Annotated in this window: 52 protein-coding genes, 1 pseudogene and 1 riboswitch (2 of these 54 only partly in view); of the genes and pseudogenes, 28 read left to right on the top strand and 25 right to left on the bottom strand. The window is 72.8% G+C overall.

Translation table 11 applies throughout. From position 1 onward, the window contains the following. From E4198_RS13150 to E4198_RS13125, 6 genes are all read left to right on the top strand, one after another. A protein-coding gene (locus E4198_RS13150; protein WP_136183317.1) for a FixH family protein crosses the window boundary here: on the top strand, positions 1-1,636 show its 3' portion. 797 nt of this gene lie to the left of the window's left edge; 1,636 of the gene's 2,433 nt are visible here — the last part of the coding sequence; the start codon falls outside the window, past its left edge; the stop codon is at positions 1,634-1,636. A gap of 21 nt (positions 1,637-1,657) precedes the next feature. Next, complete coding sequence (gene efeB, locus E4198_RS13145) at positions 1,658-2,968, top strand: iron uptake transporter deferrochelatase/peroxidase subunit (protein WP_136183316.1); 1,311 nt, start codon at positions 1,658-1,660, stop codon at positions 2,966-2,968. A 43-nt stretch (positions 2,969-3,011) separates the two neighbouring features. Next, entirely contained in the window at positions 3,012-3,947 is a 936-nt protein-coding gene (gene pheA, locus E4198_RS13140; protein ID WP_136183315.1) for a prephenate dehydratase, read from the top strand. 543 nt (positions 3,948-4,490) lie between these two features. Further along, complete coding sequence (gene serS, locus E4198_RS13135) at positions 4,491-5,771, top strand: serine--tRNA ligase (protein ID WP_136183314.1); 1,281 nt, start codon at positions 4,491-4,493, stop codon at positions 5,769-5,771. Then, a complete protein-coding gene (locus E4198_RS13130; RefSeq protein ID WP_136183313.1) occupies positions 5,768-6,586 on the top strand; it encodes an HAD family hydrolase in 819 nt (272 codons plus the stop codon). The genes serS and E4198_RS13130 overlap by 4 nt, the downstream gene beginning before the upstream one ends. A 267-nt stretch (positions 6,587-6,853) precedes the next feature. Continuing rightward, on the top strand, positions 6,854-7,549 hold the full coding sequence (locus tag E4198_RS13125) for a hypothetical protein (protein ID WP_136183312.1): 696 nt from the start codon (positions 6,854-6,856) through the stop codon (positions 7,547-7,549). 119 nt (positions 7,550-7,668) lie between these two features. Here E4198_RS13125 and E4198_RS13120 read toward each other — a convergent pair whose 3' ends face one another. Further along, entirely contained in the window at positions 7,669-8,613 is a 945-nt protein-coding gene (locus E4198_RS13120) for an SMP-30/gluconolactonase/LRE family protein (RefSeq protein WP_247597659.1), read from the bottom strand. 90 nt (positions 8,614-8,703) lie between these two features. On the opposite strand from E4198_RS13120, the gene E4198_RS13115 reads away from it, so the two are divergent. Continuing rightward, the gene (locus E4198_RS13115; protein WP_136185356.1) at positions 8,704-9,141 is read left to right on the top strand and encodes an Lrp/AsnC family transcriptional regulator; all 438 of its coding nucleotides are present in this window, start codon (positions 8,704-8,706) and stop codon (positions 9,139-9,141) included. Positions 9,142-9,147: 6 nt separating this feature from the next. Here E4198_RS13115 and E4198_RS13110 read toward each other — a convergent pair whose 3' ends face one another. The 3 genes from E4198_RS13110 to E4198_RS25700 are packed head-to-tail and all read right to left on the bottom strand — an operon-like array spanning position 9,148 to position 10,192. Beyond that, positions 9,148-9,381 carry a DUF397 domain-containing protein gene (locus E4198_RS13110; RefSeq protein WP_136183311.1) on the bottom strand — a complete coding sequence of 78 codons (234 nt, stop codon included), beginning with the start codon at positions 9,379-9,381 and terminating at the stop codon, positions 9,148-9,150. Then, positions 9,378-9,668: a Scr1 family TA system antitoxin-like transcriptional regulator gene (locus E4198_RS25705; RefSeq protein WP_281728008.1), complete on the bottom strand. Its 291-nt coding sequence runs from the start codon at positions 9,666-9,668 to the stop codon at positions 9,378-9,380. Before E4198_RS25705 ends, E4198_RS13110 begins: the two co-directional genes overlap by 4 nt. Before the next feature lie 11 nt (positions 9,669-9,679). Beyond that, positions 9,680-10,192, bottom strand: a complete 513-nt coding sequence (locus tag E4198_RS25700) for a Scr1 family TA system antitoxin-like transcriptional regulator (RefSeq protein ID WP_281727981.1) — start codon at positions 10,190-10,192, stop codon at positions 9,680-9,682. Between the two features lie 122 nt (positions 10,193-10,314). Between E4198_RS25700 and E4198_RS13100 the strand changes: the two genes are divergently transcribed. Together E4198_RS13100 and E4198_RS13095 are read left to right on the top strand one after the other, a co-directional pair. Beyond that, the gene (locus E4198_RS13100; protein ID WP_136183310.1) at positions 10,315-10,752 is read left to right on the top strand and encodes an ATP-binding protein; all 438 of its coding nucleotides are present in this window, start codon (positions 10,315-10,317) and stop codon (positions 10,750-10,752) included. A 156-nt stretch (positions 10,753-10,908) separates the two neighbouring features. Further along, positions 10,909-11,907: a hypothetical protein gene (locus tag E4198_RS13095; RefSeq protein WP_136183309.1), complete on the top strand. Its 999-nt coding sequence runs from the start codon at positions 10,909-10,911 to the stop codon at positions 11,905-11,907. Between the two features lie 47 nt (positions 11,908-11,954). On the opposite strand, the gene E4198_RS13090 is transcribed toward E4198_RS13095, so the two are convergent. Genes E4198_RS13090 through E4198_RS13075 form a run of 4 tightly spaced genes read right to left on the bottom strand, consistent with a single transcriptional unit; the run spans position 11,955 to position 15,610 of the window. Then, positions 11,955-12,683 carry an ABC transporter permease subunit gene (locus tag E4198_RS13090; RefSeq protein WP_136183308.1) on the bottom strand — a complete coding sequence of 243 codons (729 nt, stop codon included), beginning with the start codon at positions 12,681-12,683 and terminating at the stop codon, positions 11,955-11,957. Positions 12,684-12,697: 14 nt separating this feature from the next. Then, positions 12,698-13,615 (bottom strand): ABC transporter ATP-binding protein, encoded by a 918-nt coding sequence (locus E4198_RS13085; protein ID WP_136183307.1) that lies wholly within the window; start codon positions 13,613-13,615, stop codon positions 12,698-12,700. Next, positions 13,612-14,538, bottom strand: coding sequence for an ABC transporter permease (locus tag E4198_RS13080; protein ID WP_210732818.1), 927 nt, complete (start codon positions 14,536-14,538; stop codon positions 13,612-13,614). The genes E4198_RS13085 and E4198_RS13080 overlap by 4 nt, the downstream gene beginning before the upstream one ends. Continuing rightward, entirely contained in the window at positions 14,528-15,610 is a 1,083-nt protein-coding gene (locus tag E4198_RS13075; protein ID WP_136183306.1) for an ABC transporter ATP-binding protein, read from the bottom strand. The genes E4198_RS13080 and E4198_RS13075 overlap by 11 nt, the downstream gene beginning before the upstream one ends. Positions 15,611-15,854: 244 nt before the next feature. Between E4198_RS13075 and E4198_RS13070 the strand changes: the two genes are divergently transcribed. Further along, complete coding sequence (locus E4198_RS13070; protein WP_136183305.1) at positions 15,855-17,777, top strand: SDR family oxidoreductase; 1,923 nt, start codon at positions 15,855-15,857, stop codon at positions 17,775-17,777. A gap of 176 nt (positions 17,778-17,953) precedes the next feature. Beyond that, the gene (locus E4198_RS13065; RefSeq protein ID WP_136185354.1) at positions 17,954-18,982 is read left to right on the top strand and encodes a MerR family transcriptional regulator; all 1,029 of its coding nucleotides are present in this window, start codon (positions 17,954-17,956) and stop codon (positions 18,980-18,982) included. Between the two features lie 310 nt (positions 18,983-19,292). Here E4198_RS13065 and E4198_RS13060 read toward each other — a convergent pair whose 3' ends face one another. Next, on the bottom strand, positions 19,293-20,006 hold the full coding sequence (locus tag E4198_RS13060) for a class I SAM-dependent methyltransferase (RefSeq protein WP_136183304.1): 714 nt from the start codon (positions 20,004-20,006) through the stop codon (positions 19,293-19,295). A 109-nt stretch (positions 20,007-20,115) separates the two neighbouring features. Here E4198_RS13060 and E4198_RS13055 point away from each other — a divergent pair, with 109 nt between their 5' ends. Next, positions 20,116-20,697 (top strand): RNA 2'-phosphotransferase, encoded by a 582-nt coding sequence (locus E4198_RS13055; protein WP_136183303.1) that lies wholly within the window; start codon positions 20,116-20,118, stop codon positions 20,695-20,697. 22 nt (positions 20,698-20,719) lie between these two features. Here the strand turns inward: E4198_RS13055 and E4198_RS13050 are convergent, their stop codons facing one another. Further along, on the bottom strand, positions 20,720-22,144 hold the full coding sequence (locus E4198_RS13050) for an amidase (protein ID WP_136183302.1): 1,425 nt from the start codon (positions 22,142-22,144) through the stop codon (positions 20,720-20,722). 157 nt (positions 22,145-22,301) lie between these two features. Here E4198_RS13050 and E4198_RS13045 point away from each other — a divergent pair, with 157 nt between their 5' ends. Further along, on the top strand, positions 22,302-23,339 hold the full coding sequence (locus E4198_RS13045) for an ion channel (protein ID WP_136183301.1): 1,038 nt from the start codon (positions 22,302-22,304) through the stop codon (positions 23,337-23,339). A gap of 18 nt (positions 23,340-23,357) precedes the next feature. On the opposite strand, the gene E4198_RS13040 is transcribed toward E4198_RS13045, so the two are convergent. Continuing rightward, positions 23,358-24,254, bottom strand: a complete 897-nt coding sequence (locus tag E4198_RS13040; RefSeq protein ID WP_136183300.1) for an LLM class flavin-dependent oxidoreductase — start codon at positions 24,252-24,254, stop codon at positions 23,358-23,360. Positions 24,255-24,470: 216 nt separating this feature from the next. Here E4198_RS13040 and E4198_RS13035 point away from each other — a divergent pair, with 216 nt between their 5' ends. Then, a complete protein-coding gene (locus E4198_RS13035; protein WP_136185353.1) occupies positions 24,471-25,349 on the top strand; it encodes a Cof-type HAD-IIB family hydrolase in 879 nt (292 codons plus the stop codon). A gap of 69 nt (positions 25,350-25,418) precedes the next feature. On the opposite strand, the gene cydD is transcribed toward E4198_RS13035, so the two are convergent. From cydD to hisC, 4 genes are all read right to left on the bottom strand, one after another. After that, positions 25,419-29,093, bottom strand: a complete 3,675-nt coding sequence (gene cydD / locus E4198_RS13030) for a thiol reductant ABC exporter subunit CydD (protein ID WP_136183299.1) — start codon at positions 29,091-29,093, stop codon at positions 25,419-25,421. A 72-nt stretch (positions 29,094-29,165) separates the two neighbouring features. Then, complete coding sequence (gene cydB / locus E4198_RS13025) at positions 29,166-30,170, bottom strand: cytochrome d ubiquinol oxidase subunit II (protein ID WP_136183298.1); 1,005 nt, start codon at positions 30,168-30,170, stop codon at positions 29,166-29,168. Positions 30,171-30,189: 19 nt separating this feature from the next. Next, the gene (locus E4198_RS13020) at positions 30,190-31,698 is read right to left on the bottom strand and encodes a cytochrome ubiquinol oxidase subunit I (RefSeq protein ID WP_136183297.1); all 1,509 of its coding nucleotides are present in this window, start codon (positions 31,696-31,698) and stop codon (positions 30,190-30,192) included. Between the two features lie 280 nt (positions 31,699-31,978). Further along, positions 31,979-33,058: a histidinol-phosphate transaminase gene (hisC, locus tag E4198_RS13015; RefSeq protein ID WP_136183296.1), complete on the bottom strand. Its 1,080-nt coding sequence runs from the start codon at positions 33,056-33,058 to the stop codon at positions 31,979-31,981. Positions 33,059-33,505: 447 nt separating this feature from the next. Here hisC and E4198_RS13010 point away from each other — a divergent pair, with 447 nt between their 5' ends. From E4198_RS13010 to E4198_RS13000, 3 genes are all read left to right on the top strand, one after another. Further along, on the top strand, positions 33,506-34,630 hold the full coding sequence (locus E4198_RS13010) for a LacI family DNA-binding transcriptional regulator (RefSeq protein WP_136183295.1): 1,125 nt from the start codon (positions 33,506-33,508) through the stop codon (positions 34,628-34,630). Between the two features lie 364 nt (positions 34,631-34,994). Continuing rightward, the gene (locus E4198_RS13005) at positions 34,995-36,044 is read left to right on the top strand and encodes a metallophosphoesterase (protein WP_247597658.1); all 1,050 of its coding nucleotides are present in this window, start codon (positions 34,995-34,997) and stop codon (positions 36,042-36,044) included. A gap of 262 nt (positions 36,045-36,306) precedes the next feature. Next, complete coding sequence (locus E4198_RS13000) at positions 36,307-37,200, top strand: hypothetical protein (RefSeq protein WP_136183293.1); 894 nt, start codon at positions 36,307-36,309, stop codon at positions 37,198-37,200. Positions 37,201-37,287: 87 nt separating this feature from the next. On the opposite strand, the gene E4198_RS12995 is transcribed toward E4198_RS13000, so the two are convergent. The 5 genes from E4198_RS12995 to E4198_RS12975 form a co-directional block, all read right to left on the bottom strand. Continuing rightward, positions 37,288-38,430 (bottom strand): LCP family protein, encoded by a 1,143-nt coding sequence (locus tag E4198_RS12995; RefSeq protein ID WP_136183292.1) that lies wholly within the window; start codon positions 38,428-38,430, stop codon positions 37,288-37,290. 69 nt (positions 38,431-38,499) lie between these two features. After that, positions 38,500-39,651: a cystathionine gamma-lyase gene (locus tag E4198_RS12990; RefSeq protein ID WP_136183291.1), complete on the bottom strand. Its 1,152-nt coding sequence runs from the start codon at positions 39,649-39,651 to the stop codon at positions 38,500-38,502. 62 nt (positions 39,652-39,713) lie between these two features. Further along, positions 39,714-40,574 (bottom strand): fructosamine kinase family protein, encoded by an 861-nt coding sequence (locus tag E4198_RS12985; protein ID WP_348771301.1) that lies wholly within the window; start codon positions 40,572-40,574, stop codon positions 39,714-39,716. Continuing rightward, positions 40,571-41,149, bottom strand: a complete 579-nt coding sequence (locus E4198_RS12980) for a low molecular weight protein-tyrosine-phosphatase (RefSeq protein WP_136183290.1) — start codon at positions 41,147-41,149, stop codon at positions 40,571-40,573. The genes E4198_RS12985 and E4198_RS12980 overlap by 4 nt, the downstream gene beginning before the upstream one ends. Continuing rightward, positions 41,149-41,526, bottom strand: a complete 378-nt coding sequence (locus E4198_RS12975) for a phage holin family protein (protein ID WP_027765534.1) — start codon at positions 41,524-41,526, stop codon at positions 41,149-41,151. The genes E4198_RS12980 and E4198_RS12975 overlap by 1 nt, the downstream gene beginning before the upstream one ends. A gap of 55 nt (positions 41,527-41,581) precedes the next feature. Here E4198_RS12975 and E4198_RS12970 point away from each other — a divergent pair, with 55 nt between their 5' ends. Together E4198_RS12970 and E4198_RS12965 are read left to right on the top strand one after the other, a co-directional pair. Next, the gene (locus E4198_RS12970) at positions 41,582-41,899 is read left to right on the top strand and encodes a cupin domain-containing protein (RefSeq protein ID WP_136183289.1); all 318 of its coding nucleotides are present in this window, start codon (positions 41,582-41,584) and stop codon (positions 41,897-41,899) included. Between the two features lie 152 nt (positions 41,900-42,051). Beyond that, positions 42,052-42,273 (top strand): DUF5326 family protein, encoded by a 222-nt coding sequence (locus E4198_RS12965; RefSeq protein ID WP_027765532.1) that lies wholly within the window; start codon positions 42,052-42,054, stop codon positions 42,271-42,273. On the opposite strand, the gene E4198_RS12960 is transcribed toward E4198_RS12965, so the two are convergent. Next, entirely contained in the window at positions 42,236-43,747 is a 1,512-nt protein-coding gene (locus E4198_RS12960) for a YibE/F family protein (protein WP_136183288.1), read from the bottom strand. The two genes, E4198_RS12965 and E4198_RS12960, sit on opposite strands and share 38 nt — an antisense overlap. Positions 43,748-43,817: 70 nt before the next feature. Next, positions 43,818-43,931, top strand: a riboswitch (TPP riboswitch). Between E4198_RS12960 and thiC the strand changes: the two genes are divergently transcribed. From thiC to E4198_RS12945, 3 genes are all read left to right on the top strand, one after another. After that, a complete protein-coding gene (gene thiC, locus E4198_RS12955; RefSeq protein ID WP_281727980.1) occupies positions 43,923-45,749 on the top strand; it encodes a phosphomethylpyrimidine synthase ThiC in 1,827 nt (608 codons plus the stop codon). Its footprint overlaps the riboswitch before it by 9 nt. Before the next feature lie 425 nt (positions 45,750-46,174). Continuing rightward, positions 46,175-47,071 carry a LysR family transcriptional regulator gene (locus E4198_RS12950; RefSeq protein WP_136183287.1) on the top strand — a complete coding sequence of 299 codons (897 nt, stop codon included), beginning with the start codon at positions 46,175-46,177 and terminating at the stop codon, positions 47,069-47,071. Between the two features lie 122 nt (positions 47,072-47,193). Then, positions 47,194-47,679: an NUDIX hydrolase gene (locus E4198_RS12945; RefSeq protein ID WP_136183286.1), complete on the top strand. Its 486-nt coding sequence runs from the start codon at positions 47,194-47,196 to the stop codon at positions 47,677-47,679. Between the two features lie 771 nt (positions 47,680-48,450). Here the strand turns inward: E4198_RS12945 and E4198_RS12940 are convergent. Together E4198_RS12940 and E4198_RS12935 are read right to left on the bottom strand one after the other, a co-directional pair. Next, positions 48,451-49,017, bottom strand: a pseudogene (locus E4198_RS12940) (pyridoxamine 5'-phosphate oxidase family protein); the annotation flags it as partial. 207 nt (positions 49,018-49,224) lie between these two features. Beyond that, entirely contained in the window at positions 49,225-50,934 is a 1,710-nt protein-coding gene (locus E4198_RS12935; protein WP_136183285.1) for a globin domain-containing protein, read from the bottom strand. A 677-nt stretch (positions 50,935-51,611) separates the two neighbouring features. Between E4198_RS12935 and E4198_RS12930 the strand changes: the two genes are divergently transcribed. The 4 genes from E4198_RS12930 (at position 51,612) to E4198_RS12915 (ending at position 54,328) form a co-directional block, all read left to right on the top strand. Further along, positions 51,612-52,241 (top strand): DUF2269 domain-containing protein, encoded by a 630-nt coding sequence (locus E4198_RS12930; RefSeq protein WP_247597657.1) that lies wholly within the window; start codon positions 51,612-51,614, stop codon positions 52,239-52,241. Next, the gene (locus E4198_RS12925; RefSeq protein WP_247597656.1) at positions 52,238-53,149 is read left to right on the top strand and encodes a GNAT family N-acetyltransferase; all 912 of its coding nucleotides are present in this window, start codon (positions 52,238-52,240) and stop codon (positions 53,147-53,149) included. The genes E4198_RS12930 and E4198_RS12925 overlap by 4 nt, the downstream gene beginning before the upstream one ends. A 55-nt stretch (positions 53,150-53,204) precedes the next feature. Continuing rightward, entirely contained in the window at positions 53,205-53,681 is a 477-nt protein-coding gene (locus E4198_RS12920; protein ID WP_210732817.1) for a GNAT family N-acetyltransferase, read from the top strand. Between the two features lie 416 nt (positions 53,682-54,097). Next, positions 54,098-54,328, top strand: coding sequence for a hypothetical protein (locus E4198_RS12915; RefSeq protein WP_136183284.1), 231 nt, complete (start codon positions 54,098-54,100; stop codon positions 54,326-54,328). Between the two features lie 105 nt (positions 54,329-54,433). Here E4198_RS12915 and E4198_RS12910 read toward each other — a convergent pair whose 3' ends face one another. Beyond that, a complete protein-coding gene (locus E4198_RS12910) occupies positions 54,434-54,796 on the bottom strand; it encodes a nuclear transport factor 2 family protein (protein ID WP_136183283.1) in 363 nt (120 codons plus the stop codon). Between the two features lie 116 nt (positions 54,797-54,912). On the opposite strand from E4198_RS12910, the gene E4198_RS12905 reads away from it, so the two are divergent. Continuing rightward, on the top strand, positions 54,913-55,689 hold the full coding sequence (locus tag E4198_RS12905) for a helix-turn-helix transcriptional regulator (RefSeq protein ID WP_136183282.1): 777 nt from the start codon (positions 54,913-54,915) through the stop codon (positions 55,687-55,689). Between the two features lie 108 nt (positions 55,690-55,797). Beyond that, positions 55,798-56,523 (top strand): dienelactone hydrolase family protein, encoded by a 726-nt coding sequence (locus E4198_RS12900; RefSeq protein ID WP_136183281.1) that lies wholly within the window; start codon positions 55,798-55,800, stop codon positions 56,521-56,523. A gap of 81 nt (positions 56,524-56,604) precedes the next feature. On the opposite strand, the gene dnaB is transcribed toward E4198_RS12900, so the two are convergent. After that, a protein-coding gene (dnaB, locus tag E4198_RS12895) for a replicative DNA helicase (protein ID WP_027765516.1) crosses the window boundary here: on the bottom strand, positions 56,605-56,808 show its end. Its footprint extends 1,308 nt past the window's final position; 204 of the gene's 1,512 nt are visible here — the last part of the coding sequence; its start codon lies off the right edge, out of view — the gene reads right to left on this strand; the stop codon is at positions 56,605-56,607.

The following is a 56,808-nucleotide window of genomic DNA, read 5'->3' as shown; positions in this document are numbered from 1 at the left end:
CGTGCTCTTCGGCACGTACGCCCGGACGGCCGCCGACGACGGCCGGGGGAACGACGGCGACGGCGACCCGGCGCGGCGGCGGGACCTGGTGATCGGCCTCAGCCTCGGCGGCGGCGTGGTCTCCACCGGCCTGGCCGTCACCTGGGCGGCCTCCGAACACGCCTCCAGCGGCATCCAGACGGCCGTCGCCATGCCCGTGGACGTCGTCCACCTGCTCGCCGCCGCGGCCTGGCTCGGCGGCCTCACCACGCTCGCCGTCGCCCTCCGCTCCGGCACCGGCGACGTCCCGGCGACGGCCGCACGCCGCTTCTCCCGCATCGCACCGGCCGGCGTCGTGGTGCTGGCGCTCACCGGGACGTACCAGTCGTGGCGCCAGGTCGGTTCCTGGTCCGCCCTCACCGGCACCGACTACGGGCGCCTGCTCCTGCTCAAGCTCGCCCTCATCGCGCTCCTCCTCGTCGCGGCATACGGCTCCCGCCGCTGGGTCACCCGCCTGACGGCACCGGACCGCACGACGGCACCGGCGGCCGATACCCACCGCGCCCCACCGGACCAAGCGGCGTGGTCAGCGGCGCGGACCGGCGCGAAGCGCGCCGTGCACCCCGCCCCGGCAGGCACGTCGGGGGCGGCCCGCGCCACCGCACCGACCACCGGGGCGCCGGCTGCCGCACCGGACACCGGCTCGGCACATCCGCCCGGGGAGGCGGTGGCCCCGCCGCACCAGGCCCCCACCGGCAACACGTCGGAGCCGTCCGGCGCCCGGTCCGAGGTGGACCTACCGGAGCAGCCGGCTGCTCCGCACCCGGAGGAGGAGCGCGTCACCCGTCCGTCCGACGGCGACGGGCCCCACCCCGCGGAGGCACTCACCACGGCGGCGGACTCCTGCACCGACGCGCCGGACGGACGGTCGGCCACGGTGCCTGCTCGACCACCGACGCGTTCGGGCTCCTCGTCTGTCGCCCCTGTCGCCGCTTCCGGACACCGGGCCCCGGAAGGGGTCCCGACCGGCGCGAGCAGCACCGCCGCGAACTCCCCCACCGGGACGGACGCCCCCGGCGCCGACCCCGCTCGGGCGGCGCAACTGGCTCGGCAGCGCGCGGCCGTGGAGGCGGCGCGGCGCCGCCGCGCGCGCGACGCGGACCCGGACCGGCGCGGCCTGCGCCGCACGGTGCTGGTCGAGACCGGCCTCGCGGTCGCCGTGCTGGCCGCCACCACCCTGCTCACCGGCACCGAGCCCGCCCGCACGGCACAGGCGGGGGACACCGGCACCGGGCCCTCGGCGACCGCGCCGGCCGGACCGCGCGAGCTGACCGTGCCCTTCGACACCGGGGGCCCGCAGGGGAAGGGGAGGGCGAAGGTGACCCTCGACCCCGGTGGCACCGGCCGCAACACGCTCGACCTGCGACTCACCGACCCGTCCGGGAAGCCGCTGGACGTCCCGGAGGTGCGGGTATCGTTCACGCTCCCCGCCCAGGACATCGGTCCGCTGCGCGTCGTCCCACGCGAGGACCGCCCGGGCCGCTGGCGCACGACCGGCCTCCGGCTTCCCGTCCCCGGCGCCTGGGAGATGGCCCTCACCGTCCGGACCTCCGACATCGACCAGACCACCAAGACCCGTACCGTCCGCATCGGCTGATCCACGACAGGCACCGCACCCATGTCCAAGAAAGCCCAGCCCACCGCCCCCGCACCGGCCTCACCGGCCCCCACCACGAGCACCGCGCCCGCGCTCTCCCGCCGCCGGCTGCTCGGTGCGGCCGGCGCCGCCGGGGCCACCGGCCTCGCCCTCGGCGGCACCACCGGCGCCCTCGCGCACGCCGCCACCTCGGACACCCCGCCCACCGCGCTGAACACCGTCGGCACCGGCCGGGTGGCCTTCCGCGGCACCCACCAGTGCGGCATCACCACGCCGCTCCAGGCGCACGGCCGCCTCGTCGCCTTCGACCTCGCCCCCACCGCGGGACGGGCGGAGGCCGCCGCGCTGCTGCGCCGCTGGTCGGACGCCGCCGAACGGCTGATGGACGCCGTCGGCACCGACAGCCCGGTGGACGGCCCGGCGTCCGGGATCGCGCTGGACGCCGGGCCGTGCTCGCTCACCGTCACCTTCGGCTTCGGCCGCAGCCTCTTCGCCCGCACGGGTCTCACCGACCGGATGCCGGACGCGCTGCGCCCGCTGCCCCGTTTCACCGCGGACGCGCTCGACCCGGACCGGTCAGACGGCGATCTGTGGGTGCAGATCGGCGCGGACGACCCGCTGGTCGCCCTCCACGCGCTGCGCGTGCTCCGCGCCGAGGCCGGTGAGGCAGCCCGGCCCCGCTGGGAGATGGCCGGCTTCAACCGCACCCCGGGCGCCACCGCCCGGCCCATGACACCCCGCAACCTGATGGGCCAGGTCGACGGCACCAACAACCCCAAGCCCGCCGACGACGACTTCGCGGACCGGATCTTCGTCCCGCGCGACGGCGAGCCGGACTGGATGGCGGGCGGTTCGTACGCGGTCGTGCGCCGCATCCGCATGCTGCTGGACGCCTGGGACGGCACGCCGCTGCAGGAGCAGGAGCAGGTGATCGGCCGCCGCAAGTCCGACGGCGCCCCGCTCTCCGGCGGCCCGGACGCCACCGAGGACACCGCGGTGGACCTGGAGGCCCGTGACTCCTCCGGCAGGCCCGCGATCGCCGCCGACGCCCACGTACGGGTGGCCGCGCCGGAGACCAACGGCGGGGCGGCGATGCTGCGGCGTCCCTTCTCCTACCACGACGGGCTGCGCGAGGACGGTGCGCCGGACGCCGGTCTGCTCTTCGTGGCCTGGCAGGCGGACCCGCTGACCGGCTTCGTGCCGGTGCAGCGGAAGCTGGACAGCGGGGACGCGCTGTCCCGGTTCCTCCGGCACGAGGCGAGCGGACTGTTCGCCGTGCCGGGCGGGCCGGCGACGGGCGAGTACGTGGGTCAGCGGCTGTTCGAGGGCTGAGACGCGGCAGGTCGACGCTGTTCACCGCACTACGCTGTGCTGCATGTCACCGTCACCCGCGAGCCGTTTCTCCTATCTCGGTCCCGAGGGGACCTTCACCGAGGCGGCCCTGCGCACGCTTCCCGAAGCCGCGACGCGCGAGCTCGTGCCGATGGTCTCGGTCCCGGCCGCGCTGGACGCCGTACGCGCGGGTGAGGCGGCGGCTGCCCTGGTGCCGATCGAGAACTCGGTGGAGGGCGGGGTGACCGCCACTCTGGACGAGCTGGCGAGCGGCGAGCCGCTGATGATCTACCGCGAGGTGCTGCTGCCCATCGCGTTCGCGCTGCTGGTCCGGCCCGGCACCACGCTGGACGCGGTGAAGACGGTGACCGGGCACCCGGTGGCGCAGCCGCAGGTGCGGAAGTGGATGGCCCGCCATCTGCCGGAGGCCCAGTGGGAGTCGGCCGCCTCCAACGCGGACGGTGCCCGGCTGGTGCAGGAGGGGCGGTTCGACGGGGCGTTCGCCGGGGAGTTCGCCGCGGCGACGTACGGGCTGGAGCCGCTGGTCACGGACATCCACGACGCGGAGAACGCGCAGACGCGGTTCGTGCTGGTCGGCCGCCCGGCGCGGCCGTCGGCGCCGACCGGTTCCGACAAGACGTCGGTGGTGATGTGGCTGCGCGAGGACCACCCGGGTGCGTTGCTGGAGCTGCTCCAGGAGTACGCGGCGCGCGGGGTCAACATGATGCGCATCGAGTCGCGTCCCACCGGGGAGGGCATCGGCCGCTACTGCTTCTCGGTCGACTGCGAGGGGCACGTGGCGGACCGCCGGGTCGGGGACGTGCTGATGGGGCTCAAGCGGGCCTGTCAGCAGGTGCGGTTCCTCGGCTCGTACCCGCGCGCGGACGAAGTGCGGCCGACGCTGCGGCCGGGGACGACCGACGAGGAGTTCGTGGCCGCCGCCGACTGGCTGACGAGGTGCCTCGACGGCCGTCCGTAGCCGCCCCAGCGCTGCGGCCTGGGACGCGCTGTCTTGTCCACAGAGTTATCCACAGGCGGAGTCAGGTGCTCCGTTCCGCCTGTGCACAAGTCGACACGCGAAGCGGACACTGTCGACAAAACCGCATGGAGACCTCAGAGTCACCCACACGGTGGCACGCGAGCGTACGTCACCTCAATTCCCGTGATCAACCCTCAAGGGTGAGTCAATCCCGCTCGAATGAGTGGGCATCCGGGGTTTGAAACAGGAATTCCACGTGCCCCGGAAGGCGCCGACGAGGGATCTTGAATTGTCCACAGCTCGACCCGTCCCACCTGTGGACAATTCAGCGAGCACCCACTCGCACTGTGGATAACTCAGGGGTGAGCACGCCCCCGCGAGCCCGCTGGGGACGGCCGCTCCTGCCGAGAATTCCACCTCGCCCCACTCCGCGCCACGATTCCCGGGATTCCCGAGTTTCCCTATTTGCCCCGAATGGGACATAGCGGGAGGGAAAGGGATTTCAGGTCGATCGCGGGAGGTCGGGCCGGGTAGTCTGACGGCGTGATTGACCTTCGACTGCTTCGCGAGGACCCCGACCGTGTGCGCGCCTCCCAGCGTGCCCGAGGAGAGGACGTCGACCTCGTCGACGCCCTCCTCTCCGCCGACGAGCGCCGCCGGTCCTCCAGCGTCCGCTTCGACGAACTGCGAGCCGAGCAGAAGCAGCTCGGCAAGCAGGTCGCCAAGGCGCAGGGCGAGGAGAAGACCGCCCTGCTGGAGCGCACCCGCGAGCTGTCCGCCGCCGTGAAGGCCGCCGACGCCGAGCAGGACGAGGCCGCCGCCGAGGCCCAGCAGCTGCTGCTGCGCCTGGGCAACCTGGTGCACCCCGACGTCCCGGTCGGCGGCGAGGAGGACTTCACCGTCCTGGAGACCCTCGGCGAGAAGCGCGACTTCGACGCCGAGGGCTTCACCCCGCGCGACCACCTGGAGCTGGGCGGCCTGCTCGGCGCGATCGACATGGAGCGCGGCGCCAAGGTCTCCGGCTCGCGCTTCTACTACCTCACCGGCGTCGGCGCCCTGCTGGAACTGGCCCTGGTGAACGCCGCCCTCGCCCAGGCCACGGAGGCCGGCTTCACCCCGATGCTGACCCCGGCACTGGTCAAGCCCGCCTCCATGGAGGGCACCGGCTTCCTCGGCCAGGCCGCGCAGGACGTCTACCACCTGGAGCAGGACGACCTGTACCTCGTCGGCACCTCGGAGGTGCCGCTCGCCGCGTACCACATGGACGAGATCCTGGACGGCGGCCGGCTGCCGCTGCGCTACGCGGGCTTCTCGCCGTGCTTCCGCCGCGAGGCCGGCAGCTACGGCAAGGACACCCGCGGCATCTTCCGCGTGCACCAGTTCGACAAGGTGGAGATGTTCTCCTTCGTCGCGCCGGAGGACGCCGAGGCCGAGCACACGCGCCTGCTGGACTGGGAGAAGCAGTGGCTGACGTCGCTGGGCCTGCCGTTCCAGGTGATCGACGTGGCCACCGGCGACCTGGGCGCCTCCGCCTCGCGCAAATACGACTGCGAGGCGTGGATCCCGACGCAGGGCAAGTACCGCGAGCTGACCTCGGCGTCCAACTGCAACGAGTTCCAGGCCCGCCGGCTGGCGGTCCGGATGCGCGGCGAGGGCGGCAGGGCCCGCCCGCTCGCCACCCTCAACGGCACGCTGTGCGCGGTGCCGCGCACCATCGTCGCGCTGCTGGAGAACCACCAGCAGGTCGACGGTTCGGTGCGGGTGCCCGAGGTGCTGCGGCCGTACCTGGGCGGACGCGAGGTGCTGGAGCCGGTCGCCACGTGACCGCCTCCCCCGCGCCCTTCCCGTACAAGCTGATCGCGACGGATCTCGACGGCACGCTGCTGGGCCCCGACGAGACCGTCTCCCCGCGGACGCGGGCTGCCCTGGAGGCGGCCTGCGCGCGCGGCGCGGCCCACCTGGTGGTGACCGGCCGCTCGGTGCCGTGGACGCGTCCGGTGCTGGAGATGCTGGGTCACGAGGGCCTGGCCGTGTGTGGGCAGGGCGCGCAGCTCTACCACGCGGGCGAACGGCGCCTGCTCACCTCGGTCACCCTGGACCGGCGGCTGGCCGAGCTGGCGCTCGCGCGGATCGAGGACGCCGTCGGCCCCCTGGCGCTCGCCGTCTCCCGTGACGGCGTGGACGGCCAGGTGCTGATCGGCCCCGGCTACGGGGAGGGCGAGGGGCTGCTGCCGTCCGTGCCGCTGGAGAGCATGGCCCACGCCTGGGCGGAGCCGCTGAACAAGCTGTACATCCAGCACCCGACTCTCAGCGACGACGACCTGGGCCGTGCCGCCCGCGAGGCCGCCGGCGACCTGGTGAGCATCACCGTCTCCGGGCCGCGCATCGTGGAGATCCTTCCGCTCGGCCTCAGCAAGGCCAAGGGCCTCTCGCTGGCCGCCCGGCGGCTGGGCGTGCACGCTTCGCAGACGATCGCCTTCGGCGACATGCCCAACGACATTCCCATGTTCGGCTGGGCCGCGCACGGCGTGGCGATGGAGAACGCCCACCCGGAGCTGCGGTCCGTTGCCGACGAGGTCACCACGTCGAACGCGGACGACGGCATCGCGCTCGTCCTGGAGAAGCTCCTCGCCCAGTGACGACGCTTCGCACACGCGCGGCGTAACCGTACGACTGTCCGCTCGTTGCACAGTCTGCGCGGAGGCGACCCGAGTGTGTGGCGACGAGAGTGTGTGAAGTGGCGGTGGCCGGTCGAGGCGGGTTCGAGCCCGTTCTCGCCGGTGGTGCAGTACGTGACCGGATGAGCTGATCTCCGCTCCTGGCTCCTGGATACGGACACCCGATCGGCCCCCGGGTGAGTGGGGCGTCATCGTCCTGTCCGTATGAGCCCCGGGAGGGGTTGCTTCATGTACTCCGAATCCGTCCTGCTGGAGTCGCGCTCGGCGCGCTCCGGCATGAGCCACCACGTCGAGGTCCTCGACAAGGTGAAGACGCTGGCCCTCGCGCCGGACGGTCTCCACGCGACGACGCGGGACGTCGCCGCGTACTTCGAGGTGAGCGAGAAGGCTGTGTACAACGTGGCCAGGCGCCATCGCGAGGAGCTGGAGAACAACGGTCTCCGCGTCCTTCAGGGTCCTGACCTGCAGGAGTTTGCGACCTTCAACTTGAGGGTCTCAAACGCAAACGCAAAGAGTTATCCACAGAGGCAGCGGAGCCTCGCTCTCTACACCCGTCGCACGGTGCTCAATGTGGCGATGCTGCTGCGGGACAGCGAGGTCGCACGGCGCGTGCGCGCGTACCTGCTCGACGTCGAGGCGGAGGCCGCGCCGGTGTCGTCGGCACTCGAACCGCGTGTGGCCAAGCTGGAGTCGGCCGTCGGGGACATCGGCGCGATGTTCCAGGAGCTGGGTCCGGTGATCCACCGCATGTCGGTCCGGATGGAGCGGATCGACCGGCGCATGGCGAACACCGAGCGGCTGGTCTGTGAGATGAGTCGCCGGACGGCCGACATGGGTGAGGAGATGCGCGGCATGCGCACCGACCTCGACCACGTCATGCGGGCCACCGTCGTCGAACCGGTCCGACGACGCGGGGAGGGCTGACCCCTTCGCGGTGCGGGGCGCGCGGTCCTCAGGGCGCCCCGCACCGCGAATCCCCCGCGTCGGGTGCGAGGCCCCTCCAGCACTCGCACCCGGGCGGCTCACCACGGCGGTTCACGGCGTCACTGCCACCGCGGTCGCCCCGGGCCGGTGGGGTGGATGCCCCTCACGCCGGTCACCAGGGAGTAGAGGGAGGTCGTGGCGGTGATGAAGAGCCGGTTCCGCTTCGGGCCGCCGAAGGAGAGGTTGGAGACCGGTTCCGGCACGTTGAGGCGGCCGATGAGTGTGCCGTCGGGGTCGTAGCAGTGCACGCCGTCGCTCATGGCAGCGGCCCAGAGCCGTCCGGCGGAGTCGAAGCGCAGGTTGTCGAACCGCGCGTGCGACCGCTTCGCCGCTTCGGCGAAGACCTCGCCGTCGGACAGCGAGCCGTCGTCGCGCACGTCGAAGACCCGGATGAAGCCGGCGCGGGTGTCGGAGACGAAGAGCCGCCGTTCGTCCGCCGAGAAGACGAGCCCGTTCGGCGCGCCGAAGCCGTCCGCGACCACCTCCACGCCACCCGTCACGGGGTCGATGCGGTAGACGTGGTTCGCGCCGATCTCGCTGTCGGCCCGGTGGCCTTCGTAGTCGCTGGTGATGCCGAAGTCCGGGTCGGAGAAGTAGACGGCGCCGTCGGACTTCACCGCAGCGTCGTTGGGGCTGTTGAGGCGCTTCCCCTGCCAGCGGTCGGCCAGCACGGTGAGCGTTCCGTCGTGCTCGGTGCGGGTCACGCGCCGGTTGCCCTGTTCACAGGTGATCAGGCGCCCCTCGCCGTCGAGAGTGTTGCCGTTGGTGTGGCCCGCGTGGCGGCGGAAGACGCCGACCGCTCCTGTCTCCTCGTCCCAGCGGAGCATCCGGTCGTTGGGGATGTCGCTCCAGATCACTTGCCGCCAGGCGGGGAGGTAGAGCGGGCCCTCGGCCCAGCGGGAACCGGTGTGCAGGACCTCCAGTTCGTCGTCGCCGACCATGCAGCGCCCGGTACGGAAGCGCTCGTCGAGACACTCGTACAGCGGGAGTCGTTCTACCGTCACAGGAAGGTCCCCCTCCGAACCATCATCACCCGATCGTGCGATATGCAGGATGTCATACTGTGCAAGGCGAAGAACACCGAACGGAGAACTGTGGACGAGATGGATCGCGCGCTGCTGGCGGAGCTGCAACGGGACGCGCTGACGCCGTACGCCAAGCTGGGCGAGGCCGTCGGGCTGTCGGCCGGGGCCGCCCACGAGAGGGTGCGCAAGCTGCGCGAGCGCGGCGTGATCCGCCGGACGACGGTCGACGTGGACCCGGAGGCCGTGGGGGCCGGCGTGCTGGCGTACGTGATGGTCGAGTCGACGTCCTGGATGGGCGATTCGGCCGAACGGTTCGCGGATGTGCCCGAGATCCAGGAGGCGCACGTCATCGCGGGCAGCGCGTCGGTGCTGGTGAAGGTGCGTACCGCGTCCACCGGTCAACTGCAGGACGTGCTGCGGCGGCTGTACGAGATCGAGGGCGTCAGCGGCACGCAGGCGACGGTCGTCCTGGAGACGTTCTTCGAACGGCCGGTGCGGGTGAAGTAGCGGGGCCTACCGGAGCGAGCCGAGGAAGCGGCGCCAGGCGTCCGAAGGCAGGCACAGTGTCGGCCCGGTTATGTCCTTCGAGTCCCGGACGTGTACGGCCACTTGGCCCGCCGCGACCTCGACGCAATCACCGCCGCTGGAGTCGCTGTAGTTGCTCTTCGTCCACCCGACGGCGACCTCCACGCAGTCGCCTCCACCCGAGTCGCTGTAGGTGCTCTTGCGCCACGCCAACTCGCTCATAGCTCTCCCGCCAACTGCTCGATCAGGGCTAGGGATTCCTCCGGACGGAGGGCTTGTCGGCCGATCATCGCACAGCGACGGCACAGCACTCCGACCTCGTCCGGCTTCGAGACGAGCGTGCTCTGGTCGTTGCCTTCCATGTAGGCGAGACGCTCGCTGTCGGCAGTCTCGATGAGCTTCATGGGTCCACGCAAGCCAGCATGCATACCTCTCACAGACGGCATGACCTGGATCGTCACGTTGGGACGAGAGGCGGAGTTGAGCAGGTGCTCGTACTGTGCCCGCATATCCTTCGCGTCTACGGTCCTACGCCGCAGGGCGCCTTCCTCCATGACGAGTCCACCACACACACCGGCTTCCGCGTCAGCAGGGCCGCGCGCTCCATACGCGCAGCAATGAGCCTGTCGATCTCGTCTTCGTCCAGTGGCGGGAATCCACAGCGGAGAACTTCGCGCGCGTAACCCTCCGTCTGAAGAAGGCCGTCGATCACTTGTGTGCACCAGGACATGACGCTCAAGGCGTCCTGTTCAAGTTGCACGAAGCCTTGGAAATACTCGGGGTACCGCTCCAGACGGAGATGCTTTGCCGCCGCGCTGATGACGCCTCCGGCGTCCAGGGCGTGTTCGGCGGCGTCGATGAAGCCGTCGGTGGCCGGTTTGGCGCAGGTCTCGACCGCGCTGACGGCTGCGCCGGTGTAGTTCATGCGTGTGCCCAGTTCGTTCTGGGACAGGCCGGCCCTGACCCGCAGCAGCCGCAGGACCTCCGCGAAGTACTGGCTGGCCGGGGAGACCACCTTCATGCCGGGTGCCATCCGCGCTCACCCCCTTCAACTCGTCTCAACGCCTCTCAACGCGGGCCGGGTCGGGCTCAACGATCGACCCCGTTGACATGCGACTACTACCGAACGTAGCCGCTCGTGGCGAATCTGGTGACATGAATCCGGAAAGTGATGAGACCTCTCCCGCCGTCGCGTCGTTCGTGTGGTGGCGGCGGTATCCGTCGACGCCGCGCAGCGTCACGGCGGCCCGGCATCACGTCGTGGACGTGCTGACGGAGTGGGGCGTGGGGGAGGACGGGGTGGCCTCGGCGGAGTTGGTCGTCTCGGAGCTGGTCACCAACGCCGTGCGGCACGGCCTCGTGCCGGGTCGGCTGGTCGAGCTGCGGGTGACGTACGACCTGGCGAAGTTGCTGACCGTCGAGGTGTCGGACGCGGGCGACCGATGGCCGCCCGCGTGGGTGCCCGAAGACCCGGGCGGCGCCGCCGAGTCGGGGCGCGGGCTCGCGCTGGTGGCGGCGTTCTCCGACGGGTGGGGCGTGCGCGACCGGGAGATCGGCAAGACCGTGTGGGCCCACCTGCGGGCATGGGAGTGATTATCACACTGCGCAACGAGCGGTCATCACACGGTCACAAGAGGAGGTAGTGTGCCCATCGACGGGGTCGCCTCGACCGAAAGAGGCGGTCCCCAGCCGGTGTTACAGCACCGGCCGGGGCCCTACACCCACGAAAGACTTCACAGGAGTCCCTGGATGCTCCGGAATGTTAACGCGCCCCCACGTGCCTTCACGCAGATCCCGCACACCATCGTGCGCCATCCCCGCCTGTCCCCGGCGGCCAAGACGCTGCTGACGTGGCAGCTCTCCCTCACGGCCGACGACCGGCAGTGCCTCAGTGAGACGGCCCGCCGGGCCGGTATCCGGAAGACCGCGTTCCAGCGCGCCAAGCGCGAGTTGCTCGACGAGGGCTACGTCCACGAGTGGCGGGTGCGGGTCGAGAGTGGCCGGTTCCGGACCGTGCAGCTGGTGTCCAACGTCGTGCTGACGCCTGCGGAGGCGCTGGCGTTGCGGGACGGTCGGGAGCACGGCACCGAGCCGTCGCCGCCGGGTGCCGGTTCTCCGGCCGTCGGTGAGCCGACGGGCCGGACGGACGGCCGTCAACCAAGGAAGAACATCAGGGAGAACACCACCCGAACCACCGAGCAGGCATCGGGCGAACAGGCACCGGGCGCACGCGAACCAGGAGGCCGGCGGCGGGCGGCGGCCGAGGCGTTCCTGCAGACGCTGGTGTTCGCGGACCGCCGTCTGGCGATGCCCGCACGGGTGATCCGCGACCTGGCGCCGCTCCTGGTGCCGTGGCTGCAGAGCGACTTGAGCGCCGAGGAGATCCGCCGGACGCTGACGGCAGGGCTGGGCGGCGACGTGCGTTCGCCGGTGGGTGTGCTGCGCTGGCGGTTGCGGCACGCGCTGCCGGACGTGCCGCCCGCCGTTCCGGCCGCACCGCGCCCGGAGCCGAGGGTGGCCCGGATGCGGGAGTGCCGGGGCGAGCACACCCAGTCGTTGCTCTTCACGCCGAGGCCGGGCACGGAGGGGGACTTGTGTCCCGAGTGCCGGGCGGAGGGGGCGGCCGTCCTCGCACCGCCGCCCGAGCCGGAACGTGTGGGCTTCGAGCTGTTCCGCGCGAGCAGAAGACCCCGTGCGGACCGGCCCGTGCGCGCGGAGGAACGACCGACGCCGGGGCCGCGACGGTAGGTGTCGCGGTCCCCGGCGTCGGCCGACCGGGAACGTGCCGGAGGGGGTTACTGCTCGCCCGCGAGGGTGAGGCTGCGGAGCTTCTGTCCGGCCCACCAGGTGCCGCCCACCGTGACGACCGCGAGCAGGATCACCGCGAGCGTCAGGCCGACCTCGGACGTGACGAGGCCTTCACCGCCGATCTCCTGCGCGACGGCGAGGGACCACTGCTGGACGGACAGGGTGAGGGCGCCGGCGATGATGTTGCCGACGACGGCCTCCCAGACCAGGGCGTAGACCAGGCCGATGACGACGGCGTGCCGGGTGACGACGCCGAGCAGCAGGAACAGCGCGCTGTAGGCGAGGGAGCCGACGGCGGCGGCGACGGCGTACGCGACCGCGAGCTGCTGGCTGTTGCCGTTGAGGACGAAGCCGGCCAGCAGCGTGGGCACCGCCGAGAAGGCGACGGTGACCCCGACGGCGACGTACAGCTTGGTGAGGATGATGGTGGAGCGCTTGAGCGGCTTCGCGAGCAGGTAGACGACGGAGCCGTCGTCGATCTCCGGGCCGATGGCTCCGGTGCCGGCGATGACGCCGATGAGCGGGACCATCGCGGAGAGGGCGAAGCCGCCGAGGAGCTCGGCGGTCAGCTGGTCGTCGGCGCCGACCAGGACGCGTACGAGGACGGCGACGAGGAGGAGCAGCGCGGGCAGGGCCGTGAGGATGAGGCCGCGTTTGCGGCCGAGGAGGGCCCGGAAGGTGAGGCGGGCGACCGTGGGGTCGTAGAGGTTGCTCATGTCGTCTGCTCCTTTCAGGCCGCGACGAGGTAGGAGAAGACGCTTTCCAGGGACTCGTCCGAGGGCGAGACCTCCTGGAGCCGGATGCCGTGCTGCCGCGCGACGCGGGGGAGCAGCTCGGTGAAGCGGGTGAAGTCGACGGCCTGGATGCGCAGGGCGCGTTCGTCGGCGTCGAACGCGATGCCGGAGGTGCAGCCGTCGGCGATGAGGGCGGCGGCCAGGGCGCGGTCGTCGCTGGAGCGGACGAGGTAGCGGTGCGGGCGGTCGGTCATCAGGCGGCGGATCTTGCGGAAGTTGCCGCTGGCGGCGTGCCGTCCCGCGACCACCACCTCGATGTGCGAGGCCAGTTGCTCGACCTCCTCCAGGATGTGGGAGGAGAAGAGCACGGTGCGGCCCTGGTCGCCCATCTGCCGCAGGAGGGTCATGAGCTGCATGCGCTGGCGGGGGTCCATGCCGTTGAACGGCTCGTCGAGCAGCAGGACGGACGGGTCGTGGACGAGCGCGGACGCCATCTTGACGCGCTGCCGCATGCCCTTGCTGTAGGTGCTGATGCGGCGGTCGGCGGCGTGTTCCATCTCCACGGTGGCCAGCGCGTTGCGGGCGGCGGCGCGCGGGTCGCGGAGGCGGTGCAGTTCGGCGTTGGCGAGAACGAACTCGCCGCCGGTGAGGTAGTCGTACATGCCCTCGCGCTCGGGGACGAGCCCGATCTCGCGGTAGACGTCCTGGTTGCGCCAGACGGTGGCGCCGTCGAGGGTGACGGTGCCGCTGGAGGGCGGGAGGAAGCCGCTCATCATATGGATGAGGGTGGACTTGCCCGCGCCGTTGGGGCCGAGCAGGCCGGTCACGCCGGGGCCGATCGTCATGGTGATGTCGTTGACGGCGACGACGTTGCCGTACCAGCGGGAGACGTGGTCGATCTGGAGGGTGGTCACAGCCCGGCCTTTCGGTAGCGGCGCAGCAGGAGGGCATAGGTGCCGGCGATCAGGACGGCGATGAGCAGCACGTAGCCGGTGCCTTCGGCGGCGGTCAGGTCGACGGCGCCGGGGAAGGCGGAGGGGCCGCCGAGTACGGCCTGCTGGAAGCCGGCCATGAGAGTGCCGGGGGAGCCGAGGCCGAGCCAGCCGATGAGTTCGGGGGCGTTCTGGCCGTAGGCGGTGCCCTGGAGTGCGGAGACCAGCATGTAGGGGATGGTCAGCACGGCGATGACGGTGGCGATGCCGAAGCCGCGGCGCGGGGTGAGGGCAGCGAGGAAGAGGCCGATTCCGGCGTGCAGAGCGGCGAACAGGGCGGAGAACAGGAGGCCCTTGGCGAACCCGAGGGTCTGGTCGGTGAAGTCGAGCTTGGCGAGCAGGGCACCGACGTACAGCAGGAGCACCGGGGTGGCGGTGAAGACGAACAGCGCGGCGGTGAGGGCGGCGTACTTGGCGCTCACGTAGTCGCGGCGTTCGATGGGGCGGGAGAAGTACAGGGGTGTGGTCTTGAACCGCAGGTCGAGGGAGACGGCCTGGGGTGCGGCGGCGGCGACGAAGATGCCGACGACGGGCTGCAGGAACAGGGCGTACTCGGTGTAGGCGACGGGGAGTTCGCCGGCGCCGGTGACGACGGTGACGGCGACCATGATGAGGGTCGGGAAGGCCATCGAGGCCGCCAGGATCATCGGCAGGACCTTGGACTTGGCCGTCCGACCGAGGCCGTAGGCGCCGCGCAGCGAGTGGACGAACAGCGACCGGCGGGCGTAGGCGCGGCCGAGGCGCGGGCCGTCGTAGTGGCGGTAGCCGATGTTGTGGATCACGTCCGCCGCGGGGGCGGAAGCAGGCGCGGAAGCGGGGGTGGGGTTTCGGGTCTCAGGCGACATCGCCGCTGTGTCCTTCCTGCGGGCGGGCCGCCGCGAATTCGGGCGTGCGCGTGTCGGTGCCGGGGGCGGGGCCGGTGTCCTGCCCGGTGTTCCGGCCGGGGTGTGAACCGGAGGGCCTTTCGGCGTGCTGTTCGGGGCTCTCGGTGAAGACCTCGGCGATGCGGTGGCGGCGCTGTTCCATGCGGATCAGGCCGATGCCGAGGTCGGCGACGGCGTCGCGGACGACATCGTGCGTGGCGCCGTCGACGACGTCGACCAGCAGCAGGTGTCCGCTGCCGGGGGCTCCCGGCGCACCGGGGGCGTGGACGGTGAGTCCGGCCTTGGCGAGGGCGTCGCGGAGTGCGGCGGTGCCGTCGGGGTGGGTGTCGGTGTCGGTGACCTCGACGGCCAGCGAGGCGGTGCTCTGGGTGAAATCGGCGGTGGAGGAGGAGCGCAGAAGCGTTCCGCCATCGATGACGACGACGTGGTCGCAGGTGCGTTCCAGTTCGCCGAGCAGGTGCGAGGTGACCAGCACGGAGATGCCGAAGTCGGTGTGGACGCGGCGGATGAGGCCGAGCATGTCGTCCCGGCCGACGGGGTCGAGCCCGTTGGTGGGCTCGTCGAGCAGGACGAGCTGAGGGTCGTGGACGAGGGCCTGGGCGAGTTTGACCCGCTGCTTCATGCCGGTCGAGTAGCCGCCCATGGCGCGGTAGCGCTCCTCGTAGAGACCGACGTGGCGCAGGGTGTCGGCGGTGCGCTCGCGGGCCGCGGTGGCGGGGAGGCCGGACATCCGTGCCATGTGGACGACGAACTCGGTGGCCGAGACGTCGGGCGGCAGGCAGTCGTGTTCCGGCATGTAGCCGACGCGTTCGCGGATCGCGGCGCCCTCGCGGGAGACGTCGAGGCCGAGCACGCTCGCGGTGCCCTCGGAGGCCGGGGCGAGACCGAGGAGGATCTTGATCAGGGTCGATTTGCCGGCTCCGTTGGCACCCACCAGGCCTGTCACGCCCGGTGTGATGTCCATCGTCAGCCGGTCGAGAGCGGTCACCCGTGGGTACCGCTTGGTCAGGCTCTGGGTAGCGATCACAGTCACGGAGACGACGGTAGTGGCGGTGTGGGGCGTGTCACGTCCCCCTGGAGGGCGGGATCGGGGTCGTACCGGAGGCGGACGGCCCACTAGGGGTCTGCTTCCGGGGGAGGGCGCGGGGTCGGGGTCCGGTGGGCGGAGGCGCTGGTGTTACCGGCGGTATCCACAGGCCGGGGCGGAGCCTTGACGCAGCCATCGGACGTTGTCACATTCGATGGTGTCAGTTCAGGCGGGGCAGGGAGGGGAAGCCATGGCGCAGGACGGGCGAAACGGGCAGGACGGGCGGGGCGCGCTGCGGAGTGCCGGCGACGGGCGGATCGCCGGGAAGGAGCGGCGGGTCGTGACGCGGGAGGGCGTCGAGCTGGCCGTCGCGGAGCTGGGCGACCCGGAGCGGCCGACCATCCTTCTGGTGCACGGGTATCCGGACAGCAAGGAGGTGTGGGCGGACGTCGCCCCCCGGCTGGCCGAGCGCTACCACGTGGTGCTGTACGACGTGCGCGGCCACGGCCGTTCCAGCGCGCCGAAGCCGCTGCGCGGAGGCTTCACGCTCGAGAAGCTCACCGACGACTTCCTTGCGGTGGCCGAAGCGGTGAGCCCGGACCGTCCCGTCCACCTGGTGGGGCACGACTGGGGCTCGGTGCAGAGCTGGGAGTTCGTCACGGTGTCGCGGACGCGGGGGCGGGTGGCGTCCTTCACCTCGATGTCCGGGCCCTCGCTCGACCACTTCGGCCACTGGATCAGGCAGCGCGTCGCACACCCGACGCCGCGTCGCGTCGGGCAACTCCTCGGGCAGGGAGCCAAGTCCTGGTACGTGTACCTGCTGCACACCCCTGTGCTGCCGGAGCTGGCGTGGAAGGGGCCGCTCGGGCGGGCCTGGCCCCGGCTGCTCGAGCGGGCGGAGAAGGTGCCGGGCGGGGCCTACCCGACCGCCTCGCTGCCGAGGGACGCCGCGCACGGCGCATGGCTCTACCGGGACAACGTGCGGTCCCGCCTGCGGCGGCCGCGGGAGGACTGCCATGCGCACGTGCCCGTCCAGCTCATCACCCCGACCGGTGACGCCTTTCTCAGCGAGGCGCTGTACGACGGTCTGGAGCGCTGGGTTCCGCACCTGACGCGCCGGACGCTGCCCGCCAAGCACTGGGTGCCGCGCACCCGGCCCGACCGGATCGCCTCCTGGGTGGGGGACTTCGTCGACGCCGTCGAATCGGGCGCCTCCGTGGAATCGGGCGGCTCCGTCGGGTCGGGCGCCTCCGTCGAGTCGGGAGGGGCCGCGCCGTCGGGGGCGGTCGCCGCCCGGGGCGGCGCCCGGGCGGGCGTCGTCCCGCGGAGGCGGCGCCCGGCGCCGTACGCCGACCGGTTCGCCGGGCAGCTGGTGCTGGTGACGGGTGCGGGCAGCGGGATCGGCCGGGCGACGGCTCTGGCGTTCGCCGCCGCGGGCGCACGCGTGATCGCCGTCGACCGGGACGCGGCCACGGCCGCGCGTACCGCCGAACTCGCCCGGCAGAGCGGCGCCAAGGAAGCCTGGGCCGAGGTCGCGGACGTGGCCGACGGCACGGCGATGGAGGAGCTGGCGGCGAAGACCGCGGCCGAGCACGGCACGGTCGACGTGCTGGTCAACAACGCCGGGATAGGCGTCTCCGGGGGCTTCTTCGACACCGGGGTGGAGGACTGGCAGCGCGTGCTGGACGTCAACCTCTGGGGAGTCATCCACGGCTGCCGGACGTTCGGCCGGCAGATGGCGGACCGCCGGCAGGGCGGCCACATCGTCAACACCGCCTCCGCCGCCGCCTTCCAGCCTTCGCGCGCACTGCCCGCGTACTGCACGTCCAAGGCGGCCGTGCTGATGCTGAGCGAGTGCCTGCGCGCCGAACTCGCCGGTCAGGACATCGGGGTCTCCGCCGTCTGCCCGGGCTTCGTCACCACCAACATCACCGCGACGGCCCGCTTCACGGGCGTGGACGCGGAGGAGCAGGAGCGGCTGCGGGAGCGGACGACGCGGCGGTACGCGCGGCGCAACTACCCGCCGGAGCGGGTCGCGGCGGCGGTGCTGCGGGCTGTTGCGGAGAACCGGCCGGTGGTGCCGGTGACTCCCGAGGCGCGCACCGCGCACCTGCTCGCCCGGATGTATCCGCGTGCGCTGCGGGCGATAGCCCGGGTCCGGCCGCTCAAGTGACCGGCGGGAGCGGCAGCGGGGCCGCGAGCGGCGACGGGGGCGGGGGCGGGGGCTGCCGGTCGTGGTCGTCCCGGGGCGAAGCCGGGTTCGCGGACGAAGCGGGGTCCGCCGGCGAGGCGGAATCGGTCGGCGAGGCGGAATCGGTCGACGAGAGGGCGTCGGCTGCCACCTACCGGATCGAGGACCTGGCGCATCTGAGCGGCGCCACCGTCCGCACCATCCGGTCCTACGCCGACCGGGGGCTGCTGCCGCGGCCCGAACGGCGCGGCCGGGCGAACCTGTACGGGGACGCGCACCTGCTGCGGCTGCGGCAGATCGCGGAACTCCTGGACAGGGGCTACACGCTGGCCTCGATCCGCGAGCTGCTGGAGGCGTGGGACTCCGGCCGCGGACTGAGCGGCGTGCTGGGGCTGGCAGCGGAGGTCGCCGGTCCGTGGAGCGACGAGGAGCCGCAGCGGCTCACCCGGCGCGACCTGAACGCCCTCTTCGGCGGCACGCCCGACGAGGCGGCCGTGCGGGAGGCCGTACGCCTGGGGGTACTGGTTCCCGCCCCGGGGGAAGCGGGCGAGGACGTGTACGTCGCCCCCAGCCCGCAGGAGCTCGCGGTGGCGGCCGAGCTGCACGCGGCAGGAGTGCCGTTGTCCGCGGTCGCCGGGCACCTGCGGGAGTTGCGCACCCAGGTCGAGCACATCGCCGAGCGGTTCCTGACCTTCGCGGACCGGCACGTCTTCGCCGACTACCTCGCGGGGAGCGGCCCACCGACGGACGCGGAAGCGGCGGAGGTGGCCGGTCTGGTGCGCCGGCTGCGTCCGCTGGCCCGGCAGGCGGTCGACGCGGAACTCGCCCGCGCCATGCAGGTGCTCTCCGCCCGCACCCTCCGGGCCCACCTGCGGACGACGACGGGACAGCCGGACGCGGGCGGCCCACCGATGGCGGGCTTCGCGGGGACCGGCGCGGCCGAGAGCAGCGGTAGGCCGGAAGCCGACGCCCCACCGGCGGCGCGAGAACCACAGGAGCGGGAACCACAGGACAGGCACCCGCCACAGGACGGGCGGACGACACCCGTCCACCTCCCCGCAGCGACGGTCGCCCGCGTCCGCGACATGGTCGGCGAGGGCAACGTCGCGGCATTCGTGGCCGCGGCGACGGAACGTGAGGCGGCAGCCCGGATGATGGACGACCTCGCCCACCGACGCCGGCGCTAGGACCCAGTCCGGCAGAGGTCAGCGCCAGCGTCCCGCAGGCGTACGGCGGTTCTGCCCCGCCGCCTACGGCGGCGCCCCCGCGTCACCGCCTCGCGTGCCTACGACGCGCACGAGGGCGCCCGCGCATGCCCGGTGACGCGCCTTTCCCACGCTGGGACAGGGGCGGCCCCGTACCCGCCGGCCCCGCGGCTTCCGCCCCGCGTGCGGTGACTCCTCCGCACAAGCAGACGAATCGCTTGAAAGACAATCGCGAGGCGTCGGTCAGACGGCGAGTCGAACCCGTCGCAGAAGCCACCACACATCCTCACAGTCAGACGTCGGCGATCAGTGCGTAACGCTCGTCGTCGACCGGGCGGCCCCACAGCGCGACCTCGCCGCTCAGCGGTACCGTCCGGACGGCGGTGACCAGCGGGCTGACCGCCTCGGCGAGTTCCTCCGCACCGACTCCCCCGTGCCACGGCAGCGCCCGCGCCGCTCCCGCGACGTACGGCGCGGCGTCGGTGGCCGCGGACTGCCGCCAGCGGCCCTCGACCAGCACCAGCCGCCCGCCGGGCCGCAGCAGGGAGACCCAGCGCCGCAGCGCCCGGTGCGGGTCGGGAAGCGTCCACACCACGTGCCGCGCCAGCACGGTGTCGAAGGCCCGGTCACCGACCGGGGGGTCGCCCGCCTCGCCCAGCAGGAACCGCGCCCGCACGCCGGCCGTCTCCGCCTTCTCCCGGGCCCGCCACACCATCCCCGACGCCGCGTCGACTCCGGTGACCACATGCCCGGCCTCCGCCAGCAGCAGCGACAGCGAGCCCGTGCCGCAGCCGGCGTCCAGCACCGAACCGGCCGGCCCCGGCACCCACTCCAGGAGTCGCCGCGCCCAGGCATCCCGCGTCCCGGCGTCGCGGAGGCCGTGGTCCGGCTCCTCGTCGTAGGTCGTGGCAGCGGCGTCCCAGTAGTCGGTGATGCGGTCGGTGATGCGGTCGGTGGTGGTGTGTTCGGTGGTCTGGTCGGCGATGACGGCGGCTCGGCTCTCCATCCCCGCATCGTCCCAGCCGCCACTGACATCGGCACCGGCCCCCGGAAAGACCGCCCACCACCCGGAAAAGGAGGTGCCGGACCGGTTGCGGCACGGCAGGCTGGGGCCGGTGAACCCCCAGCGCGACGTGCGCATCTCGAAGTACCTCTCACGGCATCTGCGCCACGATCCCGGCCGGATCGGCCTCGTCCTCGACGCGCACGGCTGGACCCCGGTCGAGGCACTGCTGCGGGCCGCCGCCGACCACGATTTCCCCTTCACCCGCGCCGAGCTGCAACACGTGGTGGCCGCGAACGACAAGCAGCGGTTCGCCCTCGACGCCGTCGGCGACCGCATCCGCGCCCAGCAGGGCCACTCGGTCGAGGTCGATCTCGGGCTGCCCGACGCCGCGCCACCGGAGTGGCTCTACCACGGCACGGTCGCCCGCTTCCTGGACGCCGTCCGCACCGAGGGCCTGCGCCCGATGAGCCGCCACGACGTGCACCTCTCCCCGGACCGGGAGACCGCCCAACGCGTCGGTGCGCGCCGGGGCCGCCCGCTCGTACTGGCGGTGGCAGCCGGGGAGATGCACCGCGAGGGCCACACCTTCCGGCAAAGCGGAAACGGCGTGTGGCTTACCGAAGCCGTGCCGTCCCATTACCTGCGGATGCGCGAGCCCGAAGGGCCACCGGCACCGACCCGTCAGGCGTGACCCGCGCGTCGGCCGGTCCGGATCAGCTCGCCGGGACGACGTCCTGGATGCGCCGCCAGGGCCGGTCGGCCTCCAGGGCGAAGGCGACGTCGAGCAGGGCGCGTTCTCCGCCCGGCCGGGCGGAGAACATGACCCCGATCGGCAGCCCCTCGTCCGTGGCCCTGGCCGCGGGCAGGGAGAGCGACGGCGTGCCCACGACGTTGTTCAGCGGGGTGAACGCCACGTACGCGGTGATCCGCTGGATGAGCGTGTCGTACGGGACGGCGGGGCTGAGCCTGCCGAGCCGGGGTGTGGTGTGGGCGAGGACGGGGCTCAGGATGAGGTCGAGGCCCCGGAACGCCGCCGCGTAGCCCTCCTGGGACCGCTTGAGCCGTCGCAGCACGGCCGGCGTCCGGTGCATGGCCCGGAGGTAGTCGGCGCGCAGCCCCCGGCTGAGTCCGTCCATGCGACGGTGGTCGAAGCCGGTGCCGAGCCTGCGCCCGGTGACGGCGATGAGGAAGGCCAGCATGCCCCAGTAGGTCAGGAAGTCCTGCGTGAACCGCGGGTCCACGGCGACGCGCACCGGTTCGACGGTGTGTCCGAGCCTCTCCAGTGCGGCGGCCGTCTCCGTCACGGCCGCCCCGGTGGCGGCGTCGATCGGGACGCCGGTCGGCGACTCGGCGAGCAGCCCGATGCGCAGCCGCCGCTCGGAGGGCCCTTCGACCAGGCCCAGCGGTGGCAGCTTCGGGTTGCGCCAGTGCGTCTCGGCGGCGGCGAGGAACGCGGCGGTGTCGCGTACGGAGCGGCTCACGATGCCGTCGTTGACGACGTCGATGGGCAGCGGCCTGCTCTGCTCGTTCGCCACGAGGCGGCCGCGGGTGGCCTTGAGCCCGACCAGTCCGCAGCAGGCGGCCGGGATGCGGATGGATCCGCCGCCGTCGTTGGCGTGCGCGACCGGCACCGCGCCGGCCGCGACCAGCGCCGCGCTACCACCGGACGAGCCGCCCGCCGAGTAGTCGGTGTGCCAGGGGTTGCGGACGGGTTCCTCGTCCTCGAACTCGGTGGTCGCGTTGAAGCCGAACTCCGGCAGCCTGGTCTTGCCCAGCACCGTGACACCGGTGCTCAGGAACTGCTCGCCGAACGGCGCGTGCCGACGCGCGATCCGGGGCACGAACGCCCCGCTGCCGTGCCCGGTCGGCAGCCCCAGGTAGTCGACGTTGTCCTTGACGAAGCTGGGCACCCCGGCGAACGCGCCGCCACCACCGGACGAGCGGGCCGGGACGTCGAGGTCCGCCTGAACGGCGTTCAGGGCGCGGGCGTCCCCGACCCGCGCCGCCGCGTCCCGCGCCACCTCGGCCGCGCCGACCTCGCCGCGCCGTATCGCCTCGGCGAGCCCGACGGCGTCGTGCTCGCCGAGGGCGTCGTCCCGGAACGTGTGCACCGTGGTCCGCTTCTCCGGAGCCGTCACCGTCGCCTCCCCCTGCCGCGTCCGTCGTCGGCCGCCATCATGACTTACCAGCGGGTAATAAGCGAGAGGTTCCCCGCACCGTCCCAGGGTGCGGTCGCACACGCCCCGACCGGTAGGCTGCCCTCCCCGATTCCCCTCCAGCCACCTGGAGCCGCACGTGCCGATCCTCGTCGCCCGGTTCGTCCAGGCGCTGCGCTCCCGCGTGCACGGGTGGCGGGCGGCGCTCGCGGTCGGCCTGTTCGTGTTCGGCACCAGCTGGCTGGCGATGTGGCTGGCCGAGCCCGGGTCGAACGCGATCACCGATCCGCAGAACTACTGGTGGTACTTCCTGGTCACCGGATCGACGGTCGGATACGGCGACTTCTTCCCGGAGACGGGCGCCGGTCACGTGGTCGGGGGCTATGTCATCGTCGGCGGAATCGCCACTCTCACCATCCTCTTCACCGAGCTGGCGAGCCACATCCAGTCCGTCAGGGGGAAGCGCATGAAGGGCGTCGTCGCTCTCGACCTCACAGAGCACATCGTCATCCTCGGCTACCACCCGGGCCGCACCGAGCGGATCGTCCAGGAGCTGCTGCTGGAGGAACGCGTCCGTGAACTCGTGCTGTGCGCCTGGGACGACGTGCCGCAGCATCCGATGCCGGAGCAGGACGGCGTCCTGTTCGTGCGCGGCGACCTGCGCGACGCGGACGTGCTGAAACGGGCCTGCGTGGACCGTGCCGCGACGGTGGTGATCGACGCCCGGGACGACAACGAGGCGCTCGCCCTGGCCGTCGCCGTCGACCACCTGCGTCCGGAGGTGCACATGGTGGCGGCGCTGCACGACATGAACCGCGCCGCGCACCTGCGGTATGTGAGCCCGACGGTCCAGTGCGTGCAGTGGCACGTGCCGAACCTGCTGACCGAGGAGGCACTCGATCCGGGTATCACCGAGGTGTACGCGGACCTGATGAGCAGCCGCGGCGAGGGCAACACCTACTCGGTGCGGCTGCCGGAGGCCCTGGGCGGACAGCAGTTCGGCGCCTGCCAGCAGCAGTTCGGCCGCGACTTCGGCGCCACGGTGATCGCCGTGCGGCAGGACGGCTCCATGAAGGTCAGCCCGCCGTGGGACGCCCCGCTGCGCGCCGGAGCGGTGCTGTACTACCTCGCCGCGGAGCGCATCGACGAGAGCCGCCTGGCCGCCAGGAGCCGCTGATCCGCCCGTCGGCCCCCGTCAGAGCTGGGCGGGCGCCTCGGTGGCGATGCGGGCGAACACGTCCGGGTCGGCCTCGAAGCGGGTGCCGGGGATCGGCCAGTGCAGCACGATCTCGTCGATGCCGGCCGCCGCGTGCCGCCCGGCGAAGTCCACGAAGGCGTCGACGGAGTCGAGCAGCGGGTCGGGAGTGAAGCCGACGAGCATGATCCGGTGCAGGTCGGCCGGGTCGCGTCCTTCCTCGGCGCAGGTCTCCCCGAGACGTGCGACCTGCCGTTCCACGGCGGCGAGCGAGGCCTGAGGGGTGGCGTCGGGGGCGGCGACGACCTTGGGGTCCCCGGTCGTCACCCAGGCCTGCCCGTGACGGGCGGCGAGCCGCAGGCCGCGGGGCCCGGTGGCGGCGACGGCGAACGGCAGCCGGGGGCGCTGTACGCAGCCGGGGATGTTCCGCGCCTCGTGCGCGGAGTAGTACGTGCCGCGGTAAGTGGTCGCGTCACCGGTCAGCAGCTGGTCGAGCAGGGTGACGAACTCGGCGAACCTGTCGGCCCGTTCGCGCGGCGTCCACGGCTCCTGGCCGAGCGCGGTGGCGTCGAAGCCGGTACCGCCGGCGCCGACGCCCAGCGTCACACGGCCGCCGCTGACGTCGTCGAGGGTCAGCAGCTCCTTGGCGAGGGTGACGGGGTGGCGGAAATTCGGCGAGGTCACCAGCGTGCCGAGGCGCAGCCGGGAGGTGACACCGGCCGCGGCGGTCAGGGTGGGCACGGCACCGAACCAGGGGCCGTCCCGGAAGGGGACCCGCCAGGACAGGTGGTCGTAGGTGTAGGCCGCGTGGAAGCCGAGTTCCTCGGCCCGCGTCCACCGTTCCCGGCCTCCCTCGTGCCAGCGGTGGACCGGGAGGATGCACGTGCTCAGTCGCATGCCACGACCCTACGGTGCCCGGTTCCGGCAGCCGTGCGGCGCGGCGCCGTTCGCCACGGGTCGGGGACCAGGAGGGGGCGTGGTGATTCTTCGCGACGCACGCACGGCCGGCCCGCACCCCGGGCACGTCTCCTCCACACGCACACGCCGACGAGTGGCTCATCCGTGCGCCTTACCGCACGCCTGTGCGGCGGAATAGGCGAAGATGTGTGCGTGATGCATCCTGCCGCGCACCGCGCGCCCGCCGACGCCCTCAGGTCACGGCCCCGGCTCATCGCCACCGACCTGGACGGGACCCTGCTGCACGACGACAAGTCCGTCTCCGACCGCACGGTCGAGGCACTCGCCGCCGCCGAGCAGGCCGGCGTCGAGGTCTTCTTCGTGACCGGCCGCCCGGCCCGCTGGATGGGGGTGGTCAGCGACCACGTGCACGGCCACGGGCTGGCCATCTGCGCCAACGGGGCGGCCGTGGTGGACCTGCACCGCGGCCGCCGGATCGTGCAGGTCCGGGAGCTGGCGGAGCACGACGCGCGGCGAGTCGTGCACGCGCTGCGGGAGGCCGCTCCGGGAGTGACCTTCGCCGTGGAGCGCACCGGAGGGTTCCATTACGAGCCGTCGTATCCGCCCGTGCACCTCGATCCCAGCGCCGTGGTGGCGCCGGTGGAGAAGCTGCTGGCCGAATCCGGCACCGACGACTCGGGGAAACCTTTCACCAGCCGGCCGGTGCTGAAATTGCTGGCGCAGCACCCCCGGCTGGACCCGGACGCCTTCCTCACCCTGGCGCGCCTGAGCGCGGGACGATACGCCGAGATCACCCGTTCCAGCCCCACGGCTCTGCTGGAGATCAGCGGCCTCGGCGTGAGCAAGGCCAGCACGCTGGCGCTGTGCTGCGCCCAGCGCGGCATCTCCGCCGACGAGGTGGTGGCCTTCGGTGACATGCCCAACGACCTGGAGATGCTCGGCTGGGCCGGCACCTCCTACGCGATGGCCAACGCGCACCCGGACGTGCTGGCCGCGACCACCCACCGGACGGCGTCCAACCAGGACGACGGTGTGGCCGCGGTCATCGAACGGCTGCTGGCGGACGGCCGCTGACCGTCCGCACCGGACCACCCGGCGCGCACGCCGTTCGGGCCATTGGGGAGCGGCCGGGCCGCACTCCGCCTACGGCGCCGGTCCGGCGGCGCGTTCCGCCGTGGCCGCCTCGCGGTCCAGCATGGCGCGGAAGCGGCCACCCTCCCGGGCGGCGAGTTCGGCGTACGTGCCGCGCTCCGCCGTGCGTCCGCGGTCGAGGACGATCACCTCGTCGACGGCCTCCAGCCCGTGCAGGCGGTGGGTTATCAGCACCGTGGTGCGGTTCTCGGTGACGGCCAGCAGGTCGGCGGTCAGCGCGTCCGCGGTGGGCAGGTCGAGGTGTTCGGCGGGCTCGTCCAGCACCAGCACCGGGAATCCGGCGAGCAGCGCCCGGGCCAGGGCGAGACGCTGACGTTGTCCGCCGGAGAGGCGGGCACCGTGTTCGCCGACGCGGGTGTCCAGGCCGTCCGGCAGGCTGCGCACCCAGGCGTCGAGGCGGGCAGCGGCCAACGCCCGGTGCAGCACGGTGTCGGTGCCCGCGCCCTCCGCCGGAACGGCGCCCGTCGGACCGTCCTCCGCCGGGGCGCCGTCCGCGGTGCGGGGCAGGGCGAGGCGGAGGTTCTCCCGCAGGGTGCTGTCGAAGAGGTGGGCGTCCTGGGCGCACAGGCCCACGAGGCGCCGTACGGCGTCGCCGTCCATTGACGTGGCGTCCATCTCGGGCCCGCCGCCGCTCGGCGCACCACCGGACGGCGGCGCGCCGCCGTTCAGCAGGTACGCGCCGGACTCCGGGTCCAGGAAGCGGAGCAGTACCTGCGCCAGCGTCGTCTTGCCGGAGCCGGACGGGCCGACCACGGCGACCCGGTGACCGGGTGTCAGGTCGAGGTCGAAGCCGGCGAGGGCGGGCCTCTCCTGGCCGGGGTGGCGGGCGGTGACCCCGCGCAGCGTGAGGCGCGGACCGGTCGCGCCTTCGGGAGGGTGGCCGGACCTCTCGTCGGCACGCCATGCCGCGGTGAGGGCTGCCAGTCGTTCCCGCCCGGCGCCCGGATGCTCCCGCACGGGCGCGGGTGTGTCGAGCACGTCGTGGACGCGTTCCGCCGCCCGCCGCGTGCGCTGCCGGTACTGCACGGCCAGGGGCATGCCCGCGACCGCCTCGAAGGCGGCGAGCGGGGTGAGCACCACGACGGCGAGGAGCACCCCGTCCAGCCGTCCGCCGCCGACCGCGACCGCACCGGCCCAGGCCGCGGCGGTCACCGTCCAGCCGGTGACCAGCGCGGTCAGCCCTGCGCCGGCACCAGTACGGGCGGCGCTGCGGGCCGCGATGCGCGTCAGCTCGGCGTCGGCGGCCCGCACGGCGTCGGTGCGGGCGGGCAGGGCCCCGGCGACGGTCAGTTCGCCGGTACCGCCGAGGAGGTCGACGGTCCGGACGGCCAGGGTGCCGCGGGCGGGGGCGAGGCGCCGCTCGGTGTGCCGGGACAGCGCCGCGGTGAGCAGGGGGACGGCGGCGCCCGCGGTGACCAGGCCGACGGCGAGCACGGCGCCCGCCTCCGGGAGCAGCGCGGCGGTGAAGCCGACCGCGCCGAGGGAAACGGCGACGGCCGTTCCGGCTAGGAGCAACCAGCGCAGGAAGTGGTCCTGGAGGGCGTCGACGTCGGAGACCAGGCGGGAGAGAAGGTCGCCTCGCCGGGTCTCCCGGAGACCTGCGGGGGCCAGACGCTCCAGGCGGGTGTAGACGGCGACCCGGAGTCCGGCGAGCAGCCGCAGCACCGCGTCGTGGGAGACGAGGCGCTCGGCGTAGCGGAAGAAGGCGCGCCCGATGCCGAAGGCGCGGGTCGCGGTGACCGCGACCATCAGGTAGAGCACGGGCGGCTGCTGGGAGGCGCGGGAGATGAGCCATCCGGAGGTGGCCATGAGGCCGACCGCGCTGCCCAGCGCGAGCGTGCCGAGCAGCAGGGCGAGGGCGAGGCGGGCGCGCAGCGGACGGGCGGCCCGGCGCACCCGGGCGAGCGGGCTGCGGCCCGGTCCGCCCGGGGCGCCGGCTCCGGCGGCGTCGGGCGCGGTGGGCCCGGGCCCGACGGCCACCGCCGCGGCGGCCTCCGGGGTGTCGCCGTGGGCGACCGCCTCCGCCCAGTGCGGGTGTGTCTCCGCGGCCGTCGCCGGCCGGTCGTCGGGAGCGGGGAGGACGACGACCCGGTCGGCGAGCGGGAGCAGCGCGGGCCGGTGGGCCACCAGCAGCGTGGTGCGGCCGCGGGCCAGGCGTTCGATGGCGGCGGCCACGGACTCCTCGGTGGCCAGGTCCAGGGCGGCGGTGGGTTCGTCGAGCAGGAGGATCGGCCGGTCGGCGAGGAAGGCCCGGGCCAGGGCGACGCGTTGGCGCTGTCCCGCCGAGAGCCCCGCGCCCTGTTCGCCCAGCAGGGCGTCGGGGTCGAGGTCGGGGGCCCCGGCCGCGTCCAGCGCGGCCCGCACTTCGGAGTCGTCGGCCTGCGGACGGGCCAGGCGTACGTTCTCGGCCAGAGTGCCGGCGAACAGGTGGGGGTGCTGCGGCACCCAGGCGATCCGGGCGTGCCAGCTGGTCGGGTCGGTGCCGGTGAGATCCTGGCCATCCAGCAGGACGCGTCCCTCGGTGGGGCGGGTCAGGCCGAGGATGGTGTGCAGCAGGGTCGACTTGCCGGCCCCGGACGGTCCGACGAGCGCGACGGTCTCTCCAGGCGTGAGGGTGAGGGTGGTCGTGGGCAGCGAGTCACCCGAACGGCCCTCGTGGCGGACGCGCACCCCCTCCAGGGTGACAACGGGCTGGGCGGGAGCCGGGCCGGTGCCCAGGACCGGTGCGGGGGCCTCCAGGACGCGGAACACCTGGTCGGCGGCGGAGATCCCCTCGGCGGCCGCGTGGTACTGGGTGCCTACCTGACGCAGCGGCAGGTAGGCCTCGGGCGCCAGGATCAGCACCACCAGGCCGGTGGTGAGGTCCAGGTCGCCGTGCACCAGACGCATGCCCACTCCGACGGCGACCAGCGCGACGGAGAGGGTGGCGAGCAGTTCGAGGGCGAAGGAGGAGAGGAAGGCCAAGCGCAGGGTGCGCAGGGTGGCCCGCCGGTAGTCGCCGGTCAGCGCGCGGATGCTCTCCGCTTGCGCCTTGGCACGGCCGAAGACCTTGAGGGTGGGGAGCCCTGCGACGACGTCCAGGAAGTGGTGCGCGAGCCGGGACAGCAGAGCCCACTGGCGGTCCATGCGGGCTTGGGTGGCCCAGCCGATGAGCACCATGAAGACCGGGATGAGCGGCAGGGTGACCGCGATGGTGAGGGCGGAGATCCAGTCGGAGACCACGATCCGGGCCAGCACGGCGGCGGGTACCACGACGGCGAGCCCGAGTTGCGGCAGGTAGCGGGCGAAGTAGTCGTCGAGGGCGTCGATGCCGCGGGTGGCGAGGGTGGCCAGCTCGCCGGTGCCCTGCGCCCGGTCCGGGCCGAGCGCGGTGGCGTGGACGAGCAGCCGCATCCGCAGTTCGGACTTGACCGCCGCACCGGCCCGGTGCGCGGCGAGTTCGGTCAGCCAGGCGACGGCGGCGCGCCCGACGGCGGTGGCCGCGAGCAACGTCAGGGCATCGGCGGCCAGGTGGTCCCGCTGGAACGCCTCGACGATCACCTCGGCGAGTAGCACCGCCTGGGCGACGACCAGGCCCGCCCCGGCCAGCCCCAGGGCCACGCTCGCGAACAGGAAGACGCGGGTGGCGCGGGCGTACCGGAGCAGGCGGGGGTCGACGGGTTTCACGTGAAACCTTCCCTGCGGTCGGACGGACGGGCGAAGGTCCGGACGGGTGTGCGCATGGCGGACGGGGGGAGGTCAGTGCGAGGTCTGCTGGAGGTGCCGGGTCCCGATGCGCTTGCGGAAGACCCAGTATGTCCAGCCCTGGTAGAGCAGGACGACCGGCGTGGCGACGGCGGCGAGCCAGGTCATGATCTCCAGCGTGTACGGGCTGGAGGCGGTCTGAGTGACGGTGAGGCTCCATTCCGGATCGAGCGTGGAGGGCATCACCGCCGGGAACAGGCTGAGGAAAAGCATCGCCGTGGTGGCGACGACGGTCAGCCCGGAGCAGGCGAACGCCCAGCCCTCCCGCTCCCGGTGGTTGGCGACCAGCGCGGCGGCCAGGGTGGCGACCGCCACGGCCAGGGCGACCAGCGCGGCGCCGTCGCCGTGCCGCAGCTGCGTCCAGCTCAGGAAGAGCGTGAGGACGGTCAGCGCACCGGCCCCGATCCCGGCGGCCAGCCGGCGGGCGCGAAGGCGGATGTCGCCGAGGGTCTTGAGCGCTGCGAAGACGGCGCCGTGGAAGGTGAACAACGCCAGGGTGGCCAGCCCACCGAGCAGCGTGTACGGCGAGAACAGGTCGAGCAGCCCGCCGGTGTGCTCCTTGTCCGGGCCGATGGGCAGCCCGCGCACCATGGCGGCGAAGAGCAACCCCCACAGCAGGGCGGGCAGCAGGCTGCACCAGAAGATCGCCCGCTCCCAGTTGCGCTGCCAGCGCTCCTCGTTCCGCTTGGCGCGGTACTCGAACGCGACTCCGCGCAGGATCAGGCAGACCAGGATCAGCAGCACCGGCAGGTAGAAGCCGGAGAGCAGGGTGGCGTACCAGTCGGGGAAGGCGGCGAAGGTGGCGCCGACGGCGGTCAGCAGCCATACCTCGTTGCCGTCCCAGACCGGGCCGATGGTGTTGATCAGGACGCGCCGCTCGGCACGGTCCCGGGCGAGCAGCCGGGTGAGGACGCCGATGCCGAAGTCGAAGCCCTCGAGGAAGAAGTAGCCGGTCCACAGGACGGCGATGAGGACGAACCAGAGGTCGTGGAGTGCCATCGTCTTCTCTCCTCGCTTCTCAGTAGGAGAAGGCCATGGGGCGGTCGGCGTCGTTGGGGTCGCCGCCGACCCGGTCGGGCGGGTTGCGGTCGGATTCGGTGAGTTCGGGCGGCCCGGCCTTGACGTACGTGGCGAGCAGCCGGACCTCGATCACCGCGAGGACGGCGTAGAGCAGGGTGAAGACGGTCATGGAGACCAGCACCTCGGCCTGGGACACGCCGGGGGAGACGGCGTCGCGGGTGCGGAGCACGCCGTAGACGACCCAGGGCTGGCGGCCCATCTCGGTGAAGATCCAGCCCCAGGAGTTCGCGACCAGGGGGAAGCCCAGGGTGAGGAAGGCCAGCTTCCAGTACCAGTCGCCGAGGGCAGGCCCGAGCGTGCGGTCCCGGGTGAGGGCCAGCAGGGGCACCTCGTCGGGCCGGGTGCGCAGCCGGGGCGCCAGCCACAGCCTGCGCCGGGTGAGCCAGAGGCCGGCGGCGCCGAGGGCGGCGGAGGCCATGCCGAAGCCGATCATCCAGCGGAAGCTCCAGTAGGCCACGGGGATGTTGGGCCGGTAGTCGCCGGGGCCGAAGCGTTCCTGCGACGCCTCGTTGACGTCGTTGATGCCGGGCACGGTCGTGGTGAAGTCGCTGTGGGCCAGGAAGGAGAGGGCCGCCGGGATCTCGACCGCCACCTCGTTGTGTCCCTCGTCCACGTCGCCGTAGGCGAACAGGGAGAAGGGAGCGGGCGCCTCGGAGTCCCAGAGCGCCTCCGCGGCGGCCATCTTCATGGGCTGCTGCTCGAACATCACCTTGGCGAGCTGGTCACCGCTGACGGCCGTGAGGGCGCCACCAGCGACGAGGGTGACCAGGCCCAGACGCAGCGAGGTGCGCATCACCGGGACGTGCCTGCCCCGCCGCAGGTGCCAGGCGGCGATGCCGGCCACGAAGGCGCCGCCGGTCAGGAAGGCGGCGGTGAGGGTGTGGAAGACGACGACCACGGTGGTGTTCTGGGTGAGGACGGCGAGGAAGTCGGTCAGTTCGGCGCGTCCGCTGTCGGGGTCGATCCGGTAGCCGACGGGGTGCTGCATCCAGGAGTTGGCGGCCAGGATGAAGTACGAGGAGAGGAGAGTGCCGGCGGAGACCGTCCACATGCAGGCGGCGTGCAGCTTGGGCGGCAGCTTGTCCCACCCGAAGATCCACAGGCCGATGAAGGTCGACTCGAAGAAGAAGGCGATGAGCGCCTCGAACGCGAGCGGGGCGCCGAAGACGTCGCCGACGAAGCGCGAGTAGTCGGACCAGTTCATGCCGAACTGGAACTCCTGGACGATGCCGGTGACCACGCCCATGGCGATGTTGATCAGGAAGAGCTTGCCCCAGAACTTGGTCGCCCGCAGGTACTTCTCGTTCCGGGTGCGGACCCAGGCGGTCTCCAGGCCGGCGGTGAGGGCGGCGAGCGAGATCGTCAGCGGGACGAAGAGGAAGTGGTAGACGGTGGTGATCCCGAACTGCCATCGGGCCAGCGTCTCCGGTGCCAGCGCGAGGTCCATCTCGCCGCCTCCTTCGTTTCGCACGACACGGCGGGGTGCCTGCGGGGGTGCGGGATGCGCACACCCCCGCTTGTGAATGCGTTCACATTCACAAGTAATTATCACCCCATACCTCCGGCCCTCACGCACCGGGGGTGGGTGAGGGCGGACACATCCGCCACCGGGGCCCTGGCGGGCCCGTGCGGAAACGGGTGAGCCCCGGCCCTCGAAGGGGCCGGGGCTCACCCGGTGAGCGGCACGGCACGACACGGCACCGTGCTGTGCCGTGCCGTGCGGCTGCCTACAGCTCCTTGCGGAACGCGGCGGCCGCCTGGAGGAAGAGGTCGTTCGCCTCGGTCTCGCCGATCGTCACCCGCACGCCCTCGCCCGGGAAGGGCCGGACCACCACGCCGGCCTCCCCGCAGGCGGCCGCGAAGTCCGTCGTGCGGTCCCCCAGCCGCAGCCACACGAAGTTGGCCTGCGACTCCGGCACCGTCCAGCCCTGGGTGACCAGCTCGCGGGAGACCCGGGCGCGCTCGGCCACCAGGCCCTCGACCCGCTCCAGCAGGGCGTCCTCGCTCTTCAACGACTTCACCGCGGCGTCCTGGGCGAGCTGCGTGACGCCGAACGGGACGGCGGTCTTGCGCAGCGCCGCGGCCACCTCGGGGTGCGCCACCGCGAACCCGACCCGCAGGCCGGCCAGGCCGTACGCCTTGGAGAAGGTGCGCAGCACGCAGACGTTCGCGCGCTCCCGGTACAGCTCCAGACCGTCCACCACGTTCTCGTCGCGGACGAACTCGCGGTACGCCTCGTCCAGCACCACCAGCACGTCGCCCGGCACGCGGTCCAGGAAGCGCTCCAGCTCGGCGCGGGGGATGGCGACACCGGTCGGGTTGTTCGGGTTGCAGACGAAGATCAGCCGGGTGCGCTCGGTGATCGCGTCCGCCATCGCGTCGAGGTCGTGCTCCTCGTCCGCGGTCAGCGGCACCTGCACCGGCTTCGCGCCGGAGATCTGCGTGATGATCGGGTACGCCTCGAAGGACCGCCAGGCGTAGATCACCTCGTCGCCCGGGTCGACGGTCGACTGGAGCAGCTGCTGGGCGACGCCGACCGAGCCGGTGCCCGTGGCCAGGTGGTCGACCGGGACGCCGAAGCGCTCGGAGAGCGTCTCCATGAGCTCGGTGCAGGCCATGTCCGGGTAGCGATTGAACGAGGCTGCGGCCGAGGTCACCGACTCCATCACACCGGGCAGCGGCGAGTGCGGGTTCTCGTTGGAGGAGAGCTTGTAGCTCACCGTTCCGCTTCCCGCGTCCCGCTTGCCGGGCTTGTACGTCGGAACGCCGTCGAGCGCTGCGCGCAGCCTCGGGGTCTTCTCGGTCACCGCAGGTCCTCCTTGACCCTCGCAGGAAAAGCTCCGCCGCCGCCGGCGGCCGCGCAGGATCGGTGGACGTCGGCCGGGGCGCGGCCCGGACCCCACCCTATGCGGCGCCCCCCGGAAGGTGCACAGGCCGTAGGTCACAGTCCGCCGGGTCCCTTCTCCGCACACCCTGCGCGCGTTCGCGCTCCCACGCCCGCGCACACCCGCGTCCGCGCGCCCTGGCGTGCGCGGTGGCGCGCGTCACTCGTGAAGGTGAGTTGCAACCTCATCGCAACCTTGGGGATTGTGCGGGGACAACGCGGCCGGAAATGCACGATCCACTTGGCCATCCTGTCAACTACCGTTTATTCAAAGGCTGTTCACGAGTTTTCGTCGTGCAGAATCGTGCCTTCCACCCCTTGTCCTCTCGTCCCCGCCCACACACCTTCGCGGGCCTACGATCGGGTCGCCATGACAGCAGCAGAGAAGCATCAGGTGAGCCGGAGCTCCACCTCCCACGCTGGACGCCGGCGCCAGGGCCGCGCAGGGATCCGTGATGTCGCGGCCGCCGCCGGTGTCTCCATCACGACTGTCTCCGACGCGCTCAACGGCAAGGGCCGCCTGCCGGACGCCACCCGCAGCCACGTGCGCGCCGTGGCCGACCGCCTCGGCTACCGCCCCTCGGCGGCCGCCCGGACGCTGCGCACCGGAAAGTCCGGCCTCATCGGGCTCACGGTCACCACCTACGGCGAAGAACCGTTCACCTTCACCGAGTTCGCCTACTTCGCCGAGATGGCGCGGGCCGCCACCTCCGCCGCGCTGGCCCGCGGCTACGCCCTGGTCATCCTGCCCGCGACCTCGCGCCACAGCGCCTTCGACATCTGGTCGAACGTCGCCCTCGACGGCACCGTGGTCATCGACCCGTCCGACCGCGACCCGCTGGTCACCGAACTCGTCCGCTCCGGCATCCCCGTCGTCTCCGACGGCCGCCCGGCCGGCAACCTGCCCGTCACCGCCTGGGTCGACAACGACCACGAGGCCGCCGTACGCGGACTGCTCGACCACCTCGCGGAGTCCGGCGCCCGCCGTATCGGCCTGCTCACCGGCACCAGCACCGACACTTACACCCGCCTGTCCACCAGCGCCTACCTCGACTGGTGCGAGCGCGTGGGCCAGGAGCCGGTGGTGGAGGCCTACCCGGCGCACGATCCGGCCGCCGGCGCCGTCGCCGCCGACCGCCTGCTGGCCCGGCCCGACCGCCCCGACGCCGTCTACGGCCTCTTCGATCCCAACGGGACCGACCTGCTGGCCGCCGCGCGGCGCTACGGGCTGCGCGTGCCCGAGGACCTGCTCCTGGTCTGCTGCAGCGAGTCGGCCGTGTACGCGGGCACCGAACCGCCCATCACCACGCTCTCGCTCAAGCCGGGCCGCATCGGCAACTCGGTGATCCAGCTCCTCATCGACGCCATCGAAGGAGAGGGCTCGCCGCGCGCGGTGGAACAGGTCATGCCCACCGACCTGATCGTCCGCACCAGTTCACGCCGCCGCCCGCCCCGCACGACTGTCAGCGCCCCCCGCGGCCCCTCGTCCGAGTGACGCCGGCACGACGGCGGACCGCGCGGCGCGCAGCGTGAAGAGCTCTGGGACGGCGACCGTCCGGGAGCAGCGCGGCGGGAGCGCCCGGGTCCGTACCGTGGGAAAACGGGAGCAAAGGACCCGCCGGAACGCACGCGTGACGATCCGCCGGGCAAATGCCGGCCCAGGTATGTCACAAGGAGCGACCGTCGTTCCTATGATGGGCTCTCCACGCACCGGGACCGGCGCGCGACCTGGAAAGACCACTCCGGGACGTCGGCCAGGGCAGAAGTCCGGGCAGGGGATGAGGCGCGCGAAGGTGGAGGGGTCGATGATCCAGGGGGCAGGGCACGTACCCGGCGGGTGGCCGGGCACGTCAGGATCCGTGCCGGGCGACGCCACGCCGCACGCGCACCACCCGCACTCCTCGCGCAGCGGCGGACCGGCGACGCCGCAGGCTCCGCCCACGACGTTCCCCGCCCAGCCCGCCGACTACACCCCGACCCAGCGCGATCTGCCCGTCATCGGCGCCGCCACGCACCAGCCCGGACACGAACCGACTGTGATCGACATGCCCTCCCCCGCACCCGCCCCCGAAGGCCCCTCGCCGCTCTACGTCGTCGGCGACGTGCACGGCTACCTCGACGAACTCCGCGACGAGCTGCGGAAAGCAGGGCTCGTGGACGCCGACGACCAGTGGACCGGCGGCAACGCCCGGCTGTGGTTCCTCGGCGACTTCACCGACCGCGGCCCGGACGGCATCGGCGTCGTCGACCTCGTCATGCGGCTCTCCGCGGAGGCCGCCGCCGCGGGCGGCTACTGCAAGGCCCTGCTGGGCAACCACGAACTGCTGCTCATCGGCGCCAAGCGGTTCGGCGACACCCCCGTCGAGTCCGGCGCCGGCACCGCGTCCTTCCAGGCCGCCTGGCTGCTCAACGGCGGCCAGCAGGCCGACATGGAGCGGCTGGAGGACCACCACATCCAGTGGATGTCCCGGCTGCACGCCATGGCCGTCGAGGACGACCACCTGCTGCTGCACTCCGACGCCACCTGCTACCTCGAATTCGGCGACACCGTGTCCGAGGTCAACGAGGCGGTCACGCAGGCCGTGCAACGCGCCGACGCCGACGAGACGTGGGACCTCTTCCGCCGCTTCACCAAGCGCTTCGCCTTCCGCGACGAGGGCTCCGGCACGGCAGCGGCCCGCGAACTCCTCGACGCCTTCGGCGGCAGCCGCGTCGTGCACGGCCACAGCCCCATCCCGTACCTGACCGGCGCCACCGGCGACGACTCCGGCGAGACGCCGCCGGTCACCGGCCCGCACGTGTACGCCGACGGGCTGGCCGTCGCGATGGACGGCGGCGTCACCATGGACGGCAGGCTGCTCGTCACCCGCCTCCCGGTGGCCGAGGCGTCCGTGAACGGCCGCCGATAGCGGTGCCGTAGCGCGCCACCACGGCTCTCTCGACGGGCCCGCGGACGAGTCCGCAGCGGTCTCGCGCCCGGGTGCGCGGCGCCCCCGGGCGCAGGGGGGCGCGTACGGATTCGGTGAACTCCCTGTCACCGGCCGCCATCAGCGCTCTACCATCTACTCCTGCCGTAGCAGCTCTCCTCCGTCGTCCGCGCCGAGAACCGACGCCGCGGAACCACCCGCGACGTCGCCGCGGCGACCCGCGGAACCACGGAGCATCGGGGGGATGCACATGAACAGCGCTCCGCAACTGCTCAGGGAGGACCGCCCCGAATTCGAGCGGCTCCTCGACGAGACGCTGCGCACCGCCGACCGCCACCCCGGCCTGTCCCAGGTCGGTGACCGGCTCGGCCGGGCACAGCTGCGCAGCATGGCCGTCAGCGCCGCCCTGCCGATAGCCGCGTGCGCCGACGCCGAGTACCGCCGGTTCGTCGCGCTGCGCCGGGAACTGCGCGAGCGGGCCAACGACGCGACGGTCACGGTGGCCGGCCGCGACGGCGCGGGCCTCCTCGCGATCGTCTCCGTACTCGCCCCGCTGCTGGCCGGCACGGCCGCCCTGATCTTCCTCCTGGTGGGTTACGGGCTGCACCTGCTCGACCCGGAGCCGTCCCTCGCCGCCCCGATGCGCAACGCCGGCTGGGCATTCGCCGTCCTGGCCGCCGGAACCGCCCTGTTCGGCATGGGCGGAGTGCTGCTGACCGCGCTTCGCAACGGGCCGAGCGCCGTCGCCGCCCCCGGCAGACCGCGCCGCAGACGCGGCCCGGCGGCCGAGCCCGCCTCCGTGCCCAAAGACCTCGCCCAGGAGGTCGCCGCGGCCCGGTCCGCCTGGCAGACGGCGCTGCGGGACCGCGGCATCGTGCCGTTCCTGCGCGAGGCGCTGGCCGACCCGGCGGGGGCCGAGAAGTCGCCCGAGGCGCTGGCCCGCGAACTGCCGGAACAGCCCCGCACGCCGCGGCTGGGGTACTCCCACCCCGGTTTCTCCCACCCCGGCTTCTCCAGCCCCGCGACGGGTTCCGGCAGCGACTCGGCGTCCACGCGCCCCCGATTCTCCAGCCCGGAGTTCGCCACACCCGACTACGACGGCCCGGCCTACGGCGGCCCCGAGACGCAGCCGGAGTGACGCTCCGGGGGCGCCAGCGCCGGAAGGATCACCGGACGGCGAAGGCGGAGCAGGGCAGGGCGCCAGGCCCTGTCCGCCGGAGAGGCCCTACCGCACCGAACCGGGGTCCTTCAGCCCGTCGGTGTCGTGGGTGGCCAGATACTCCGTGACGCGGTCCTCCCGGATCGCCTCCCACAGCGGCGCCGCCCGCTCCCGGTCCAGCAGCACCACGGACTGTCCCTGGCGGGTGCCGAAGCCGTCCACGGGCGCGTTGAGGAACCGCACGTCGGAGGTACGCAGCCCGCGCATGCCCCACGCCAGGTCGTACAGCCCGCTGTTGGACAGGCCGTCGTCCACCCCGACCACGTCGCCGACCGAGTCCAGCAGGCCACTGACCCGGGAAGGGCTGGACAGCGTCTCGCCGCTGAGCACCCGGCCCATCAGCGCCCGCAGGAAGTTCTGCTGCCGCGCCGTACGGTCCAGGTCGCCGCGGGGCAGGCCCTTGCGTTCGCGGACGTATGCCAGCGCCTCCTCGCCGTTCATGCGGTGGGTGCCGGCCCGGTGAGCGGGGGCGTCGCCGCGGCCGGGTATGTCGCGCGGCACGGTGATGTCCACACCGCCCACGGCATCGGTCAACTCACGGAAACCGTTCCAGTCGACGACCGCGAGGTGGTCGACCCGGACACCGGTGACGTCCTGCACCGTCCGCACGGCGAGGGCCGGACCACCCCAGGAGTAGGCGGCGTTGAGCTTGGCCTCACCGTGCCCCGGTATCTCCACCCAGGTGTCGCGGGCCAGTGAGACCACCGCCGCGTCCTCGCGGTCCGCCGACAGGTGGAACAGCATCATCGTGTCGCTGCGCGAGGCCCCGGCCCTCCACGCGGGCGCCTGCGCGTCGTCACCGGTGGTCGGCACCCCGGACCTGGTATCGAGCCCTACGAGCAGGAACGTCACGCCAGCCCCGGGCGGCGGTTGCTGCCTCTCGGGCACGTTGGGCAGAGCGTCCGGGATGCGTGGGATCGAGTCGGCAGCGCTGTCCGCCCGCCACCACCCGTACCCGGCGGGACCGCCGACCAGCAGCAGCACACCGGCGAGGCACCAGAGCAGCACCCTCCGCCCACGGCGGCGCTTCGGCCCGGACGGCATCTCCGCACCGCCGTCTGCGCTGCCTCCACCACCGCTCCCGTCCCTCCCGGGGCGGGCGGCGGGGACGTCAGCGCGCTCTTCGACAGTGCTTTCGGTGTGCGTCATGCGGGCATTCTTCCGCCGCTGACGCCCTTGCGCCGTCGAACAGCGATATCGACCGAAAGGCCTGACTCGTCATTCCTGTTGTGCGGCCGCGTGCTCCACCGCGTGCCGGAGGTCGGCGACCAGGTCCTCCGGGTCCTCCACACCGACGGACATCCGCACGAAACCCTCCGGCACGGCGTCGCCGCCCCAGCGACCACGCCGCTCCGCGGTGCTGCGCACACCGCCGAAGCTGGTGGCGTCGTCGACCAGCCGCAGCGCGGCCAGGAAGCGTTCGGCGAAGCCCTTGTCCGGCAGCGTGAACGACACCACGCAGCCGTAGCGGCGCATCTGACGGGCCGCCACCGGGTGCGACGGGTCCTCGGGCAGCCCGGGGTGACGTACGTCCGTCACCCCGGGCAGCTCGCGCAGTGCCCGCGCGACGGCCAGCGCACCGGTCGCCTGCTGCCGGGTGCGCAGCTCCAGGGTGGCCAGCGAACGGTGCGCCAGCCACGCCTCCATCGGGCCGGGGACGGCGCCGACTGTCTTGCGCCACAGCCGCACCCCGCCGGCGAGAGCGGCGTCTTGGCAGGCGACATAGCCGAGCAGCAGGTCGCCGTGGCCGGTGAGCGCCTTGGTGCCGGAGGCGACGGAGAAGTCCGCACCGAGTTCCAGCGGGCGCTGTCCCAGCGGGGTGGCGAGGGTGTTGTCGACGGCCACCAGCGCGCCGCGTGCATGGGCCTCGTCCGTCAGGGCCCGGATGTCGCACACGTCCAGCCCCGGGTTCGACGGCGACTCGATCCACAGCAGCCGGGCGCCGTCGAGGAGTTCGCGCTGCGCGTCGCCGCCGGTCGGCGCCGTGCGCACCTCGACGCCCAGCGACTCCAGGCGTTCCCGGGTCGGCACCAGCAGGTTGTACCCGTCGGACGGCAGCACCACCGCCTCGCCGGGCCGCACCTGGGAGAACACCACGGCGGAGATCGCGGCCATGCCGGAGGCGAAGGCGAGCGCGTGCACCTGTTCGCCGGGCACCCCGGTCGGCGCCTCCAGTGCGCCGACGGCGCGCTCCAGCGCCGTCCAGGTCGGGTTGGCGTCCCGGCCGTAGGCGTACGGGGCGTCGTGCGGGTCGCCGGGCAGGTGGTAGTGCGCGGCGAACACCGGCCCGGGCAACGGCGGCGCGTACGGCTCCTCCGGCGGCAGCCCCGCCCGCACCACCCGGGTCGCGTCGCGGTCGTCCCTGCTCATGTCGCTGCGCCTGCCTCTCACTCCGGTCACTCCGGCCACCCCGGATCCGCCGGTCCCGCGGGTCACGCCAGGGCGGCGCGCGCCACCTGCCCGCAGCGGGCACCGTACCCGCCGCCGAAGAGCACCGCGTGCACCAGGAGGTGCTGCAGCTGATGCAGCCCCGTCCGCGCGGCGCGGCCGGGAACGGGCCGCACCTCCTCGTACGCGGCCAGCACGCGGTCCAGGTGCGGGCAGCCGAACAGCTCCAGCATCGCCAGATCGGTCTCCGGATGACCGCCCTGCGCGGCGGGGTCGATGAGCCAGGCCCGGCCGGTCGCGGACCAGTGCACGTTGCCGGACCACAGGTCTCCGTGGATCACGACCGGCCGCTGCGGTGGCCCGGCCACCTCGTCGAGACGTGCGCACAGCCGCTCCACGGCCCGTACGTCGCCGTCGGCCATCGCGCCGGCGTCGGCGGCCCGCCGCAGGAAGGGAAGCAGCCGGTACGCGGCGTGGAAGGCAGGCCAGTCGCCCGGGTCGGTCAGGCGGGCGTCGGGCGAGGGCAGCGGCAGCGGCCCGAGGAAGGCGGGCCGGCCGGGCGTGCCCCACGCCTCGACCGGGCTGTCGTGCAGCGCGGCCAGATCGCGGCCCAGCCGCTCCGCCGCCCCGGGCGACGGCCGGCCGGGCTCGATCCAGTCCAGCACCAGCACGTCCGGCGCCGCCGCCACTACCGCGGGCACCGCGACCACGCCCGTTCCGGCGAGCAGCGCCAGACCGTCCGCCTCGGCGCGGAAGAAGCCCTCCGGAGCGTCGGCGAGGGTCTTGGCGAAGAGCGTCCGGCCGTCGGCGTCGAGCCGGTGGGCGGCGCAGACGTCGCCGCCGCCCACCGGCCGCGCCTCCCCGACCGGCACGCCGGTCATCTCGCGCACCCGGTCCGCGATCACGGTCCGCCGCTCCCGGCACGACCTCGCCCCGCGCTCCCCGCAGGGCCGATCCCGGTGCGGCCCTCCCGCGCCTCCACCACCGCGGCGACCTCGGCGAGCAGACCGGGCATGGCCGCCTCGACGAGGTCCAGGCACTCCTGGAAGCCCTCGTCACCGCCGTAGTACGGGTCGGGGACGTCCAGCTCGCCCCGCTCGGCCGACACCGGGTCGTAGGACCTCAGCAGGCGGACCTTCCCGGCCTCCGCGGCATCCGGCGCGAGCCGTCGCAGCTCGCTGCGGTGCCCCTCGTCCAGCGCGATCACCAGGTCGATGTGCTGGAACCAGTCCGGCTCGAACCGGCGCGCGGCGTGCAGCAGCGGGTAGTCGGCCGTCCCCAGCACCGCGGCGGTACGGGGGTCTGCGGGCTCGCCGACGTGCCAGCCGCCGGTGCCGGCGCTGTCCGTGCGCACCCGGTCGTCCAGCCCCGCATCCTCCAGCCGGGCCCGGAACACCGCCTCGGCCATGGGGGAGCGGCAGATGTTGCCCGTACACACGAAGCACACCCGGTAGCGGCGGTCGGGACCGTGCACCGGCATCAGTCGTCGTCCGGAAGGATCATGTTCAGGGCCCAGGAGACGATCGAGATGATCAGGCCGCCGAGCAGAGCCGCCCAGAAGCCGTCGACGTGGAAGCTGAGGTCGACCACGTCCGCCAGCCACGACGTCAGCAGGAGCATCAGCGCGTTGATCACCAGGGTGAACAGGCCGAGCGTGAGGATGAGCACCGGCAGCGAGAGCAGCTTCACGACCGGCTTGACCACGAAGTTGACCAGGCCGAAGATCAGGGCGACGAGCACGAGGGTGAGGGCCTGCCGGCCGGTGTCCTCGCCGGTGAGCGTGATGCCGGCGATCAGCCACACGGCGACGAGCAGCGCCGCCGCGTTGGCCACGGTCTTGATGAGGAAGTTCGTCATACGCTGATGGTTCCATCCGTACCGGTGGATCGAACACAGAAGGTGGGGGACCGGTGTGAAGGCGTTCCGGCTGGAAGAGCTGGAGGCGGAGCGTGCCGCGAACGACGGCGCCTATCTGCAGTTCCTGCGCGAGCGTCACATGTCGGTGGGCCTGTACGCCGTGGACCGAGGCGGGGCGGACCCGCAGCAGCCGCATTCGCAGGACGAGGTGTACTTCGTGGTCAGCGGCCGTGCGGCGCTCACCGTCGGGGACGAGACGACGCCGGTGGCGCGCGGCAGCGTCGTGTACGTGCCGGCCGGCGTGCCGCACCGCTTCCACCACGTCAGCGAGGACCTGCGGGTCATGGTGGTGTTCTCTCCCCCGGAGGGCTGACGTGCGGCCGGCCGGAGCCGTAGGGGTCGATTCAGGGTCGCGCCGGGGTCGGCGCCACTCCCGCAGCGCCGCCACTCGCCTTAGCATCGAGGGCAGACGGTGCGTTCGTCCCGGGCGCACCGCCGTCCTCGAGTCCTTCACGGAGAGTTGTCATGGCTGTCAAGGAAGTGCTCGCCACCTTGCCGTGGTGGGTGAAGTGGGTCGCCATACCGGTGATCGCGCTCGTCGTGTTCGGCGGGCTGATCGCCAGCGTGGTCGGCTTCCTGGTCGGCCTGCTCTTCAAGGTGCTGCTCTTCGCGGCCCTGGTGGGCGGTCTGATCTACCTGGTGCGCCAGTTCACCTCTTCTTCCTCCTCCTCCCGCGACGACTGGTGACCGTCGCGCCGGGCGCCGCCCCGGCGGGCACCGGAGCGCCGGGGACCTCGGCGGAGCCGGGGGTCGTCCCCGGCCGGCGGTCCGCGGAGACCACCAGCGCGGCCAGGAGCGTGGTGACGGGCACGGACGCGACCAGCCCGATGGACCCGATGAGGGTCCGCACGATCTCCTCCGCCACCAACTCCGAACCGGCGACCGTGGCCACGCTGCTCTCCGCGATGGAGAAGAGCAGGAGCAGCGGTAGGGCCGCCCCGGCGTAGGCGAGCACCAGGGTGTTGACCACGGACGCGATGTGGTCGCGGCCGATGCGCATCGCGGCGCCGTACAGCTGCCGCCAACCCGCCGACGGGTCGGCGTCCCTCAACTCCCACACGGCCGAGGTCTGAGTCACCGTGACGTCGTCCAGCACGCCGAGCGAACCGATGAGCACACCGGCGAGCAGCAGACCCTGGATCTTGATGTCGGGGTAGAGCCCGTGCACCAGCCCCGTCTGGTCGTCGGTGTTGCCCGTGAGCTCCGCCCAGCCGATGAACAGCGAACCCAGCACGCCGATCAGCAGCAGCGACACCAGCGTGCCGAGCGCCGCGACGGAGGTCCGTGCGGACAGGCCGTGGCAGAGGTAGAGCGTGGCCAGCATGATCGCGCTGCCGCCCACCACAGCGACCAGCAGCGGGTTGGAGCCCTGGAGGATCGCCGGGAGGATGAACAGCGTCAGCACGGCGAAGCTCACCCCCAGCCCGACCAGCGCCAGCATCCCGCGCAGCCGTCCCACCAGCACCACCACCACGGCGAAGATCCCGGCGAGCAGCGCCATCGGCAGGTCGCGGTCCACGTCGATCACCGCGTACTGGAGATCCCGCGGCGCGTTCTCCGCATAGGCGACGACGACGTCCTGCCCGGCGGACAGGGTGCGGGTGGCGTCCGGGGTGATGACGTGGGGGAAGGTGCGTCCGGTGCCGGGGCCGCTGGTGACCTCGACGGTCGCCTGGCGGCACGCCTGGTCGCCGGCACCGCCGGCACCGCCCGCGCCGGGATCGGGCTGCTGCCCGATCCCGCCCGACGGCTGGGCGTTGACGTCGGCGCAGTCCACGGTGCGCACGGCCGTGACGCGCGCGTCGTAGGTGGGCCGGTCGAAGCCGACGCCGCTGCGACCGTCCTCCTGCCCGCCCGGCGCCCCGCCCGGCCAGAGCAGCACCAGCCCCGCGACGACGGCGGCGGCGAAGGGGATGAGCACGGCGGCGACGACCTTCCGCAGGTGGCGGGAGACGGGCGTCGCCGGGCCATGGGCGTGCGCGTGGCCGTGACCGCCGTGCCCACCGCCGTGGCCGTGACCGCCGTGCCCGCCGTGACCGCCGCCGTGGGCGGGCGGGTGGCCGTACTCGGGGCGCCGGCCGTGCTGGTGGGCATGCCCGGATCGGGGCCCGTCCCCCCACCCGGAGGACGGCGGCTGCGGCTGCTGCGGTGGCGTCGTCACACACCGATCATCGCAAGAAGCCGGGGGCCCTCTGGCCACCCCGCGCGGTGAGCCGTTAGCGTGGAGCCGCTTTGCACATCGCGGGAGCTCCGAGCACGGGGCTGAGAGGGCGCTGAACGGCTGCGTCGACCGCCGAACCTGTTACCGGGTAATGCCGGCGTAGGGAGTAGGTCTCATGACCATGCAGGATGCACGCACGCCCGAAAACCCGTCCGGCGCTGCCGAAGCGCAGCGGAAACCGGGCTGGCACAAGGGCTACGTCGGGGGATCGCGCCCGGACATCCGGGTCCCGGTCCGCCGGGTGCACCTCACCAACGGCCAGGACGTGACGCTGTACGACACGTCCGGCCCGTACACCGACCCCACCATCGACACCGACGTCCGCCGCGGCCTGCCGCCGCTGCGGGAGAACTGGATCATCTCCCGGGGGGACACCGAGGAGTACGCGGGCCGTGAACTGCGGCCCGAGGACGACGGGATCAAGCACACCTCGCCGCGCGGCGGTCTGAGGAACCTGGACGCGGTCTTCCCCGGCCGTCCGCGCCAGCCCCGGCGGGCACGCGGCGATATGGCCGTCACGCAGCTCGCGTACGCCCGGCGCGGCGACATCACCCCGGAGATGGAGTACGTCGCCGTCCGGGAGAACGTCTCCCCCGAGTTGGTGCGCGACGAGATCGCCGCGGGACGCGCCGTCCTCCCGGCCAACGTCAACCACCCGGAGATCGAGCCGATGATCATCGGCAAGAACTTCCTGGTGAAGGTCAACGCCAACATCGGCAACTCCGCCGTCACCTCCTCGATCGAGGAGGAGGTGGAGAAGATGACCTGGGCGAGCCGCTGGGGCGCCGACACGGTCATGGACCTCTCCACCGGCCGCAACATCCACACCACCCGCGAGTGGGTGCTGCGCAACTCCCCCGTGCCCATCGGCACGGTGCCGCTCTACCAGGCGCTGGAGAAGGTCGACGGCAAGGCCGAGGAGCTGAGCTGGGAGGTCTACAAGGACACCGTCCTGGAGCAGTGCGAGCAGGGCGTCGACTACATGACCGTCCACGCCGGCGTGCTGCTGCGCTACGTGCCGCTCACCGCGCGTCGCAAGACCGGCATCGTCTCACGCGGCGGCTCCATCATGGCCGCCTGGTGCCTGGCGCATCACCAGGAGAGCTTCCTCTACACCCACTTCGAGGAACTCTGCGACATCCTGCGCGCGTACGACGTGACGTTTTCGCTCGGCGACGGACTCCGGCCCGGATCGATCGCCGACGCGAACGACGAGGCGCAGTTCGCCGAACTGCGCACGCTCGGCGAACTGAACCGGATCGCCAAGGCGCGCGGCGTGCAGACGATGATCGAGGGCCCCGGACACGTCCCGATGCACAAGATCAAGGAGAACATCGACCTCCAGCAGGAGATCTGCGAGGAGGCGCCCTTCTACACCCTGGGCCCGCTCACCACCGACATCGCCCCGGCGTACGACCACATCACCTCGGGCATCGGCGCGGCGATGATCGGCTGGTGGGGGACGGCGATGCTCTGCTACGTCACGCCGAAGGAGCACCTGGGCCTGCCCGACCGGGACGACGTCAAGACCGGCGTGATCACGTACAAGATCGCGGCGCACGCGGCGGACCTGGCCAAGGGCCACCCGGGCGCGCAGGACTGGGACGACGCGCTGTCCGACGCGCGCTTCGAGTTCCGCTGGGAGGACCAGTTCAACCTGGCCCTCGACCCGGACACCGCCCGGGAGTTCCACGACGCGACCCTCCCGGCCGAACCGGCCAAGACGGCACACTTCTGCTCGATGTGCGGGCCGAAATTCTGCTCGATGAAGATCAGCCAGGACATCCGCCGGGAGCACGCCAGCGAGATGGCCGGAGGCGGAGCAGCGAACGGCGGCGTCCCCGCCGCACTCGACGTGCAGGAGATCGAGGCGGGCATGGCGGAGAAGTCGCGTGAGTTCGCCGAGGCGGGCAACCGCGTCTACCTGCCGCTGGCGGACTGACCGACGGCGACGGCCTCCCGGATGCGCGGCGGCCGCCCTCGAAGAGGTGCGACGCCGACGACCGGGGGGCTGCACCGATCGGTGCAGCCCCCCGGTCGCGGTGTGCCCCCGTACATCCCCCGGCGCCCCTGTACGTCCCCCGGGGGCGTGCGGCCGAAGCGGTCGGTGAACGACGTTTCGAGACTCCCCCCTCCTGTCTCGAACGCGCCGTCTTCAACGCGCGAAGAACCGCACCCCAAGGCTAGTTGACTCAGCGTCAGTGTCCAATCACCGTAGTGACACTTGCCTATCGATATATTTATCGTTGCGCTACCCACCGTGACGGTGTGGAAGGGGCCGGGGACGCACAGCGAGGTCGCCCCCTTCCTCGCGCGCCCCGGCGCGCGTCCCGCACGTTCGCACCCCCGCACACGAGTGGAGGACCGATGGACCTGGCGCTGCTGCGCACGTTCCTGGCGGTGCACCGCGCCGGCTCCTTCACCCGCGGCGCGGTACTCCTCGGCCTCTCCCAGCCGGCCGTCACCGGGCAGATCCGCACCCTGGAGGGTCAGATCGGCCGTCCGCTCTTCCACCGGATGGCCCGCGGCGTCACCGCCACCGCCGTCGGCGAGGAGCTCGCCCGCAAGGTCGCCCCACACCTCGACGCCCTGACCGAGATCACCGAAAGGGGCCTCGACGAGGAGAGCGCCGGCCGCACCGTGCACCTCGCCGGCCCGCCCGAGTTCACCGCGCTGCGGGCCGTGCCCGCACTCACCGCCCTGGTCGGCCAGGGCCTTTCCCTGCGCGCCGCGTTCGGCAGCACCGAGGAGGTCCTCGAAGGGCTCGCCGCCGGCCACAGCGACCTCGCCCTCACCACCGGCCGCCCCCGCGGCCGACTCCTGGCCACCACCCCGCTGTGCGACGAGGAGCTGGTCCTGGTCGCCGGGCCGCGCTGGGCCGCGCGGCTCGGCGGCGCGGCCGTGGTGCGCGCAAAGGGACCCGCCGCGCTGGAGGACGTACCGGCGCTGTCGGTCCACGAGAGCATGCCGCTGATGACCCGCTACTGGGCCGCCGTCTTCGACCAGCCGCTACTCCAGTCCGGCACGGTCATCGCCCCGGACCTGCGCGCCGTACTCCAGTGCGTGCTGCACGGCGCGGGCATGGCCGTGCTGCCCCGCTACCTGTGCGCCGAGCACCTGGCGAGCGGCGCCCTCGCCGCCCTGCTGGAACCGCCCGTACCCCCGCTGCGCACCTACTTCCTCACCGTGCGGGTGGGCACCCTGGCCCTGCCGCACATCGCACGCACCCACGAGTGGCTGGTGCGCGCGTCCGCCGACTGGTGACCTCCGGCGGCTCCGCCGGAACACCGACGCGTGCACCGCGCCTCCACGCCGCACGCCGCGCCCCCGGGCCGGCCGCGCAGCAGGCGGGTTTCAGCCGCCGCACCACGGGCCAGACCTCCTGCATGACCCCCGAACGTCCCGTGGTCAAACGCACCGCCCGCGCCATTCTGCTCGACGGCGACCACATGATCGTCATCAAGCGGACGAAGCCCGGCCTGGCCCCGTACTGGATCACCCCGGGCGGGGGCGTGGAACCCGACGTGGACGAAAGCGTCGTACGGGCCCTGCACCGCGAGGTCGACGAGGAACTCGGCGCCGAGGTGGGCGATGTCGTCCCCGCCTTCGTCGACACCGTCCCGCACACCACGGACGACGGCCGGGAGGGCGTGAAGGTGCAGTTCTTCTTCGCCTGCCGGCTGGAGAGCATGGACCTCTCCCGGCGGCACGGACCCGAGGTCGAGGAACCCTGCGGCGAGTACGAGGTCGTGCGCCTCCCCTTCACCCGCGAGGGCATCGCCTCCGTCGACGTCGTCCCGCCGACGCTGCGCGGCTACCTCGACCGCAACCTGGAGGGCGTCCGGGCCCTGCTGGACCCCGGCCTCGGCTGAACCACGACCGCACCGCCGTGCCCGCCGGGCCCCCGACGCCCGACCGGCCGCGGCGACCCGGAGCCGGCCTCAGCCGAACCAGCCCTGGAACGAGGAGGACTCCTCGTCCGCCGCCCGCTGCTGCGCGTCCTCCAGCGCCCGTTCCGCCTCCAGACGCCAGGACTCCGCGTCCTCGCCCGTCGGCACCGCGCCGCGCGCCGCGATCACCGCGGACGCCCCGGCCGCCGCCCCCGTCCCGGGCGGCACCCGGGCGGCGCCGTTCCCGCCGTACGCGTCACCGCCGCCGTACGCGTCACCGCCGCCGTACGCGTCACCGCCGCCGTACGCGTCACCACCGCCGTACGACCCGGCACCGTGGGTGGATGCGTGGACCTCACCGTGCCGGTACCGCCACGGCGCGTCGTCCCGCGCGGGGGCCTGCGGCGGCATCCCGGGCAGCGGCGGCACCTGCCGCCCCGAAGCACCCGGCACGGCCCGCCACTGCGCGACCGGCGTCTGGTGCTCCGGGTACCTGCGGGCGTGCCGCGGCCCGCCGTACGCGGGTATCCGCTCGAAGCTGCGCGTGGGGGCGTCCTCGGGAAGCTGCTCCCTCGACGCGACGGGTTCCAGGGCCGCACCGGCCGCCGGTACACCTGCCGGCTCCGCCGCCGGCTCGGCGCCCGGCTCCGCGACGGACGGCAGCGCGGGCCGGGGCGGCAGGTCCTCCGGCTGCGTCAGCGGCCGCTGCCCGGGCAGCGGCGGCGGCTCGTGCTCCCGCGGCTCCCACTCGACCGGCCCGCGCTCCCGCGCCTCCCGCGCGCTGCCGAAGAAGTCGCCGCCCTTGCGCTTGTGGTCGTCGGTGCCCCAGTCGCGCCCCGCCCCCTTCGGGACCTTCTGCAGGTGCGGGATGTGCTTCGCGCAGTGGATGTACGCCTCGTCCACCCACACCTTCACCCACATCCGCGCCCGGCGGCCCGGCACCGGGTCCTCCGGCAGGTCGGGGTGCTCGGTGCGCACCGCCGCGTCCTCGAGCACCTCCGCGCGCCCGTTGACGTGCAGACCGATGCGCGCCCGGAGAAAGTCCATCAGCAGGATGCCCACGTGCGGGTTCTCCTGCAGGTTGCCGAGCGAGGCGTGCACGCCGTTGCCCCGGTACTCGGGGAAGAGCAGGGTGCGTTCGTCCAGTACCCGCAGGAAGCCGGGCGGCCCGGCCCGGAAGGTGTTGTCGCACTCGCCGTGCCGGTCCGCGGTGGCCAGGAAGAACATCTCCTGGCCCTGCACGAACTCCCGCATCCGCTCGTTGAGGTGGTCCAGGACCTGCTGGTCGTAGAACCGGTCCGCGCGGTCCGCCGTGCCCATGCGTTGCTGCAGCGCGTGCTCGCCGTCGCTGCCCGGCCGGCGCAGCGGGACGGCCGTCGCCGCACCGTGCTCGTCGGGTCTCCCGTCCACCGCGGCCCCGTGGGCCCTCTCGGCGTCTGCCACCTCAGCTGTCTCCTTCTCCGACTTCCCCTGGGCCCGGCCGCCGACCGCCGACCCGAAACGTGTTCCGCGCGTAGAGCGGCGGCGTCACTCCGCCGCGGCGACCAGTTCCTCCAGGGAGTCGTGCCGTATCCGGTGCGCCGGTATCCCGACCCCCCGGAGCGCGTCGACACCGCTGCGGATCAGCCCCGGCGGCCCGGAGAGGTAACCGGTGTACGCACTCCACGGCCCGTACTGCTGCACCACCTCGGGCAGGTCTCCGGCCAGCAGCGCGGCCCCCGCCGCGTCCGCGTTCACCGACGGGCGCCGGAGCGCCGGATCGCCGTCCGAGACCACCGGCCGCACCGACAGCCACCGGTACCGCTCCTCCATGCGCAACATGGTCCGCAGGTCGTACAGGTCGTGATCGTTGCGCGCGCCGTAGAAGACCTCGACCGGACGGGCCCGACCGTGCTCCGCGACGTCCTCGATCAGCGCCTTGATCGGCGCGATGCCCGTACCGCCGCCCAGACAGAGCAGACCGCTGTCCGTCGCGTGGTCGACCGTCATCGAACCGGCCGGCGGGCCCAGCCGGATCACGTCGCCCTGCCGCGCCCGGTTGACCAGCGCGCTGGAGACCCAGCCGGCGGGCACGCACTTCACGTGGAAGGTGAGCAGCCCGTCCGAACGCGGCGCCGACGCGAAGGAGTAGTGCCGCCACACCCGCGGCCACCACGGCGTCTCCACGCTCGTGTACTGCCCGGCCAGAAAGGGATACGGCTGGTCCGGGCGCACGGTGATCACCGCGATGTCCCGGGTGCGCATCTCGTGCGCCACGATCTCCGCGTTCCACCATGCGGGCGCGTGCTTCTCGTCCTCCGCCGCCGCGTCGATCATCGTCTGCGAGATCGCGGTGTACGCCCGCACCCAGGCGGCCTCCGCCTCGTCGCTCCAGGTGGTGCGGCAGTACTGGGTGAGCGCGCCCAGCAGGCACTCGCCGACCGCCGGATAGTGCTCCGGCGCTGTGCCGTACTTGCGGTGGCCGCGGCCGAGCCCGGACAGGTACTTGCTCAGGGTCTCCGGCTCGTCGATCAGCCGGGCCGCCGTCAGCAGCGCCCGGAACAGGCGGTCGCGCTGCGCGTCCATCGAGGCCGGGAACAGCTCCCGCAGATGCGGATGCTGCACGAACAGCATCGCGTAGAAGTAGGCGGTGGCCGCATCGGCGACCGGCTCGATCTCCGTCATCGTGCGCCGGATCAGCACGGCGTCGGGAGACGCCTCCTGCGTGGCCGGCTCCTGCGCGGGCAGCTGGTCGTGGACGCCGAACGGGTCGTGGGCCGCGGGGCCCCGGGCCTCCGGTGGACGTCCCGCCGGCTCGTGCGATGGCGGACCCGCGGGGGCGCCGGGCATCCGGTCCCCGGGCCCGAACCCCTGGTACGGATCCTCCGGCTCGACGCGCTGGTGCTCCTCGCCGCCCGGACCGTGCTGCGGCACCGGCCCCGGCCGCCCGGGATGCGGGGAAGAGCCGTACGGAGACGGCCCTCCGTACGCGCCGGCCGCGCCCGGATTCCCGTACGGCGCCGTCGTACCCGGACCGGGCCCGCCCGGGGCGGAGGCACGTCGCTCGGCACCCGACCCCACCGGACGTATCGGTGTCACCGGCCGGCTGGGCGTCCCGCCCGCTTCCGGCTCACGCTCCTGTCCGTCGCCCTCCGGCGCGGATGCGGCACCTTTCCGGGCCGGGGCGAACCAGCTCCACTCGCCGCCGCCACCGCTGTCACCCGCAGAAGTGCCGTCACCGGCCGACGTGGTGGTCATGATCTGCCTCGCCTCGAACGTCTTCCTTCGGTCCACGCACACCCGGAGCCGGAGAGTGCCTGCATGTGAGACCCCCTGAGGCATCGGCCGTGGAATCACCAACCCGGCGATGCGGAGTCGACCATACCGTTATGGCATCGATCCACAAGCCCCGCTCACCGTTCCGTCAAATTCCTGGATTCTGCCCATCATGGGGAATTGGTGACGGTACTGTACGACTTCGTACGCCTCGCACGGATCGCCCTCCTCGCCCTGCGGGGACGCGGCACTCCACAGCCCAGAAGACCCCCTTCACGCACCCGTCGGCGAGCCCCGCCGGGATGTCGCCAGGAACCACCGGATACCGCACCGAGCCATCCGAACAGCACTGGTGGACAAGGAATTCGAGGAAAACTCCCCACGGCCCCGGATTCCGCACCCGTTCACACCCCTCACGCACCGTTCACCCCTGCTCACCCGTCACGCCCGGCCCTTCCGCGACACAGACGTCACCGCGCATGCAGGTGCCACGGTTTCAGCATCTCCACAAGTTGGTCCGGTGCGGTGAGACGCAGATCACCTTCCTCTGGCCCCGCCGGTCCCTCGGCCCCTCGGTCCGCCCGTACTCGCGGGCGAGTAGGCGCGAATACTCCACCGGGCAGACGCGCACCCCCTCCCACGCCGGGGACCGTGCACACATGGCCTCCACACCCGTCGCCCCCAGAGCGCGAACCGCCCTCCCGCGCCCGCTGCGCCGCGCCCTGCTCGTCGTCCACGTCGCCGCCTCCGCCGCCTGGCTCGGTCTCACACTCTGCCTCCTGATCCTCGCCCTCACCGGAGCCGCCACCGCGTCCCCGGCCACGGACGAGGTCGCCTACCGGGCGATGGACGTCTTCGGGGACCTGCTCGTCGCCCCGCTCGCCCTCCTCACCTTCACCACCGGGCTCGTCCTCTCCCTCGGCACCCACTGGGGTCTGGCGCGGTACCGCTGGGTGTGGGCGAAGTTCTGGCTCACCCTCGTCGCCGGCACCGCCTCACTCCTCGTCCTCCGCCCCGCCCTCGACCGCGCGGCCACCGCCGTGACGGCCGGCGACAGGGTCGACCCCTACGCACTGCTCTTCCCGCCGAGCGTCTCGCTCGCCCTCTACCTCTTCATGACCGCCCTCTCCGTGCTCAAGCCCTGGGGCCGCACTCGCCGCGGCCGCCGGCCCGGCACGCAGGACCACCTTCGTGGCAGGCCGTACGGGAGCCCGCGGGAAAGAAAGAGCAGGCCAGAGCGGAAAAGACCTGGCCATCCCGACGCCCCGTCAGGCACGCTGGGCACGTGACGACTTCCGCACCCACCGCGTCCACCGAGCTGCTGCGGCCCCACGTCCGCCGGCTCACCCTCGACGACCTCGCCGCCTGCGGCGACCTCGCCGAATCCCGCGGCTGGGGACGGGAGGCCCACAAGTGGCGCCTGCTCCTCACCGCGGGCCGCGGCTACGGCGTCGACGCCCCCGACCGGCCCGGGGCCCTCGCGGGCGCCTTCGTCCTCACCTTCTACCCCGCACTCCCCGGCGGGCGCGCCTACACCTGCGTCAGCATGGTCCTCGTCGCCGAGCGCTTCGCCCGCCGCGGGCTCGGCCGCCACCTCGTGCGCCATGCGCTCGCCGAGTCCGGCGACCACGCCGCGTTCCTCTCCGCCACCCCCAACGGCCGCCCGCTCTACGAGGAACTCGGCTTCAGACCGGTCGGCACCTCCTGCATGCTGCGCGGCCCGTTCACCCCCGCCGTCGGCGACGACGTCCGGCCCGCCGCCGTCCGACCCGCGCGGGCCGCGGACCTTACTGCCGTACGCGCCCTGGATGCCCGCGCGTTCGGCGCCGACCGCACCGAACTCCTCGCCCGCCTCCCGGCCTTCGCCGACCGCTTCGTCGTCGCCCACGACCCCGACGACCCCCACGGCGCCCTCACGGGCTTCGCCGCCTCCTGGCCCAACGACGGAACCACCGTCCTCGGTCCGGTCGTCGCCCACGACACCGCGACCGCCCAGAAGCTGATCACCGACCTCGCCCTCCACGCACCGGGCCCCGTCCGCTTCGACCTCGGCGGACGTCACCCCGAACTCGGCGACTGGCTCCGTGCTCGCGGCCTGACCGGCGACTTCAGCTGCACCCTGATGGTCCGCACCACCGGCGACATCCCCGGTGACCCCGCCCTCCGCTTCGCTCCCTACTCGGTCGCCCTCGGCTGACCGGCCAGCCCGCCAGCCCGCCAGCAGCCCGAACACCAGTGCGTAAGCTGTCGCGATGACCTCAGCATCCGTCGACTTCACCATGCGACGTGCCACTCGCGACGACCTCGGGGCCCTCGTCGCCATGCTCGCCGACGACGCGCTCGGCGCCCGGCGCGAGAGCCCCGACGACCTCACGCCGTACGAGACGGCCTACACCCACATCGCCGACGACCCCAACCAGCACCTGATGGTCGCCGAGCGCGAGGGCCGGATCATCGGCACCCTGCAGCTCACCCTCATCCCCGGCCTCTCCCGCAAGGGCTCCACTCGCGCCCTGATCGAGGCCGTGCGCGTCCACAGCTCAGCCCGCGGCACGGGACTGGGCACCCGCCTCATCGAGTGGGCGATCGAGGAGTCCCGCCGCCAGGACTGCGCCCTGGTCCAGCTCACCTCCGACGCCACCCGCACCGACGCGCACCGCTTCTACGAGCGCCTCGGCTTCGAGGCCTCCCACGTGGGCTTCAAGTTGTCGCTCCACAGGGTGAGTTGACACAGAAGCGAATCAGTCGCAAGAACGCTCGTATGCCGCTCGCGTCTCATACGTTCGCAGTCGTTACTCCATTCGAGAGTGCGTCGTGAGCGCGAGCCCCCTGACATGGGCGAAAGCCCGAAGGGAGTGACGGCGCATGGTGCACGAAGGCGTACTGCTCGAGTCGCAGACCCTGCGCGCGAGCGTCGCGGAACGCACGGACGGCCTCGACAGGGTCAGGGCCCAGTCCCTGCTGCCGGACGGTCTGCACAGGAACCGTCGTCCCCGACGCGGTCGAGGCCGCCCTCGTCCCCGCCGTCGTACCGCCCGAACTGCGCGGCGACCTCAACGGCCTGGTACACACCGTCACCGAGGGCGCAAAGCTCCTCGCGCCCCTCGCGAGAGCGGCCCTCTTCACCGCCTTCGGCGGGCATGCCGTGGCCCTGCTGGACGCCGCCACCTTCGTACTCGCCGCAGCCGCCTTCGCCCTCATCCGGCTGCCACGACGCCAGCCGCCCGCGGCCACGTCCCCGCCACCGGACGGCACCCGTCCCACCGGGACCGCCACAGGAGCCCGCTACCTGTGGGGACACCCGGCGCTGCGGCCCCTCGTCCTCACCCTCGCCGCGGCCGCGGCGCTGTCCCGCACCCGACACGGGCCCCGGTGACGGGACTCCCCCCTCGCGCCCTGTGCCGGCCGTCCCCCGGCCGGCACGGGGCAGATCCCCCGAGGACGGCGAATCTGCCCGCGGTACCCCTGCCGACGGGCGCGCTCAAGCTCCGGCGGGAACCTTGTCGAGGAAACCGCGAACGTCGAGGATGCGACCGTCGCCGTCCAGGACCAGGACGTCGAAGCCGATCACCGAGGGCTCGGCACCCTCGGGCCCCAGGCCCCAGCGGAAGCGCAACTGGCTGTGGTGGGCGTCCACGTCGCCGACGCGCGTGAACACACAGCCGGGGAACTGCTGCTGCACTCCCTCGATCAGTTCGGCGAGCGCCGCGTGGCCGGAGACCTCGGCCAGCGGATCGGTGTAGGCCGCCTCGGGCGCCCAGTGCTCGTCGATGAGCTTCGCCCGGTGCTCGCCCTCGGAGTTCCACGTGGACAGGTAGGCCTCGACGACGCCGTTCGCGTTCATGGTCGCTCCTCCGGATGGTTCGCTGCGTTGACGAGTCCACAGTGGACGCACCACGGCAGCCGCACCATGACCTGCGAGGTCATGACGAGCCTGCCGAAGCGCTCTACGCTGGCGCCATGGGCACCGCCACGGACACCCGCGAGCTCGGCCCCCTGCTGCGCGGCTGGCGGGAACGCCGCCGCCTCAGCCAACAGGAGCTGTCGAACCGCTCCTCGGTCTCGGCGCGGCACGTCAGCCGGGTGGAGACCGGCAAGGCACGCCCGACGCCGGAGATGATCCTGCACCTGGCGGACTCCCTCGACGTCCCCCTGCGCGACCGGAACCAACTCCTGCTGGCGGGCGGCTACGCGCCGCAGTACCGGGACCGCGGCCTGGACGACGCCTCGGTCGCCGTCGTCATGGACGGCCTGCGCAACCTGCTGGACGCGCACCTGCCCTACCCGGCGCTGCTCCTGGACGACTACTGGGACGTCGTCGACTCCAACGCCGCCGTCGACGCACTGCTGCAGGGGTGCGCACCGGAGCTGCTGGAACCCCCGGTCAACGTCATCAGGTTGTGCCTGCACCCGGGCGGACTGGCGAGGCGGATCGGCAACTTCGCCGAGTGGGCCTCGCATCTGCACCACCAGATCGTCCACCGCGCCGAGTGCACCCACGACCCGCGCCACCTCGCCCTGGCCGCGGAGGCCGGGTCACACCTCGCGGGCACCCCCCGGACCGCGCCGACCGGCAGCCCCGTCCTCGCCCTCGAACTCACCGCGGACGACGGCGGCCGGCTCCGCTTCTTCAGCACCTCGGCGCAGCTCACCACGCCCACCGACGCCACCCTGGAGGGCCTCCACATGGAGACCTTCCTGCCGGCCGACGAACCGACCCGGCAACGCTTCAGCTGACCGACCCGGCCCCGCCGCAGTGCCCACCCACGGACCCGGCAGCCACGCTGTTCTGCCGACGGTGAAGACCGGCCCGACCGGGCTCGACGGTCACTACCGTCCAGTTTCATGACGACGGTTACCACGCGGACGGTCGCGTACCCGGCCGACGGCTTGACGATGATCGGGCACCTCGCGCTCCCGGCCGGTGCCGGCCGCCGGCCCGCGGTCCTGGTCGGGCCCGAGGGAACGGGACTGAACGACTTCCAGCGCCGCCGCGCCGAAGCCCTGGCCGAAGTCGGTTATGTGGCGCTGGCCTTCGACATCCACGGCGGGCGCTGGTTCACCGACCCCGAGGAGATGCTGGCGCGCTGCATGCCGCTGCTCGCCGATCCCGACCGGATACGGGGGATCGGCCATGCGGCACTCGACGTGCTGCGTGCCGAACCGCGGACCGACCCCGGCCGGGTCGCCGCCATCGGCTACGGCACCGGGGGCGCGATCGTGCTGGAACTCGGGCGCGACGGCGTCGACCTGCGGGCGATCGGGACGGTCAACGCGCTGACCACAGGCCGGCCGGGCGAGGCGGCGCGCATCGGTTGCCCGGTGTGGGCCGGGGTCGGATCGGAGGACCCGATCATGCCCGCTGGCCAACGGGACGCCTTCACCGCCGAGATGCAAGCCGCGGGCGTCGACTGGCGCCTCATGGTCTACGGGGGCGCCCTGCACGCCTTCCACCACCCCCCGGTCGACCAGACCGTGCTCCCCGGCGTCGGCCACCACCCGCAGCACGCGCAGCGAGCCTGGCGCGACATCGTCGGCCTGCTCGCCGAGTGCCTGCCCGTAGCGGAGTGAGCCTGAGCGTCAGGGCTGCCATCGTCACGACACGACAGGGCAGAAACCGACACGGGATCGGCGGCGGACCTGCAGCAGGTCTCACATGCCGCCGGCCATGTCGACGAAGCGGGAGTAGTGTCCCTGGAAGGCCACGGTGATGGTCGCGGTCGGGCCGTTGCGGTGCTTGGCGACGATGAGATCGGCCTCGCCGGCGCGGGGGGACTCCTTCTCGTAGGCGTCCTCGCGGTGCAGCAGGATCACCATGTCGGCGTCCTGCTCGATGCTTCCCGACTCACGCAGGTC

The sequence above is a fragment of the Streptomyces sp. RKND-216 genome, assembly GCF_004795255.1.
Classification (GTDB): Bacteria; Actinomycetota; Actinomycetes; order Streptomycetales; family Streptomycetaceae; genus Streptomyces; species Streptomyces hazeniae.
The sequence above is the reverse complement of the archived record's forward strand: the minus strand, read 5'-3'. Positions and strand labels throughout refer to the sequence as shown.

Coding starts and splice junctions, on each gene's coding strand:
- E4198_RS13125 (WP_136183312.1), top strand. CDS start 6,854: ATGTACTCCGAATCCGTCCTGCTGGAGTCGCGCTCGGCGCGCTCCGGC.
- E4198_RS12945 (WP_136183286.1), top strand. CDS start 47,194: ATGACCCCCGAACGTCCCGTGGTCAAACGCACCGCCCGCGCCATTCTG.
- E4198_RS12990 (WP_136183291.1), bottom strand. CDS start 39,651: ATGAGCAGGGACGACCGCGACGCGACCCGGGTGGTGCGGGCGGGGCTG.
- E4198_RS12910 (WP_136183283.1), bottom strand. CDS start 54,796: ATGAACGCGAACGGCGTCGTCGAGGCCTACCTGTCCACGTGGAACTCC.
- E4198_RS13035 (WP_136185353.1), top strand. CDS start 24,471: ATGCATCCTGCCGCGCACCGCGCGCCCGCCGACGCCCTCAGGTCACGG.
- thiC (WP_281727980.1), top strand. CDS start 43,923: ATGACCATGCAGGATGCACGCACGCCCGAAAACCCGTCCGGCGCTGCC.
- E4198_RS13010 (WP_136183295.1), top strand. CDS start 33,506: ATGACAGCAGCAGAGAAGCATCAGGTGAGCCGGAGCTCCACCTCCCAC.
- E4198_RS13080 (WP_210732818.1), bottom strand. CDS start 14,538: ATGTCGCCTGAGACCCGAAACCCCACCCCCGCTTCCGCGCCTGCTTCC.
- E4198_RS12930 (WP_247597657.1), top strand. CDS start 51,612: ATGGCCTCCACACCCGTCGCCCCCAGAGCGCGAACCGCCCTCCCGCGC.
- E4198_RS13110 (WP_136183311.1), bottom strand. CDS start 9,381: ATGAGCGAGTTGGCGTGGCGCAAGAGCACCTACAGCGACTCGGGTGGA.
- cydB (WP_136183298.1), bottom strand. CDS start 30,170: ATGGCACTCCACGACCTCTGGTTCGTCCTCATCGCCGTCCTGTGGACC.
- E4198_RS13020 (WP_136183297.1), bottom strand. CDS start 31,698: ATGGACCTCGCGCTGGCACCGGAGACGCTGGCCCGATGGCAGTTCGGG.
- E4198_RS12995 (WP_136183292.1), bottom strand. CDS start 38,430: ATGACGCACACCGAAAGCACTGTCGAAGAGCGCGCTGACGTCCCCGCC.
- pheA (WP_136183315.1), top strand. CDS start 3,012: ATGTCACCGTCACCCGCGAGCCGTTTCTCCTATCTCGGTCCCGAGGGG.
- E4198_RS12920 (WP_210732817.1), top strand. CDS start 53,205: ATGACCTCAGCATCCGTCGACTTCACCATGCGACGTGCCACTCGCGAC.
- E4198_RS12935 (WP_136183285.1), bottom strand. CDS start 50,934: ATGACCACCACGTCGGCCGGTGACGGCACTTCTGCGGGTGACAGCGGT.
- E4198_RS25705 (WP_281728008.1), bottom strand. CDS start 9,668: ATGCGGGCACAGTACGAGCACCTGCTCAACTCCGCCTCTCGTCCCAAC.
- E4198_RS13100 (WP_136183310.1), top strand. CDS start 10,315: ATGAATCCGGAAAGTGATGAGACCTCTCCCGCCGTCGCGTCGTTCGTG.
- E4198_RS25700 (WP_281727981.1), bottom strand. CDS start 10,192: ATGGCACCCGGCATGAAGGTGGTCTCCCCGGCCAGCCAGTACTTCGCG.
- E4198_RS13095 (WP_136183309.1), top strand. CDS start 10,909: ATGCTCCGGAATGTTAACGCGCCCCCACGTGCCTTCACGCAGATCCCG.
- efeB (WP_136183316.1), top strand. CDS start 1,658: ATGTCCAAGAAAGCCCAGCCCACCGCCCCCGCACCGGCCTCACCGGCC.
- E4198_RS13060 (WP_136183304.1), bottom strand. CDS start 20,006: ATGGAGAGCCGAGCCGCCGTCATCGCCGACCAGACCACCGAACACACC.
- E4198_RS12900 (WP_136183281.1), top strand. CDS start 55,798: ATGACGACGGTTACCACGCGGACGGTCGCGTACCCGGCCGACGGCTTG.
- E4198_RS12965 (WP_027765532.1), top strand. CDS start 42,052: ATGGCTGTCAAGGAAGTGCTCGCCACCTTGCCGTGGTGGGTGAAGTGG.
- E4198_RS12980 (WP_136183290.1), bottom strand. CDS start 41,149: ATGCCGGTGCACGGTCCCGACCGCCGCTACCGGGTGTGCTTCGTGTGT.
- E4198_RS12950 (WP_136183287.1), top strand. CDS start 46,175: ATGGACCTGGCGCTGCTGCGCACGTTCCTGGCGGTGCACCGCGCCGGC.
- E4198_RS12975 (WP_027765534.1), bottom strand. CDS start 41,526: ATGACGAACTTCCTCATCAAGACCGTGGCCAACGCGGCGGCGCTGCTC.
- E4198_RS13070 (WP_136183305.1), top strand. CDS start 15,855: ATGGCGCAGGACGGGCGAAACGGGCAGGACGGGCGGGGCGCGCTGCGG.
- E4198_RS13000 (WP_136183293.1), top strand. CDS start 36,307: ATGCACATGAACAGCGCTCCGCAACTGCTCAGGGAGGACCGCCCCGAA.
- E4198_RS13040 (WP_136183300.1), bottom strand. CDS start 24,254: ATGCGACTGAGCACGTGCATCCTCCCGGTCCACCGCTGGCACGAGGGA.
- E4198_RS13090 (WP_136183308.1), bottom strand. CDS start 12,683: ATGAGCAACCTCTACGACCCCACGGTCGCCCGCCTCACCTTCCGGGCC.
- E4198_RS12905 (WP_136183282.1), top strand. CDS start 54,913: ATGGGCACCGCCACGGACACCCGCGAGCTCGGCCCCCTGCTGCGCGGC.